The organism is Kitasatospora sp. NPDC004669 (genome assembly GCF_040609455.1).
In the GTDB taxonomy this organism is placed as follows: Bacteria; Actinomycetota; Actinomycetes; order Streptomycetales; family Streptomycetaceae; genus Kitasatospora.
Window position 1 is genome coordinate 1 of record NZ_JBEXKB010000054.1, and the last position, 55,244, is coordinate 55,244.

Sequence of the window (55,244 nt, forward strand, 5' to 3'; positions counted from 1 at the left end):
GCAGACCGATACCGCTCCAGACCACTCAAATCACGCTGACCTGCGAAGACATCCGATCACGCCCGGTCGTGTGCCCGCCAACTGTCGAAACCGGGCACACCGGCCTGCGTCAAAGATTCGGTGAGCTGCGGATCGAGGTCGCGTGGCACGTAGGCGGGCAGGGTGTCACCACCGTGCGGCCGACTGGGACGCACGCCTGCAGCCAGCGCGTCGAGTTCCGCCATGGCGGGCCACGTCCGCCAGACCGGCGCTGCCGTGGGGCGGTGTCCTGCGGCAGCGCCGGTACCCGGGGCCTGGACGCGGCCCGGCGGTAGGTGGTTCCGTTTCCAGCGCTCGAGTTCCTCCACCGTGTAGTCGTCGCCCTCGGTCCCGTCGATGACCTTGTGGTGGGGTGGGCAGCGTAGGAGCAGATTCTCGAAGCCGTTCAGCTGTTCGCTGGTCCAGGAACGATCGTGGCGTTTGCCTCCCGGCTGTTTCGCGTGGATGTGCGCGATTTCTGAGTCAGGGACTGGTTCTCCGTTCACCAGCGTGGTCAGGGGACGATCGCAGCCTGGCCAGTGGCACCGGACTCCGGCCAGAGCCATGAACATGCCTATGTAAGACCTTTGACTCCACGTCGCCACCCGTCTTCTCCCCTCGCACGCGTGGATGGGTCGCCGAGGGTACCCGGCGGTGGGTGGCCACGAACCTGATCCGGCCCTCTCGACCGATCGACCCGAGACCGCGTGCGTGGTGCTGTCGGCCTCGCGCCCAAAGAGGATCACCAGCTGATCGGTTCTGCACGTCAGGTCGGGCGGCGGCTCACAGCGCCGAGAACCCGAACTTGGACACCACCGGGTCGAGCGGCGTGCAGTAGCCCGTTGAGCAGCAGGTCACAGCCGTCGAGGTGTTCGAATAGGTGAGAGGTGAAGACGTACCCCTTCTCCACCCGGAGGCCCCCGGAGATCCGCCGCTCGCGCTCCTGTTCGCGGAGGTGTTTCCAGCGGTCGTCGCACTCACCCCCGTTGGTACGCCATCCTGGTGCTCCCGGCCGGCTTCAGCAGGGCATGGCCGTCCTCGTACGTGGTGAGGTGTCCCCATCGGTAAGAAGAGCGGATCGGTGCTGGCCGCATGGCTGCGCGGTCTCGACGCGGCCGAGTTGGAGCGGGTCCTGGCGGTGCGCCCGGACGCCGCGTCGGCTCCGGAACCGCGGTCGGTCGGTGAACTGGCGGACCGTCTTCAGCGCCCGGCGTCGGTGGCGCTGGCGCTGCCCCGGCTCGCGCTGCCGTGCCTACAGGTGGCGGAGGCCGTCGCCGCACTGGCGGCCGTGTCACGGGACGATCTGGCAGGCCTCCTGGACGCGACGCACGGTGAACGCGCCCACCAATTGGCCGCCGTCCTGGAGGCGCTGGCCGATCGCGCCCTGGTGTGGCCGGACCACGACGGCCTGCTGCACATGGCGGCGCCGCTGCGGAACGCGTGGGGCTCGCCCCTCGGGCTCGACGCACCGCTCGTGCACCTGCTCGCGGGCGCGAACTCCGACGAACTGGGCCGCACCCTGGCGAAACTCGGCGTCGAACCCGTCGCCAGCAGAAAGGAGAAGCGGCTGGCGGCGCTGGTGGACCATCATGGCGATCCGGCCCGGGTCGCCGCGCTGGTGGCCAAAGCGCCCGCAGCCACCCGGAAACTCCTTGAGCGGCGGGCACGTGAGGCTCCGGACCGACCGGGCTTCATCATGTTCGGGGCTGCGCAGGCCGACTCCACGCCCGGCGAACAATGGGCGGTGGAACGGGGACTGCTGATCCGGGACCGGCACCGGTACGGTCCGGCCCGCATGCCCGCGGAGGTGGCACTCGCACTGCGCGGCTCCGACTGGCACGCCCCGTTCACACCCGTGCCGCCCGGCGTGCGGTCGGTGCCCGCCGCCGTCTCGGACGTCGAACGGGAAGCCGCGGCCGCCTCGATGGCGTTCGCCGCCCACGCCGTGTCCGTCCTCGGGGTGTGCGCCGCCGCTCCACCGGCCCGGCTCAAGGCCGGCGGGATCGGCGCCCGCGAGCTGTCCCGGATCGGCAAAGTGGCGCAGTGCGACGAGATCCCGGTACGCCTCGTGCTGGAGGCGGCGAGCGCGGCCGGGCTGCTGGCCCGGGACGGGGACCGGGTCGCGGCGACCGCGTCCTACGACACCTGGGCCGAGCAGGAACCGGCCGACCAACTCTCCGTGTTGCTCCGGGCCTGGTGGGCGCTTCCGCTGACCCCCGGCGGGAGCCGCGACGAGGACGGGAAGGCCCTGCCCGCGCTCGCCGGGGCACAGCCCTGCGGAGGCTGCGTCCAGGCCCGGCACGGGCTACTCGCAGCCGCGTCACAGCTCCCGGCCGGCGAAGGCGCGGCGAACCCGGCGGACCTGGGGGCGCTGCTCGTGTGGCTCCGCCCGCTCGTCGACGAACTTCCCCAGGACGCCACGCCGTTCGCCACCCTGATCCGGGAGGCGGAACTGCTCGGCGCACTCGCTCTCGGGGCCGTGTCCCCGATCGGGGCCGCCCTGCTCGCCGACGACGCCGAAGCGCTGACCGACGCCTGCCGACGGTTGCTGCCCGCCGCCAGCGCCACCGCCCGCTTCGGCAGCGATCTCACGGCCGTGGTCGCCGGTACGCCGTCGGCGCACCTGCTCGCACTGCTGGACTCCGTCGCGGACCGGGAGAGCGCCGGCACGGCGTCCGTCTGGCGCTTCAGCTCCGGAAGCGTCCGCCGCGCCCTCGACGCGGGCCTCACCCCCGACACCCTCACGGCCGACCTGGCCGCCGTCGCCGTCGAACCGCTCCCCCAGCCGCTCTCCTACCTGATCCACGACACCGCGCGCAGCCACGGCCGGGTGCGCGTCGTCGCCGCGGCCTGTGTGATCCACGGCCAGGAACCCGCCCTCCTCGCCGAACTGGCCGCCCACCGCAAGCTCGCCCCACTCGGCCTGCGACAGCTGGCACCGACGGTGCTGATCAGCCGGACCCCGCCGGACAAGACACTCGCGGCACTGCGCGCCGCCGGTTATGCGCCCATCGCCGAGAAGCCCGACGGGACCGTACGGATCGAACGGGCCCGGCACCACCGCGCGGCGAACCCGGTCCCGCCACCGCGCCTGCCCGGTGGCAGGTCCCGCACCCAGCAGACGGCCGCCCGCACCGCGAACGCGGGAACACCCGCCGACCTGCCCGCCCTCGCCGCCCGACTCCGCGACGCACCGCAGGACATCGCGCAGCCCGACCCGTACGACGGCCGCCCCTACGCCAGCGACACCGAGAAGATCATCGCCGGGTACGCGCGCAACCTGACCTTCACCGACGTCCGCCAGCTGGCCCACGCCGTCGACGAGAGGCAGGCCATCACGATCGAATACGTCGGCACCTCGGGCAACACCACCGTCCGCACCCTCAGCCGGCTCGAACTGGACGCTCCCTACCTCCACGCCTGGTGCCACCTGCGGGACGACGAACGCGTGTTCACCCTCTCCCGCATCCACGGGGTGATGCCCGGGTAGCCCGAGGTTCTGGGCGCAGTCCGACGACGGCGGCCCTGCCGGCTGCCGTCGACTGCCGCCGGGGGGCCGGTTCGTCCAGGCTCGATCCGATCAGCACCTTGGCGGGGACGGTGGGCAGGGTGAACAGCAGCAGGGACGGCCATCCGGTCTGGCAGGAGGCGAGGAAGACCGGGAAGAAGGCGGCGAACCCGATGGCGAGCAGGCTGCGGGGCGGGCGGCAGGTGCCCGAGGAGGCGCCTCGGTGATGGACCCTCCGATCCCCGCAACGACTGTCACCCGCCGGGACAGCGGTCCCACCAGTGCGGGCCGCGGGCCGGTACGTACTCGCTGCCGCCGGGCGAGTCGACGTGCTGCTGGAGCAGGTCGCGCGCCAAGGTGTCGAGCACCCGGACGAGTTCGAGCCGGCTCAGCAACTCCACCGGCAGCGCGTCGACGCCGTGCGTGGCACCGATCAGCGCCCCGGCGGTGGCCGCCACCGAATTGCCGTCCGGTGCGCGGGCCGCGAACCGCAGGGCCGCGTCCACGGTGTCGCGGCCGGGGAAGCGGGAGACCACGACGAGGGCACCGAGCAACGCCGAGGAGGCGGTCGCGTCCGGGGCGATCCAGGCGAGCTGCCCGGGGTCCGGGACGGCGACAGGCGCCTTCGCCAGGTCGAGAACCGTGTCCGGGCTCGCCGAGTGCGGCATGGCCAGGGAACGGACCAGCGCGTCGATCGGATGCTCGCCGCCCAGGCGGGAGGCCGCGCGCAGTCGGCGCAACGAGCGCAGGGCGGGGCTCCGGGATCTCCGGAACCTCGCCCTGCGAGAGTCATGTCAGGTCACCCCGCGGGCGGCCGGCGGGTTGCGGGGTCCGTTCGGGCTGGATGGTCCACTGCTGGTTGGCCTGTAGCTGGATCCCCGTGGAGGACCGGGCGACGTTGGAGGGAGCGATCGAGCCGACGTCCGTCGTGGTGGGCCGCGACGGGACGCTGTACGTCTTCGTGTGTCCGGACGATCCCGGTCACCCTCACCGGCTCAGCGTTCAGTGACGCCACGGCCCCGGAACCGGGCCATGCCTGTCCTCTCCTTGTGCTTACGCAACCCCGATGAACCTGTGCCGACATCGTTCTCCCAGCTCAGTGGCTGTTGATGCGCCATGGATGTCGACCTGCGGTTCCGTTGGGATCTGCTCGGCACACAGCTGTGCCGATGGGCGTGATGAGTCGGTGGACCTCACGTGCGACGGATCGCTTCAGGCGCCTGACGACCTCCTGGCGGGTCCCGGCCTCGGCGAGGCATCGCCGCAGGTGGCCGCTGGGTGAGTGCTACCCGATCCCGCCATAGCCCGACGGAACCAGCCGGTGATCGATTAGGGTCACGCTTCGTGATGAGCAACTTCTGTGACGCGTTTCTCCAGGAAGCGGAGCGGCACGCGGCCTGGGGCACTGCCCAGCTCGAGGCCTTGGATGCCGGTATCCCCGACGGTCCTTGGGACGTCGATCTCGACACAGGCGTCTACCGGCAGGGCGGCCGGGAGATCCGTGTGGCGGTCCTGGCCACCTACGATCTGTCCGAACGGACATGGATGTGGGGTTGGGCGAATCCGGGACTGCGTGGTGCGCCGGTGGTCGCCGCCACCGAGCGCGTGAGGGATTTCGGACGGGCTCACGGCCTTCCGGAGTTCACCGAAGAGGTTCTCGATCTGTCCGGTTTCGCGGATTCGCGCCGTGCCGCGGAGACGCTCGCCTTCGCCGCCATGGGCGTGACCGGTGCAGCCGGCTACCTCGGCGTTGAGGCGGGGCCCAGCACCCGGCTCTACCTGCTGCCGGACGACCCCCGGGCTCCGCTCGCAGGGGTCGATCCCGTCACCTTGCCGAGGATCCTGACCACCGGTGCGACTCTGATCGGGCGCTCGCCGCGGCTGGCGGTGAGCGGGTACTTCGATCACTTCCGGCTGGTCCAGCGGCAGGAGGAGACGGGCATCAGCGCCGACCTTCCCGACGGCGGTACCGTGGACGTCGGCTTTGACGGATCCGGGCGCATTGCGTCGGTCAGGGTGTACCCGGCCGGCCGCTGACCACGACAGGGGCCTGCTCCGATACGGACATCGGAGCAGGCCCCTCTGTTTCCTGCGTCTGGCCGGGTACCAGACCCTGTACCGCCTCCTCTGAATTCAGTTGGAGGACGCAGCGCATAGATCGATACATAAGGAGCATTCGAGGCGGCTTCCTGGTCTCCGGAGTGTCTGCAGTGGTTATTTGTGTTCAGTCATCTGAGCTGCAAAGGTGTGCAGCATGAAGATCACGATCACCGTGGAGAATCCGACCCCCGAGGCACTCGAGAAGCTGCTCGCCCTCGCCGCCATGCCGGCTGCTGTCGTGACCGCGGAGCCCGACGACCGCTGGACCCCGGAGCGGGCCCGCTCGTACCACGACCGCCTGCCGCCCCGCGCGCAGCAGATCCTGCTCCAGGTCGTCGAAGGTGAAGGCGATTGCGCTGCCGAGGAGTTGAAGGCGAACGGCCGAAGCCTGCGGGGATCCACCGGCGCGTTTCGCCGGGTGCTCTCAGAGGGCAAGCGGACCGGCCTCTGGCCGGACGCACTTCCGGTACCGCTGGTCTCCCACATCGTCGGCGGGCAGCTCAAGAAGCTCGAGATGCCAGGGCGCGGCACCGAGCGGTACGCACTCCCGGCCTTCGAGGAGGGCTTGAGCGATCTGCGCAGTGGTGGCTGACAAGAAGGTTCCGGTGTCATATCCGGGGCTCTGCTCGCGGATCCGGACCCGGCGGTGCGGCGGGCGGCCATTCCCCTGGCGGGCGGGATCGCACGGCTGCTGGAACGGTGGCGGGCGGAGACGGACCCGACGGTACGCATCCCGCTCCTGCTCGGCCTCGGCGAGGCGGTAGCCGGGGAAGCCAATGAAGCCGGGATGGCCGGGGAAGCCGGGGCGGACCAGGCCGGCGGCGCCGTCGACGACGCGCGGGCAGTGCTGGCAAGGATGCTGGAGGGTGACGACCTGGTGATGTGGGTCGCGGCCGTGCACGCATCGGCGGAATTCGACCCGGATCTCCCGGTACGGCAGATGGACCGGTTGATCGAGGTGTTCTCCGACATCGCGCTGCGACCACGGTTCGAAGAGGCCTGGTTCATCCCGGATTTCGAGGGCCCCTGGACCCGCGAGGACCTGGTCGGGCGGACAGCGTGGAGGCTCCGGCACGACCCCGAGGCCGAATGCCGCTTCGCCGTCCGGCTGGTCGAAACGGTGAACCTCACCGGGGACAGCCGCGCTGTGCCGGGAGGCACTGGACGTGGCATGGCGGATCCTGACCGAACGGCGTTCCGTGGAAGCGGCCCTGCTGCCGCCGGCTGGCGGGTTGCTGACCAGTCCGGACGCCGCCGTGCGGTTTCGAGCCGCGAACATCCTCGCGGTACTGGGCCCGGCAGCGGCCGGGTACGCCGACCGGCTTGCCGACCTGCTCGACGACAACGGGGCTGACGAGTGCCTCGACGGAACGGTCGGCGAGATCGCCCGCTGGGCACTGGCCCGGATCGGTGACCCGCGCGCCCTGCCGGGCCTGATCGAGCAGCTCCGTGCGCAGGAGGAGGAGCAGGGCCGCGGCTACTGCACGAGTGATCCGAGGCGGCCGGACGTCACGGACGTTCTGGTCCCGCTGCGGGCCCACGCGGACGTCCTGCTGCCCGCGATACGGGAGGCGATCCGGCAGGGCGGGGCCCGAGGCGGTGCGACGCGCGCGTTCCTCACCGTGCTGGAGGCATGGGGCGAGGACGGGCTGCCGGCCCTGCCCGATCTCCTGCCACTGCTTGCCGACACCTGGACCTCCCTCTATGTGCTCCGGATTCTGCTGGCCCTGGGGCCGGCCGCCGCCTCGGCCGCACCGGCCCTGCGCACCTGCGAGGTCCTGGACCACCCCGGCAACCACGCGCTGGTGGCCTGGACCGCCGCCTACATCGGTGGGGACCGCGCGACAACACTGCGGCTCGTCGGCGACGCCGTCACGACGGCGGAGGAACCCTGGTACGGGCCGATCGACGCCCTGGCCGACTTCGGCCTCGAGGCGGCCCCTTACGCGGACCGGGTCCGGTTTGCCATGGAGAACAGCACGTACTGGCCGCGCCTGACTGCCGCGATCACGCTCTGGTCGATCACGGGCCGGGTCGAACCGAGCATGCGGGTCCTGGAGGAGTTCGTGGTGCCGATCGCCGAGGGTGGCGACGGCTTCGGATTCTTCCGGGAAGCGCTCCAGGCGCTGATCCGCATGGGCGAGATCAGCCACACGATCCGGGGCGCGCTGCTGACGGTCCGGCAGTCGGAGCGCCGGCTGTGCGTGGACGGGGGATACCCGATGATCGTCCGTGACGGGGAGCTGCGCGCACTGGTCGACCAGGCCCTCGCAGGCAAGAGCTGTTCCTGAGCGTTGCACCGCACCGCTCGCACCGCCCTCGCCGGGCACATCGTCGACCACCGCACCCACAGCTCCCACTTCGAGGAGATCGTGGAACTCCTGCGACGGTACGGCGTCACCGCCGTATTCCGATGAAGCCGGGATCCCGGACCTCCCGACCCGACGTGAGCACGCGACAACCCGCCGGATCAGGCGTCACCCTGCCGCTCTGCACCGCCTGGGACCAGCCGGCAGCCCACCCGCCGATCACGTCGTGGCGTCGGGAGCCTCCGCGCGTACCGGGGCGGGCGAGTCGTTGTCACAGGGGCTTGGCAGGATGCTCCCCATGCTCGCGACCCACCCTGACCAGCGCCGTGACGACCGGCCCGACCGGCCCGACCAGCCCGACCGGCCCGCTCCTCCCGACGTCCGGGGTGACTTCGAGGTGCACCTGACCGTGGGGCCCGGTGCCGCCGAGGCGCTGGCCGCGTGGGCCGACTGCCACGGTCTGAAGTTCACCCACATCCTGCTGGAGCGCGGTGCGTCGCCCTCGCAGCCGATGCTCACCCTGCGCGCCGGCGGCACGCTGGAGCAGGTCGCCGCGGTGGCCTCCCGGATCACGGGCCAGTTGGGACGCGCCGGGTTCACCGTCCTGCGGGCGAAGATCGAGGCCACACCCTGGGCGGAGGGCGTCCCGGCTTCGGACGAGGACGCTGCGCCGCACGGGCCCGACCGGTACTTCGAGCACCACGTCAAGCTGTTGCTCCCGGCCCCGGTTCCCACGGCCGGCCCCACCCGCCTCGCTGAACTCACCGAGCTGGCCGTCCGGCACGGTGCGCATCTGTCGCGCAATCCGCGCCGGGTCCGCGAGGACGGTCGGCGCGAGTGGTTCGTGACCCAGCGGTGCCGCCTGGTCGGCCTGAACACCGCGGGCCGCCGGCTGGAGGCGCTACTGCTGGATCTTGCCGCCGACGGCCACGAGGTGGCGTCGGTGGAACGCGAGTTCGTCGTCCTGGACAGCGACGAGGCCCTGGACGCGGGGTGGATCACCGAGCACGGGCACAGTGCCGGGCCGTACGGAGAGGGAGAGCCGAGATGACCGAGGATCAGTCCCAGTCACCCGTGGCGTGGGAGGAACTGCGGTACGGGCCGTGGCAGGGCGTCCTGCTGCCGAAGCAGCCGCCGCTGGAGGACACCCGCGAGGACCGGGACCTGCCCAGGAGCGTCCTGCCGATCGACGACGAGGCGGTGAGCCAGCAGCCGGTCTTCGACCCCGCCCTCGCCGGGTACAGCCGGGCCCTTCGGCCCAGCGAACCCGCCTTCGCCGACCCACGACTCGCCGAACGCTGGCTCGACGCGCGGCGCGAGGCGCTGAACACCGTCCTGTCCGCCGTCGCCGGCTCGCAGTGGGCCGAGCACCTGGTGCTGCGCGGAAGCGTCCTGCTCCGAGCCTGGTACGGCGAGCAGGCGCGGGAGCCGGGCGACCTGGACTTCGTGGTCCGCCCGGTGGAATGGGAGCTGGAGGACGAACGTACGGACCGCATGCTCGAGGAGCTCGCCGCTGAGGCCGAACGCCTCTCGGGCACGGTGCGGCTGCACGCCGACCAGGCGGTCAGCGACGAGATCTGGACGTACAGCAGGATCCCCGGGCGCAGGCTCGTCCTGCCGTGGTCGGCACCGGGCGTCCCGGGCGGGACCGTCCAACTCGACTTCGTCTTCACCGAGCACCTGCCCGTCCCGCCCCAGCCCTACCGGCTCCCGGGCGTCACCGGCCCGCTGCTCGCCGCCACGCCGCAGCTCTCCCTCGCCTGGAAGATCCTGTGGCTGGTCTCCGACAACCACCCACAGGGCAAGGACCTCTACGACGCGATCCTGCTCTCGCGCACCGCCGAGGTGCCCTACGACCTGCTACGGCAGGTCTTCACCCAATGCGACGAGAGCTGGTCGCGCTGGCCGGTCCTTCCGCAGCAGATCAGCGGACTCGAGGTCGACTGGGACGAATTCGCCAAGGACTACCCGCAGTTCGTCGAACCCGTCGAGGAGTATCCGGCGCAACTGCTCGCCGCGCTCCACACGACCTTCGGCGACCGAGGTGAGTACGCACTGCGCGCCCAGTGGCTGGTGCCGCTGATCGACGAACTACGGGACGTGCTGGCGAGCGAGGGCATGGACGAGGTCCAACAACGGATGTTCCGACGTCACATGGTCCCGGACAACACCCTGGTGATCACCTGCGAACTGTCGGGCGGCGACCTCGACGACGCCCGTCGGACCGTCGCCGACCACCTCGGCAGCCGGTCGAACCGGATGACCCGCAAGCTGGCGGAGGCCGCCGACCGCTACGCCACAGGGCTTGCCGACGACCGGTCGGCGGGCGTCGTCGACGGCTGAGATCGAGCCGGGCCGCACCGTCGACCGTGACACCTGGCGCCGCGACGACCCCGAACCACCCGGGTAGCGCACCCGGCGGAGCTGCCGAGAGTGCGGCTCCATGGAACCGACCGAGGAGGAGAGCGCGGTGCAGGACCGGAGGACCACGCGGCGCGGTTGCGACAGCGCCGCTGCCCCGAGCGCAACACCGCCCCCGCCTCCCGCCTCCCGCCTCCCCACCCGCCCCTGCGGTCCGGCGGCCGAGGGACGGGGCCGGCCGGCGGACCGGTCCGGTAACCGTCCACCCGCGCAGACGCGATCGAGTAGTAGGTCGGGCCGGTCTGAGTACCCGTACTCAGGCCGGCCCGGCCGTGGCTGCCGGAGCATGGGGGCATGCGCCCAGCAGCGACCCCGAGGTTCGGCATCACCGCCGTCGCACCCGCTCTCCGGGCCGGCTCACGTCGCAGCGGCTCCAGGACGAGGTCACCGCGCGCATCCGCCATCAGCCGCGGCAGCCCGCTTCGTTAGAGTTTCACACCGTCATACTCACTTCCACGGGGATTCCTTCATGCGTACCACCTTTCTGCTGCGTGCGGTCGTGCCGACGACTGCGGCGCTCGCCCTGATGCTGACCGCCTGCGGGCCGGATCAGAGCGGCGGCGACTCCGCCGGCACCGCGCCGTCATCGGCCCCGGCCAGTGCGAGCGCGGCCTCCAGCCCCGGCGCCGACTTCGGCGGTCGGACGGACGGCACCAGCACGAGCGCGCCGACCATCACGGCTTCCACCTCCGTCCCCTCCCCGGCCGGATCGAGTCCGGGCGCCACCACGGGCAGCCGCTTCCCGGGCGCACTGGCCGTGGGCGCCAAGGCCCAGGGCACCTACACCGACCACGAGAAGGGCGACATCTCGGTCGGCATCGCCTTGACGGGCGTGGTCAAGGGCGACGTCGCCGACCTGGCCAAGTTCTTCAAGCCGGACGAGCTGGCCGGGAAGACGCCGTACTACGTGAACGTCACCTACACCCACACCGGTGGCAACGGGATCTACGAGCCCTACTTCAACCTGCAACTGCGGGCGATGGTCAGCGACACCGACCAGGCGCGCAAGGTCGACCTGCTCAGCGCCTTCCCGAAGTGCGAGAGCGACGTCCCGCAGGGCGGCAAGGACTTCGTCAAGGGCCAGAGCGAGCACGAGTGCGCGATCTACCTGGCGCCGGCCGACAAGCCGCTGACGTACCTGCTGTGGATCGACAAGAGCGGCACACCGCTCGCCTGGAAGGCGAGCTGACGATACCGCCGGTGTGGCGCGCGAGCCGGCCTTGCGTGCCACACCCGCTCGCGGAAGGTTCCCGGAGCCGGCCCCGGCGTCGGGCCGCCGAGCACGTGACCGGAGCGCACCGCGTCCCACGCGAGCGGAAGCAGCCGCCTGACCGCCGGCTTGCCGTGGCCGTCCGGGCACGACCTGCGGATCGCGATTCCTGCGCGTCGACATGCCAGTGCCCCTCCCCGCCTGGTCAGCGGGGAGGGGCAGCAAGGGCGTGTCAGCTGTTGGTCGTCAGCAGACGGTTGGCCAGCGCGTCCGCGAGGCGGTAGGCCTCGTCGGCCGAGAGGGTGCGACAGATGGCGTCTGCCAGCTCCTCGACGTTGTGCCAGTCGACGCTGCCGAGCTCCACCTGCGGGGCGGCCGTCGGCTGTTCATCCGACGGGGCCACGGCCCGCTGCTCCGGCATCGGGAGGGGCTCGGAATTTTCCGCGGAAAATCGGTCGGCGCTCGGAGCGGGTTCAGAACTCGGAAGCGGGCTGCGGGGAGCGGGCTCCGACGCGGCGGCGGGAGCCGGCGGCTCCGTCGGCGACGGCACCGGCTCAGCGGCCGGTCGAGCCGCAGGCGCAGCGGGCTGCTGCACCGTAGCCGGCTGCGGAGCCGGTGCGGCAGCAGGCGCCTTGGCCTCGGCCTTGGCCTCCACCCTCGCCGCGCGCTTGGCCGCGACGGCGTCGGCGTCGGCCTGGAGCAGGTGCTCCAGCTCCGACGTCTGCTCGGCCAGGGACATCCCCTCGATGCCCTTCACCGAACCCAGCCGACGCGCGACGTTGATGGAGACACCCTCCTCGCCGCGCGCCTTGGCCCGCACCTGGCGCTGCAGCTCCGGGTGGAGCTTCAGCAGGTTCTTGCGGTGCGAGATCCAGCTCTGGGACCAGCCCTCCGCCTCGGCCGCCTCCTTGGCGGTCGGGTACTGCGCCACGATGAGCAGGACGGCGTTGGCCTCCTCGATCGGGTCGAAGTCCTTGCGCGCCATGTTCTCGTCGAGCGCCGCCCGCAGCAGGGTCGCCTTGGACTCCGCCACCGAGTCGTCGACGACGACCAGCAGCTGCTCGCGCCCGTACAGCTGCGCTGCGGCCCGCCGGCGGTTGCCGTTGACGATGACCAGGTCCTGCGCTCCCGCGCCCAGCGTCTGCCGGTCCTCCGGCCAGAGGCGGAGGTAGGCGGCCGGGGTGACGGCGAGGCAGCTCTGCAGCTGGCGGTCCTTGATGCTCGCCAGGTCGGAGAGGTCGCCCAGTTCGTCACGCGGGTTGCGCGGGTTGGGCAGGCAGTTGGCGGTGGGGACCCACCGGGCCGGGGCGTCCTTGGTGCTGTCCACCCCCGGAGCGTCGACGACCGGGTCCGCGGCCATCGAGGCGAAGGAGACGCGACGGCCTGCCATCAGCGACCCCCGTACCCGAGCTCGAGGGACAGACGGAAGAAGTCCTCGCGGGCCCGGTAGGCGGTACCGCTCTCCTTGTACTGGGTGACGACCGTTCCCTCGGCCACCGCCCGGGAGTGGATCTTGTACCGGCGCAGGACGGTCTTGGCGCGGGGCCATCCCCTCGCGGCGATGTACGCCTCGGTGTCCTCGAGGTCGGCACGGCCGTCCCGGGGGTCCCAGTTGTTGACGACGACCCGGTAGGGGATGTCCATCGGCTCGATGACCTTCTGGATGGTCCGTGCCGTCGGGTCGAAGCACAGCGGCTCGGTGATCATCGGGACCAGGACGTCGTCCGCGATCTCCAGAGCCCGGCGAAGGATCTCCTCGTCGGCCAGGGTGCCCGGCGTGTCGATGAAGATGTGTTCGTACTCGTCCTTCGCGCCGAGGACGTCGAAGGTGCACGCGGCGAGATTGACCGTGGTGGTGGTCTTGCCGACGCCGCCCTTCTGGTTGGCGATGACGTGGATCTTCGCGCCAGTGTTCTTGAGGTGGACCAGCTGGTCGGCTTGGTCGTGTGCCGCCATGAAGTCGAAGGGCAGGTTGTCCCCCACCCGCTCGGCCCAGACGACCGCGGACCCCTGGGGGTCGGTGGACACGACAAGCACAGAGGGCTTCATGATGTTCCGTTCTCTCCGTGGGCTTCCCGGGCGGTGCGCCCGGTACTGCGGATGCCCGCCACTCAAAGCCGTGGGCGGCGGACAGGAACAGCATTCCAGATGATCGACTCGGAGCCTGACACGACCCGCGTGTGATGGAGCACAACGGTGGGCTCGCGGGGTCTGGGTTCGCGGGAAACCGACTGTTCCTCTCGCCGTCTGCCCGCCTTTCGGTTTCCCGGGTGCGGCGACGTCGGGGCGGCGGAGGGGGGAACGGAATGCGTAAGGGCAATTGCTTGAGATTGTGGCCTGGACGGCGGAGTGCCTGCGAAGCCGGCTGGTTCTCTTGGGACGGAGAGTTCTCTGTGCGCGGAGATTGAGGCGGTCGACGCTCTGAGGTGAGGAAGCGTGACACGATGTCTGGTGTTGCCTGGCAGGTCAGCAGGTCGGTCCGGCAGCTGCTGACATCTGGGCCGCTCGGCATGGCCAAGAAGTTGCAAAGGCGTTACATCGCTGCACATCAGGAAGTGTCCTCCCCGCACCTGCGGGGGTCAGCCGCAGCCGACCGCGAGGACGTCCGCGAGCTCGAGCGCACGGACTCCTGGATGAACAACTTCGGCGAGCTCCGCCGTTGCCCGTGACGGGATGCGGCCGCCAACTCGACGTGATCGGTGCCCGCCCCGGCCCGGCCGACCCCGCTCTGCCCGTCCTGCCCGTCCTGCCCGTCCTGCCAGTCCTGCGCGCCGAAGGACGCTGCCCGCGAGCAGGTGGTGCAGGTCGTGGACGGGGGGCCGGTGACTACCGGGTCAGGGAGACGGCCGCCAACGCCGCGCAGGCCTGCACCGCCACCAGGCGGCGAAGCTGAACCGGCGTGGCGCGCAGCTCCCGCTCGCAGCGCCGGGCGCGTTCGAACAGCAGCCTCTCCAGCCGCGCGCGGGCGGCCAGGACGGCCCGGTCGGGCGGCGCCTCGCACACGGACCGCAGCGCCATCCCGGCCGAGCGCAGCGTCAGCATGACGCGGGAGTAGTGCGCCTCCGCGAGTTCGGCGCCGGTCACGATGGCGGGGTCGGCGGCGCGCTGGTGCCAGGAGCGGGCGACGGTCGCGGTGATCGCCACGGTGTCGGCGGCCGCCCGCGCGTGCGCGTCGTCCAGACGTCCGGCCTGCTCCATCAGCCGCTGTACTTCGGTGGCCTCATCTGTCACTGCCTCGGCCAGGACGGCGAGCGCGACGGGTGGGGAGTCCTCGAAGGCGGTGGCGGTGTGCCAGCGGGGGACCTCCGGTAGCAGGGTGAGTGTGCCGTGCCGGGCGGAGTAGTGGCTCAGATGCGTGCCGAAGGCCGGGGCCCGCAGTTCGTGGTCGCGGATCACCAACTCCTCGACCCGCTGCATCTGGAACACCCCGGGGCCGAGCACCGGCCAGCCGACGACATCGCCCGGCGCCGCCTCGGCGACCGGGAGGCCCTGCCGTTCGGCGAGGGCCGCCAACTGCCCCGCCAGGCCCGGCACCTCGTGGCTGGCGATGAAGAACGGGGAGCCGAACTCGGCGTTGTGCAGGCTGACGGCGACGGCCGGCTCCAGCTCGTCCACCAGCGCGGCCAGCGCCTCGTTCTCCGGCAGGCCGAACCGGTGTTCACCGCCCCGCCACGGAACAGGGAACGTCCATTCGGGCTGCTCCACCATCGCCGGACGGTGGAAATGCCGGTGCTGGGTGTGCAGGTCGAGCACGCTGCTCGTCCACTCCGAATTCAAGGCCGCGCCGTCCGGGTCCACGCACGGCAGAAAATGCCACGAAACGCCCTCGCGCAGCTCGGACCGCTCGACCGCCAGGTCCGCCAGGAACGCGATCGTCGCGTACCCGACCGGCTCGTTCGGGTGCGGCCCGCCAATCACCAGCACCGAGCGCCGCACCGACCCGACCGACAGCACCTGCAGCGCCCGCCCCCCACGTGACATGCCGATCCGTCGCATCCGACACAGCCCCGGCTCCCGCCGGGCCAGATCGCGCAGCCGCCCCGTCACCTCGTCCACCGAGGGCACCAGCTCCCCGTCCGACACCAGATCCGCCCAGCCGGCCAGCCGCTCATCCAGAGCGGAAAGGACACCAGGCACAACGAACACCCCTCCTGAAATCGGCTCCCTGCCGGACCTCATGAGCATCCTGCCCGACCCCGGCGGCTGGCGATGGAAGCTGCTGCGGCCGCTCGACGGCACCCTGACGACGGACCAGGTCATCCGGATCACGGAAGCCGAGCACCCGGACGTCCCGGCCGCCAAGGGTGAGCGCCTGCTCACCGACCCGGCCCAGGCCGGGCACATCCAGGACACCGTCACCGACGGCTCGCCCGCCGACAAGCCATGGACGCGCTCGACGACGGCGCACCCCGGCGCGTGTCGCGCTACCGGCTGGTCAGCCCGAGCGACACCTGACGGGCCACGGCGCCGCCCGAGTTCCGCAGTCGGTGAGGCACGCGCCGCATTGACTGCGGAACCCGTGGTCATCGTGGACTGGGGGTGCCGGAGGAGCCGTCGGGGAGGGCCTTGTCCCTGGGGTCCTTATGGTGGCCGGGAGACACGGTCGGCGATGGCTTGGGGGCGGCGTTCTGCCCGTTCTGTCCGTCCTTGCCGTCCTTGCCGTTCTGCCCCTCCCTGCCTTCCCTGCCTTCCCTGCCTTCCCTGCCTTCCCTTCCGTCCTTCCCGTCCTTGCCGTCCTTCCCCTCCCTGCCTTGTAGGCCAGCGGGGCCGGGCGGGCCAGGGGGGCCGGGCGGACCGGAGGGGCCGGGCACGACGTGCTCTGGCTGCGGATATCCGATGTGCTGCACCTGCAGATCGTCGATCTGCATTTGCTGGGAGATGAGCGCAGCCGACTGCACGACGAGCGCGGCGATCAGTGATCCGCGGAGCAAGAAATGACGCCACGGCCTTCGTGGAATTTCCTTTACGATGCTCACATGATCCCTCACGTTGTGCGACGGCAGCAGTGTAGGTGACGAGGCGTCGAATTCGGCGGATCTCCTCGCCGAGGTTTGTTCCGCGGCGGAACCGGCTGCGCGGTGTCGTCCGACGGGGGAGCGGGTTCGCCGGGTCGGTGACGGATGGTCGGCGGGTCAGCGGGGGCCACTCTTCTCGCGCGGGCCGCGGGCCGGTACCTGCCGCCGGTCGGGTTCCTGCGTGGCCGATGCCGCGACACCGAGAACGCCCCGCTTACAATTCCGGTGAATATGTCGACCATTGCAGATATGTGAGAGATTATGTGATGAATGGCATTGCAGATATGGGAGGGACCCGGGGACGGGGTTCCGTTCATCCGCCGAGACGCGATGAACCCGTCTTCGAGGAGCCCTGGCAGGGCAAGGCATTCGCGCTTGCGCTCCTCTCCGGCCGCGTCGCGTGCGGCGGCATCAACACGGACGCCTTCCGGCACGCGCTTGAGCGCCTGGACCGCGCCGCCTACCTGGACGACGGCTACTACGGGCGCTGGCTCAACGCCGGGGAGCTGCTGCTCACCGACAGCGCCATCCTGGCGCCGGGCGCGGTCGACGCCCGCGCCCGCAACCTGCGCGGCGAACACGCGGAGGAACCGCCGATCCCGAAGTCCGCCCGGCCCGACTACCGGCCGACCGCCGAGGGCTCGCTGCGCACCGTGGGTGCCGCCCCGGCCTTCGCCGTCGGCGAGCGCGTGCGCGCCAAGGACGTCTCGCCGCCCGGGCACACCCGGCTGCCGGGCTACCTGCGGGACCGTACCGGCACCGTCGAGCTCATCCAGCCCGCCGCGGTGCTGCCGGACACCAACGCGCACTTCCTGGGCGAGAACCCGCAGCACGTCTACTCGGTGCGGTTCGACTCGCACGAGCTGTGGGGCGCCGACGCCGAACCCTTCGCGCTCACCGCAGAGCTGTACGAGAGCTATCTGGAGACAACCTCGTGACCACCACCAGCGGACCGGGCGAGAGGCTTCCCGCGGCGCTGCGGACCGAGGCGCTCGAGCAACTGCTCACCGAGCGGGGCCTGATCGACCCGAAGGCGATGGACGAGATCATCACCACCTACGAGACCAACGTGGGCCCGCTCAACGGGGCCAGGGTCGTCGCCAGGGCGTGGACCGACCCGCAGTACCGGCGGCGGCTGCTCGAGGACGGCACCGCCGCCGTCAAGGAGCTGGGCTTCTCGGGGCCGCAGGGCGAGCACATCGTCGTCGTGGAGAACACCGCGACCACCCACAACGTGGTGGTCTGCACGCTGTGCTCGTGCTACCCGTGGCCGGTGCTCGGCCTGCCGCCGAGCTGGTACAAGGACCCCGCCTACCGTGCGCGGATCGTCAGAGAGCCGCGCGCGGTGCTGTCCGAGATGGGACTCGAACTCTCCGACGACGTGCGGATCACCGTCCGGGACTCCACCAGCGAGGTGCGCTGGCTGGTGCTGCCCGAACGTCCGGCCGGCACCGGGCGCCTGTCCGAGGAGGAGCTCGTGCCGCTGGTGACGAGGGACGCGATGGTGGGCGTGGCGAAGGTCAAGGCCCCATGAGCGCGCCGCTGGACATCGAGGGCCCGACCGCACCGCCCCGCTCCAACGGCGAGCTGGTGTTCGCCGAGCCGTGGCAGAGCCGTGCCTTCGGCATGGCCGTCGGTCTGCATGAGGCGGGTGCGTTCACCTGGCCGCGATTCCAGGCCGCGCTGATCGCCCGGATCGCCGCCTGGGAGAGCGCGTCGGCACGGGAGGAGCCCTACCACTACTACCTGCTCTGGCTGGGTGCCCTGGAGGACGTGCTCATCGACCTGCGCGTCGTGTCCACGGACGAGGTCACCGCACGCACCGAGGCCCTGGCACAACGCCCCGCGGGCCACGACCACCGTCACGACCACGACCATCCCCACTCACACTGACGTGATCGGCGCGTCCGTCCAGCCGACCGTCACCTGCGCTCGGTGCGGCACGCCCGGTGCCTGACCGCGACATCGAAACCGGACCGCCCGGACGCCGGCTCAGCTGAGCCGGCGCCAGGACGGTCCGGGGGTGTTCGGGCGCGCGGAGGTTCGCGTCGTGCGGTCAGACGGTGATCCGTTCGGTCCGCTCCGCCTGGAGGTCGGCGGGCTGCTCGGCGGCGGCGGAGGTGTTCTCCCGGGGCGCGGGGAGCACGGCCGTGATCACGCCGGAGATCACGATGGTCGCCGCCCAGGCGAGCCCGTACCTGCCGACGGGAGTGCCGGAGAGCGGGCCGGCGAACCAGTCGCACTTGGTGAAGGCGAGCCCGATCAGCAGCGCGAGCACCCAGGACACCATCGCCTGCCAGCAGAAGCCGCCCGTGTACCAGTACCGGCTGCTCGGGGTGGTGTCCATCAGCGCGGCGGCGTCGTAGCGCACCGCACGCGACCGGCGCCGGAACATGTCCACCGCGTAGACGCCGATCCAGGCAGAGAAGGAGACGGCGAGCAGGATCAGGAAGGTGATGAAGGAGCCCAGGAAGCTCTTGGCGACCAGCATCAGCAGCAGGCCGCCGACCAGCGAGATCACGGCGTTGATGCTGACGGCCAGGGCGCGCGGCAGCCTGACGCCCATGGTCTGCGCGGTGAAGCCGGCCGAGTACATGGAGAGGCTGTTGATCAGCAGCATGCCCACGATCGCGGTCAGCAGGTAGGGCACGGCCAGCCAGGTCGGCAGCAGGTCACCGAGGAAGGAGACCGGGTCCGCGGCCTGTGCCAGGCCGGGCGACGCCACCGCCATCACGGCACCCATCAGCACCATCGGCACCATCACCAGGCCGGCACCGGAGACCGTCACACCGACGATCTTCCTGCCGGAGGCGGCGTGCGGCAGGTAGCGGGCGAAGTCCGGGCCGGTGGGGACCCAGCTGATGCCACCGGCGGCGATGGTCCCGATGCCGGCGATCATCATCGCGGTGGTCCCCGCGGGCTTGGAGAAGACCTCGCTCCAGTGCATGGTGGCGACCAGGTAGCCCAGCACCAGCACGCTGAAGACGCCGAAGAGGTACGTCGACCAGGTGTTGCAGACGTTCAGCGCCTTCCGGCCCATGCCGGAGACCAGGAAGGTGCAGGCGACGAAGGCGAAGAGCGTGATCACGATCAGCGCGGTGTTGCTCTTGACGCCGAGGAGAAGGTCAAGGACGGTCAGCACGGCGTAGGCACCGGTGACGGCGTTGATCGTCTCCCAGCCGAACCGGGCGATCCAGAGGATCGCGCCGGGGAAGAGGTTCCCGCGCACCCCGAAGGTGGCCCGTGAGAGGGTCGCGCCCGGCGCCCCGCCCCACTTCCCGGAGACCGACAGCACGCCGACCATGCCGAACGAGACGAGCGCGGCGCACGCGGCGACGATCAGGACCTGCCAGAAGTTCAACTGGTTGAACACCACCAGGGCGGCACCCATGGTGAGGAGCAGGACGCTGATGTTCGCCGCGACCCAGGTCGGGAAGAGCTCGCGGACTCTGCCCCCGCGCTCGTGGTCGGGGACGGGTTCGATACCGCGTGTCTCTATCGCGCCGTCGGTGTCGGCGGCGGACGGGTTGTCCATGAAGGTGGCTCCGTGCGTGTGAAGCGGGAGATAAATCGGTCAAATGGAATATCTATGGAACTCTTCGCGCGTAGCGCGGGAGTTAGGTCATCCTACCTTTGTCCTCTTCGGCTCCGGACTCAGCCCGGCGCCGAAGAGGAGGACGCTGACCGCACGGGCGAGGGCGACGCCGGAACCGAGCGCAATCGTCGCCGAGTGGCACGACGGCCAGTTGACCGTCCATGACTCCGTTCCTCCTGTGAGTACTCCAGCTGTAGATCTCGATCTCGTTGGCGAAAGCCGGCATGGGGACAGGTGAGGCCGCCGTCGATCTCGTGAGTGTCGCGGACTGGCCATGAGACGGTGGCCCAGCGCATATCCGCGATGCCGGTAGGCTCCTGACGGTAGATTGATCGGATGCGTCTGACGAAGTACGGCCATGCCTGTGTACGCCTCGAGGACGACGATCGGGTGCTCGTGATCGACCCGGGCACATTTTCTGAAACGGAAGCCCTGTCCGGCGCCACCGCCGTGCTCATCACCCACGAGCACGAGGACCACATCGACGTCGGCAAGCTCGCCGCAGCCCGGGAGAGCAATCCCGCGCTGACCGTTCACACCCATGCCGCCCTCGCCGCGGCCCTCGGCAACGGCGCGACCGCCGTCGCAGCGGGAGACACCTTCACCGCGGCCGGGTTCACCGTGCGCGCCGTCGGCGGTTTGCACGCCGAGATCATCGACGGCCTGCCCGGCTGCCCCAACATCGGCTTCATCGTCGACGGCGTCTACCACCCCGGGGACTCCCTGTTCGTCCCCGCCGAACCGGTTGACACACTGCTCGTGCCGGCGTCCGGTCCATGGCTGAAGCTCCGTGAAGCCATCGAATTCGTCCGCGCCGTACGACCGGCTCGGGCGTTTCCCATCCACGACGCGAACCTCAGTGACATCGGGATGGAGAACTTCGACGGATGGCTGACGGGGGAACACGGGACCGACTACGCCCGCATCCCGCTGGGCGAGTCGGTCGACCTCGAGGAGCCCGGCTCCCGGCCGTGATCCCCGCCTTCCGGACGCGTTCTTCCTGCGGTGCCGGTGTGCCGGTGCGTCGGGCTCGGGCTGGGTGATGTCATCCCCCGATTGAGGCCGACCCGTCGACCGAGGCGGCCACCGTTGATCATCGTGAGTCGTGTCGACAAACGAAGATCAGCCGGCGGCCGCGAGCCGGAGTGCAGCCCCTGCCCGGTGGCAGTCGGTATTCGAGCGCCTGATGGTGCGGATGGCCGGCCGGTTCGCGCCTCCTGCAGCGACGTGACGAACCGCACTGCCTCGGGCGGTACGGCCGCCGGGGCCTCGGCCAGGGTGTCGACCCTTGGGCGAGCGCGGCCTGGTCGTCGGTGAGCCCGGGCCGGCGCCCGTCGACCGGTCCGCGGGCCCGGGCGGAGGCGAGCCCGTCGTTCGTATCCGCCACGATCAGTCCTCGCTGAAGCTCGGCGAGCACTGACGGCATCCCGGACATCGCCCGGCCCTCCGTGGTGGCGGTGTCGATGCCCTGCTCGATGACGTGCGGGCCGACGCCGCGCTCGCGTAGTTCGGCGCCGAGGTCACCAGGCGCAGTACGGAGAGGGAGAGCTGGACGAGCCCGGTTACCTTCACGGTGTCGCCCTCGCGCAGCGGTTGCATGATGAGGTCGAGCTTCGGGCAGCGGTTGCATGACGAGGTCGAGCTTCGGGCGCTGTCCTCGGGTGTGCCGACCGGGGTTGTCCTGCGACGGGGCCCGGCCGCGGCACGCCCGACGATTCAGTCCGGGAGGGAGGCGAGCCAGGCTGTCAGCAGGCGGTTGACCTCCTCGGGACGCTCCTGCTGGATCCAGTGCCCGCAGCCGTCCAGGATGTGGGTGGAGGTCAGGCCGGGGAGGGTGGCCGGGTAGGCGTCGATCGCGTCGGCCATCCAGGTCGTGGAGGCGTCCAGGGCGCCGCCGATGAACAGGGACGGCTGCTTGATCGGGGCGCCGCCGTACTGGCCGAGGTCCTCCCAGTCGCGGTCCATGTTGCGGTAGCGGTTGAGGGCCCCGGTCATGCCGGTGCGCTCGAACTCCCCGGTGTACACGTCGAGATCGTCCTCGGTCAGCCAGGCGGGCAGCTTGCCGCCGGGGAAGCGGTCGCGCAGCCGGCCGCCGGCGCGGGCCACGAAGTGCGGGTCGGGCTCGCCGTGGGCGGGCATGGTGTCGGCGGACAGGGCCGCGTAGAAGCCCGCGAGCCAGCCCCGGAGGTCGGGCTCCATCTCCGCCTCGGCCCGGCCGGGCTCCTGGAAGTACGAGACGTAGAACTCCTGGTCGCCGCCCATCTGCGCGAAGACGTCGGTGGGGCGGGGGCCGCCGGGCGGTGCGTAGGGGACGCTCAGCAGTCCGACGGCGCGGAAGACGTCGGGGTGGAGCAGGGCGGAGGCCGCCGCGATGTTGGAGCCCCAGTCGTGCCCGACGACCACCGCCCTCTCCTCGCCCAGGGCGCGCACCAGGGCGACGTTGTCCTCCACCAGGTCGAGCATCCGGTAGGCGTCCGTCGCGGCCGGCTTGGAGGAGCGGCCGTAGCCGCGCACGTCGAGCGCCACGGCCCGGTACCCCGCAGCCGCGAGGGCCGGGAGCTGGCGGCGCCAGGAGTACCAGGACTCGGGGAAGCCGTGGACGAGCAGGACCAGCGGTCCGGTGCCCTGCTCGACCAGGTGCAGGCGCCCGGCGGGTGCCTCGATGGTGCGGTGGCGTAGGTCGGCGGACGGCGCGGGCTGGTGCATCGCTTCTCCTCGGTTCACAGGCGGCTGCGGTTACCCACCGATCATGCGGCGCGGCGGCCGCCCGACGCGAACATCCTTGCCATTCTGGCAAACTGGCAGGACAAGGCGGTGGACGCGGCACGGCCGGAGGGAGCGGGGCGACGGTGACGGACGACGGCACAGCCGACACGCTGGCGGCCATGGGCCCCCGGCTGCGGACCGCGCGCGAGCAGCGCGGCGCCACACTCACCGGCGTCAGCCGCGCGACCGGCATCTCGCTGAGCACGCTGTCGCGGATCGAGACCGGCCGGCGCAAGCCGACCCTGGAGGTGCTGCTGCGGCTCGCGAAGGCGTACGACACCTCCCTGGACGACCTGGCCGGCACCGCACCCGTCGCCGCGGCCGGACCACGCACCCCGATGCCGCAGCGTCCCGGCGACGACAAGGCGGTGCTGCCGCTGACCCGGTACGTGGGGGGCCTGCACGTCCACAAGCACGTCCTGCCCGCCGTCGACGCGCCGCCGGCGCGGCCGCGGCAGGTCTCCCACGACGGGTACGAATGGCTGTGCGTCCTGTACGGGCGGCTGTGGCTGGCGCTCGGCGAGCAGGACCTCGTCCTGAGCGCCGGGGACGTCGCCGAGTTCGGCACCCGCACCGCCCACGGAGTCGCGAACGCCGGACCCGGCGGACCGGTCGAATACCTGATCATGTTCGGACCGCAGGGAGAACGCCTACGACCGCGCACCCCAGCCCTCGGCCACGGGGCCCGGTAGTGCGGAGCACGGCGTCCTGGGACCACGGCGGCCACTTCGATCCCGTCCACGAGGCGGGAAACCCGGCCAGGTGCCGGCGGCGGCAACCGGCCGACGCTGCGCCACCCCCGTGTCGTCGCCCGTGCGGGTGACAGGGTGGCCGTGTGCTGGCGGCGGCGGCCCGCGCCGTGGGGTACTGGGCGGGTGCGTATCAGGAGGACGGCTCTCGTCGGGGCCGCCATGCTCGCCCTGCTCACGGCGGTGCCCGCCCACGCGGCCTCGACGCCGACGGCGCGCGGTGCCCACGGCCCGGACGGCGTCATGGATCCCGAGGTGCTCAGACGTCAGGCTACGCTCGACCGGCTCGTCGAGGCCGTCACCGGGGTGCCCGAGCAGCACCGCGCGACGGTGCCCGGCTACGCCGGGCACACCATCGACCCGCAGCAGGGCCTCCTGACGCTGTACTGGCACGGCGACGTGCCCGAGCGCGTCGCCGGCCTCCTGGAGCACACCCCGCCGGGGATCACCGCGACCGTCCTGCAGGCGCCCTACACCCTGCTGCAGCTGCGCGAAGCGCGGGACCGGCTCGTCGAGGCCGCCGTACGCGGAGACGCGGGCGCGGTGTGGAACGCGGCCGGGCCCGCTGCGGACGGTACCGGGCTGATCGTCAACTACACCCCCGACAGCGCCCGCCGGCACCGAGTGCCCACCGGAGAGCAGGTCGCCGCGCACGCCGCCGAGCTCGCCGGTGTCCCGGTCAACGCCGGACCCGCGGCCGCCCCGGCGGCCACCGCGACCCGCCACAGCGACGTCAGCCCCTGGAGCGCCGGCGCCGAACTCATCGCACCCGGCAACGCCTTCTGCACCTCGGGATTCGGTGCCTGGCGCGGTAAGACCGCCGTCCTGCTCACCGCCGCCCACTGCGGGACCTCCGGCACGTACAAGACCGGCAGCGGCGTCGAGATCGGCAGGGCCGCCGACGCCGACACCGGGCTCGACATCACTGTGATCGACATCCACGGCACACCAAGCGGTCGCTTCTACGACGGAGCGTGGGACAACGGGTCCGGCTACTCCAAGCGCGTCTTCGGCGCCGGGCACAACAGCGTCGGCGGCCTGGTGTGCGACAGCGGCGCGATGAGCGGAGTGCACTGCGGGTTGAAGATCACCAAAACGGACTTCGCCGCCAACGTCGACGACGTCTGGCACACCGACATGGACAGCGCCGTGCGCACCGACGACAAGACCATCAGCGTGGCTCAGGGAGACAGCGGCGGGCCGGTCTTCGCCAGCATCAACGGCGGTGAGGACATGCAGGCCAGAGGCATCATGGTCGCCGGCGGCGGCAACAAGGTCGTCTGCGGCCCGGTGGCGGACAGGACCACCTGCTACGACACCGTCCTGTTCACCCCGATCGCGCCGGTCATCGACAAGTTCGGCCTCTCGATCGCCTGACACCGTGAAAGGAGGGCACACCCGTGGACGTCGCACTCACCGGCCGGCTCCTGGCCACCCTCTCGGTCCTGGCCGTCGCGTGCGGCGCGGCCGCCGCCAATCAGGCCGCCCCGCCCCGAGGGCAGGCGCTGGCCGACCTCCAGCACGCCATCCACCAGGCCGGCGTCGGCCCGGCCACCTGGCACGTGGACACCGTCTCGGCCCACCCGGGCGACACCGTGCAGACCGTCGAGGTGATCGGCGACCTCAGCGAAGCCCGCCACATCCTCGACCAGCGCTTCCCCGGCCGGACCCGGGTCGTCCGCGGGCACGTCACCTCCGACCTCGTCCGGCGGCGCGGCCACGACTACCCCCTCGAAGGCGAACTCCAGGCCCTGAACCAGCCCGACTTCCAGGTCTTCAAGACCGGCAGCGCGCCGGACGGCCGCACCACCGTCGGCGTCGTCGGCGATCTCACCGCAGCCCGCGCCTACCTCGACGCCCACTACCCCGGTCGCACGATCGTCCACGGCAACACCCTCTGACCGGAGGGCCTGGACCTGCCGGCTCGCCCGAAGAGGATCTGGACGTCGGGGAATCGGCGGAACAGGTTGCCGATGCCGTCGCCGCGGATGGCGGTGGCGTCGTGCACGCGTCCCGGGCGGAAGTCGCCCGCCCACAGGGTGCGTGTGGAGGGTCACGTATCGGGGCTGGCGGTGATGGCGCCGAGCACGACGGCCGAGCACGGGGGCTCGGATCAGTGCCGGCCGAGGCCTCGACTGTCGAGATAGTCGACCAGTGCGGCCTCCTTCCGGAGCAACTGGTCGCGGTCGTCGGCAGGTAGCGAGGCAAGGACGTCGACCAGGACGCGCTTGCGAGGAATGTAGACCATGTTGCCCGAGTAGATCCGGCACCCCGAGCACCAGGCAAACCCGATGCAACGCTCGAAGCTGGAGGACTCGGGCGGATGGAAACGGTACTGGTAGGAGCGGACAGGCTCGTGGCACACGAGGCAGATCCAGCGGTCACCGTCGCGGACGGACCAGCCGTTTCCCCTCTTGCGCCAGGACTTCCGGCCAGCCGGTGCTCTTCAAGTTGCCATGCGCTCATTCTGCCTTGGGGCTGCGTCCAACGGACGACCGATTGCACTGGCTGTCCATGAGGCAGGTACATCAGTCACGACCGTTCGTGATCGCGGTTCCGGTGGCGCTCCGTCAGTCCGGCACGGAAAGTGATCCAGAACCTGAAGTGCGGGCCACGGACGGCGGATCAAAAGCGGGCCGCTCGCGGATCTCTTGATCCTCCTGACTTCACTGGACCGGAGTCAGGAGGAAGCGAGGGTGATCCACGTGGAGGACCGGGCCGAGATCCGTCGGCTGCACCGGAGCGAGGGGCTGTCGGCCCGGGCGGTGGTCCGGCGGCTGGGGATCTCCCGAAGTACGGTGCTGCGGGTGCTGGCGTCGGACCGGCCGCCGGTCTACCAGCGGGCGCCTGCACCGGGCGGCAGCGGCTCCACGATGCCGAGGAGCGGGATGAGGCGTCATCCGGCGGTGGTGCCGCGCGTCAGGCCCCGAACAGGGCGAGGGTGTCGGTGACGGTTCGCAGCAGGCTGTCCGCGTCGGCGCCGTTACGGGAGCGGAGGTTGACGCCGTAGGTGAGCAGGGCCAGGGTTTCAGCGGCGGCGCCGGTGGCCAGGTGCGGGGACAACTGGCCGTCGCGGCGGGCGACGTCGAGGGCGGTGTGCAGCGCGTCGCGGAGTTGGCGGTGGTGGTCGTCGAGCAGCGCCCGAACGTCCGGGTCGTGGTGTTCGGTGCCCAGATGGGCGTTGACGACCATGCAGCCCCAGCCCGCGTGCTCGCCCGAGCATCGGACCGCGATCAGCCCGCCGAAGAAGTCCCGCACGGCGGGCAGGCCCCGGCCGTCGTCGGCGAGTTGACGGAAGGCCGGCTGCGCGCGGTGTCGCAGGTAGCGGCGCAACGCGGCGCGGTAGAGCTGCTGCTTGCCGCCGAAGGTGGCGTAGAGGCTGGAGCGGTTCAGCCCGGTCGCGGCGACGACGTCCTGGATCGACGCCTCGGCCGCGCCGTGCTGCCAGAACAGCCGCTCGGCGCGCTCCAGCGCCAGCTCCGGGTCGAAGTGCTTGATGTCGGGCATGGCGGACCGCTCCCGGGTACTTGAAATGGTTGTTCCAAGATAGTCCTTGACAGTGAATCTGACGATCCATCATCCTGGAACGACTGGTTCAAGTTCAGCGACCCAGATCCCACCCCGAGAAAGGGCGACCCCTGTGAGCCTTCACGACCAGCTGCGCGCCGTGCACGAGAACCGGAGTCAGTCGATCCCGGCGGAGGCCATCGAGGTCATGGACCGTAACGGGCGCGAGCTCGCCGCCTCTGGCCTCGCGGAGCGCGCGCTCGGCGTGGGCGCCCCGGCTCCGCGGTTCACGCTGCCCGCGGCCACCGGGCAGTGCGTCGCGCTGGACGGGCTGCTGGCCGACGGGCCGGTCGTGCTGACCTTCTACCGTGGTGCCTGGTGCCCCTTCTGCAACCTCGCGCTGCGCGCCCTCCAGGAGCAGCACGACGCGATCACCGCCCGTGGCGCCCGTCTGGTGGCCGTCTCGCCGCAGATCCCCGACGAGTCCCTGACCCTGGCCGAGAAGGAGCAGCTGGCCTTCGACGTGCTCAGCGACATCGGCTCCGAGGTCGCGGCGTGGTTCGGCATCGCCTTCGACCTCTCCGACGAACTGGGCACCCTCTACGACCAGTTGGGCTTCGACCTGAAGCGCGTCAACGCCGGCCACTCGCGCACGCTGCCGCTGCCCGCGACCTTCGTCATCGACCGCACCGGCACCATCCGCTGGGCCTTCGTCCAGACCGACTACACCCTGCGCGCCGAGCCCGCTGACATCCTGGCCGCCCTGGACGCGCTCGACTGAGGGGCGCGGCCGCGGCCAGGGCGCGTATCTGGCCGTGATCAAGCGGTGGCCGCCTATGACGCGGATGATCCACGCGGTCCGCTGTTTGCTCCGGTCACCGTGGCGCAGGTTGAGGACGTCGAGCGCAGGTTGGGGCTTCGGAGCTGGAACCTACACGCGGGCGGGCAGAGACGGCCCGGAGCGCACCCGCACCGCGGCCCTTGCGCTGCGCGGCCCCGGGCAGGCAGCCGCCTGGCCCGCGGTGCGCCGCAACCGGTTCTGACGGACCGCGCTCGCCCAAAGGCGTCGACCTCGGCCGCCCTGGTCATCTGGCTCCGCACATGATCAGTCGGACCGTCCGGGGCCTCGTCGTCAGCGACCCGGAAGGCCCCGTGCACGGCCGGCGAGCCAGGCGGCGACACGCTGCTTTTCCTCGCGGTTCGCATAGGGGCTGTCACGACGCGTGATCCACTCCAGGTGGCGCAGGATGTTCTCCGAGCGGTCCGGGTGGCGCACCACGAGCACGTCAATGCCGGTCTCGCCCGTCGAGGCACAGACGTACACGCTGCCGTCCAGGGACATCATGGCGAAGCCCGGGTGGCCCGAGTGCACGCCGAGGAACGCCGATGCCGCGCCTCGGCCCATGACATCCCAGTGGTCCAGGAGCCGGACCCGGGTCCAGAACACCGGTGCACGATAGCCGTGCCGGCGCTGCAGGACGGCGAGGTGTGAACGGGTGCCCTGCGGAAGCTGCACGAGGAACTCGCGCCGATCGTCGAAGAGGCCCGAGGAGACCGCGAGGTCGTACCAGTCCGCATTGAGCCGCTCGACCAGCTGCGGGGTGTCGTACCGGCGGGAGAAGCCGTCGGTCACGTCTTCGGCACCGTATCCGCGGACGAAGGGCATCGTGCCCTCTGGTACGGCGTCCGGTATGACCTCAAGGCCGGCCCGCCGTAGCGGCCGGTACACCTTGCGATCACGTTCCCGGATACCCATCGCCCCATGTTCTACCAGGGGCCAACAACCCCCCGCCTGCCATTTTCCTCCACCTCCACGTGATCGGCCGGGCAGCTCCCGGCCGGCCAGGCTGTACGCCGACGGTGCATCGGGTGACGTTCAGGGGGTGTGCTCTGGCTGACGGCGTTGCAGCCTTGTTCGCGAGTTGGGGAGAGCGGGCGTACATGCCGCAGACATTCGGCTCGGGCGACGCGGACCTCAACCCTTGACGGCCTCTGCGATCTGCAGGGCGGCCTGGGCGGGCGTGAGGTGCGTGGTGTCGACGACCTCGGCCTCGGCGTGCAGCCAGGTGCGGGCCGCCTCGGCGTAGGGTTCGAGGTACTTGAGGCGGAACCAGGAGTTGGGGCCGACGACGGTGTCCCCTGCGATGCGCCCGCGGAGGGTCTCCTGGTCGGCATGGAGGACGAAGTGCCGTACCGGAATGGCGTGTTGGGCGAGGCCCGTGCTGATCTCGCGCCAGTACCGCTCGACCAGGACCGTCATCGGCATCACCAGAGTCCCTCCGGTGTAGTCGAGCACGCGGCGGGCGGTCTCGACCACGAGCGGCCGCCACGGCGGCCAGTGCTGGAAGTTGTCCGTCTCGGGTAGCCCCGGCGTGATGTCCATGAGCGTCTCGCCGACCTTCTCGGCGTCGAACACCCGTGAATTCGCGATCAGTTGCTGCACGAGTGCACTGGTCGTCGTCTTGCCTGCGCCGTGGGTGCCGTTGAGCCATACGATCATGGGACCCCACGCTAGCGCTCTGCGGGCCGCGGGAAGTACGTTGCCAAAGATTTCAGGGTAGTTGGCAGGCTGTACGCGAGGCTTCGAACCGGGTGGTGTTCAGTCGTACGTGGTGCCTGGTCCGGGGTGGTGTTGCCTCGACGGGGCGGGAGACTCTGCCGTGGTCCGCAGGGGAGAGAGTCCCGGGACCTGGTCAGCGTCGTGTGCGGCGGACGAGCTGTTCGTTCCGCCGAAGCCGCGGCCGCCGAGCGGAGTGGCGTGGCGCCCGGTAACGCCGCTGCTGACCTCGCCTCATCCCGGCGTAGGCCGCTGACCTGCGTCGGGGGGTCTCGGCACCCCTGCCTACGTGGCGTGAGATGACCCAGCGGCGAGCCTTGCCGGGTTGTGTCAGCTGCTGGTGTGCGGGGGTAGCAGGAGTTCTGCGAGCAGGCCGCCGCCGGAGGCGGGGGAGAGTCGGGCGGTGCCGTTGTGGAGTTCGGCGACCCAGCGGACGATGGCGAGGCCCGTGCCGGTTCCCTTGCTGTCGGATCCGGTGACGCTGCGGTCGAAGACCCGTGTACGGTCCTCGGCCGGTACGCCGGGGCCGTGGTCTCGTACGGCGACGCGGCCGGGGGTGACGCTCACGTCGACCGGGGGACCGCCGCCGTGCCGCAGCGCGTTCTCGACGAGGTTGCGGACCGCTTGGGCGAGCAGTTCTGGGTCGCCGTTGACGATGGTGGCTTCGGTGGTGACGGTGACGCCGGTGCTGTCCGGTAGTTCCTCGATGGTCTGTTCGACCAGCTGGTCGAGTCGCAGCAGGGTGAGCTCGATCTCCTGGGTGCCGGCCTCGACGCGGGCCCGGGCCAGCAGGCCGGTGACCAGTCGGCCCAGGCGGTCGATGAGGCGGACCGCTTCGTCGAGGGCGGCGGGTGCCCGGGTGGGGGAGGTGCTGCCGCTTTCGACCACCAGGCGCAGGGTGGCCAGCGGGGTGCGGAGCTCGTGCGCGGCTTCGGCGAGGAACTGTTCCTGCTGGTCGAGTCCGCGCAGCGCGGGTCGCATGGCCCGTCCGGACAGGAGGTGTCCGATGGCGGCGGCGGCCAGCACCAGGGCCGCGCAGCCCAGGGTGAGCCAGCGGACGAGGCGGTCGTGGGCGGCCTGGCTCTGTGCGGGGTCGGCTCCGACCAGCACGGCGGCGCCGATCCTGTCGCCGTCCCAGACGGGGGCGGCGGCCCATTGGATTTTCCGGCCGCCGGCCTCGGCGGCGACGAAGACGGTCTCCTGGTCGTGCTCGACCTGTTTCCAGATGTCGTCCAGCCCGGCCTGGTCGGGAAGAGCGGCGCGCGCGGTGGGCGCGTGACGGATCTGGGGCCGGCCGGGCGCGGGTGCCTGAATGACGGCGAGCCGCTGCGCGCTCAGGGCCAGGTCGTCCTCCGCCAGGGCGTCGAGGTGCAGGACACCCTGGTCGTAGTAGAGCGTGCGGGCGAGGCCGTCGGCCCGCCGGCTGACGTCGTTGTCGAGATCGCTCGTCCGGGACCGGGCGTCGGTGCGCACAGCCAGGACGGAGAGGACCAGCAGACACAGGGCGGTGGTGGCGGCGAAGAGCAGGGTCGTTGCCCACCGGACGCGGTGCAGGCGTGCGACTGCGGGACTGGGCGGCATCACAGGTCCGTGGCGGGGTCGGCGAGCTGGTAGCCGACGCCGCGGACGGTCAGGATGAGCTCGGGCGGGCCCAGTTTGCGGCGCAGCTGACCTATGAGGACGTCGACGACGTTGGAGAGCGGTTCGGTCTGCTCGTCCCAGCAGCGTTCGATGAGTTCGGTGCGGGTGACCACCTCTCCGGCGCGCAGCATCAGGACTTCCAGGACCGCGAACTCCTTGGCGGTGAGGGTGAGCAGTACACCGTCGCGCCGCACTCTGCGGCGCGGCAGGTCGAGCTCCAGGCCGCCGACGCGCAGTTCCGGCAGTCGCGCGGGCTGACCGCGACGGCACAGGGTGCGGACGCGGGCGTTGAGCTCGGCGAAGGCGAAGGGTTTGACGAGGTAGTCGTCGGCGCCGTGCTCGAACCCGGCCACGCGGTCGCTGACCGCGTCGAGGGCGGTGAGCAGCAGCACGGGCAGGGTGGAGCCGGCCTTGCGTTGGGCGGACAGGAGCGTGAGCGCGTCCCCGTCGGGCAGGGTGCGGTCGGCGACCATGCAGTCGTAGGTGTTGACTGCGAGCTTGAAGTCGGCGTCGGCGAGATCGGTGGCGAAGTCGACGGCGAAGCCGGCCTCACGCAGACCGCGGGTGATCACGGGGCCGAGTTCGGGGTCGTCCTCGAGGACAAGTACACGCATGGCGGGCGAGCCTAGTGGATCGAAAAGAACGCGAACGCCGGGGTAGTCATGATTGGGGCGTTATGCCGGGACATGGGCAGCCCTGAGGCCGTGGGAGTCCCGCGCTCGCCCGGCTCACAGCCGGGCCGGGCACTGATGAGCCGCGCCCGCTGCCGCCGTGGCGGGGCAGAGGCGAAGGAACTTCTGAACGCGGCGCCGGGAGGTGCCGCAGCTACCTCATGATCGCCTCATGGACCGGCGGGCAGTCTGCGGGCATGGCAAAGATTCGTATCCGTAAGCGCGTCATCGGCATGACCGCTGCCGGCATGGCCGCGACCGTTCTCGCCGTCTACTGTGTCCAGTCCGCGCAGGGGGCGGACTCCCTCGCGGCGGGCGCTCCGCGTGCGGTAGTGCGCGTCGACCAGGTCGGCTACACACCAGGCGAGGCCAAGCAGGCCTATCTGATGACCTCCGTCCCCGCGTCCAAGACGTCCTTCCGGGTCCTCGACGCCTCCGGGAAGGAGATCCTGAAGGGCAAGGTCGGTTCCTCCGCCGGAGGCTGGAACAGCACGTACAAGGCCGTTCACACCCTGGACCTGTCCCCTCTGACCGAGCCCGGCGACTACCGGGTCGAGGTGTTCGGGCCCGTCACCGCCGTCTCCCCGACGTTCCACATCGCCGCGGCGGACGAACTCTTCGGCAAGCTCATCCAGGACAACGTCCGGTTCTTCCAGGCCCAGCGCGACGGCGCCGACGTAGTCCCCACGGAACTGCGCCGCCGGCCCTCACACCTGGCGGACCGCCAGGCTACGGTCTACGACACCCCCGCCTACGCCGACGACGAGACGGTGCTGACCGCGCCCCTCAAGCGCGTCGCCGGCCCGATCGACGTCTCGGGCGGCTGGAACGACGCCGGTGACTTCCTCAAGTTCACCCACACCGCCTCCTACTCCACCGCGAGTCTCCTGCTCGCGCAGCGCACCACACCCGTCGGCGGGAGGGAGTTGTCCGCCGAGGCACGCCACGGGCTGGACTGGCTCGACAAGATGTGGGACGACAGGTCGCGCACCCTGTACGTCCAGGTCGGGCTCGGCAAGGGCGACACCGCCGACGGCAGCGGCAAGATCAGGTCCGACCACGATGTGTGGCGACTGCCGGAGTCCGACGACGCCCTCGACGTCAAACCCGGTGACCCCGACTACCTGATCAAGCACCGGCCGGTCTTCCGTGCGGCACCCCCCGGCAAGCCGATCAGCCCGAACCTCGCCGGACGCGTCGCCGCCACCTTCGCCCTGGCCGCGCAGCTGGACGCCGCCGAGAACCCCGAACGGGCACACGAGGAACTCGAGAAGGCCGCGCACATCTACGCCCTCGCCGACACCGCACCCGGCGACCAGCTGGTCACCGCCTTCCCGCACGGCTTCTACCCCGAGGCGTCCTGGCAGGACGACATGGAATTCGGTGCCGCCGAGCTCGCCCTCGCCGCGAAGGCCCTGGACGACAAGCGCGCAGCCGACTGGACCAAGCAGGCCGGACACTGGGCCAAGCAGTACATCACCTCGGACAGCCTCGGCACCCTCGGGCTCGGCGACGTCAGCGCCCTCGCCCACGCCGACCTCGCCCACCTGCTCGACGACGGCGCCGCCCGTACCGAAGTGACACGCGAGCAACTTGTCGCCGACCTCAAGCGCCAGCTCGACGACGGCAGCGCTCGCGCGGCCGGCGACCCCTTCAGGGCCGGCGCCGTCTACACCGACTTCGACTCCGTGCCCCACACCTTCGGCCTGGCCGCCACCGCCCAGCTGTACCACCGGGTGACCGGAGACTCCCACTACGACGCGTTTGCCACCCAGCAGCGCAACTGGGCCCTGGGCGCCAACGCGTGGGGATCCTCCTTCGTCATCGGCGCCGGAACCACCTTCCCGCACTGCCCCGAACACCAGGCCGCCAACCTCGCCGGCGACCTCAACGGGGACGGCGACATCCTCCTGGGCGGCGTCGTCAACGGCCCCAACGCGGCAGAGAAGCTCAAGGACCTCAACTCCTTCCCCACCATGCGCACGTGCCCGAACCAGGGCAACCCCTTCGCCCCCTTCGACGGCCGCGGCGCCGGCTTCATGGACCATGTCGGCGCCTGGCAGACCGTCGAATCCGCCGACGACTTCACCGCCACCGCCCTGCTCGCCTTCACCCTCGCCGCCGCACCCCAGGACGCCGGCACCAAGCCCAACTGACAGCACAGAGCCAGAACCCGCCCGCCCGTGTGTCCATGGGGCGGGCGGAGGCCGACCACTCCTTCCGGGCCCCGTAGTGGTGCGAGGTGAAGTCCGGGCACCGGATCCTGGTGCAGGAGAAGGAGAACAGGCGCGCAGAGCGGGAGCGGAGACGGGATCCCGCCCACCTGATGCTGCGCGCCGACGGCGTGGTGCGTTGTCCGCTGCGCTATCGGTCGCCGCAGGATGCCACCGTTGCCGCCCTCGCGGCCACGGGAATCGACGTCGTCCGGGCCGGGGACGGCCGCCCCGGCGCGGTGCCGCGACCCGAACCGCGCGACCGGGCCGTCGCGCGGAACGGGGGAGTGCGCCGCTACGTGTTTCTACTCCGGCACAACCGTGACGTTCCACCACCCGAGATCACTCGATCCCTGGTCGGAGCTCGGTATCCATAGAAGTCGCAACACGATCACCAATTGAGCATGGTAAAGAAAAGGCAAGAGGCGCTGCGCCCCCTGTCTGAAATATCCATATTCGCCGAATTTATGTGCCGAACAAACGGGCGTAAACGGCGCACTCTCGCTCCATGCAGACAGTGTTGACGGTCTCTGGCGCGTGGCGCAGACTCCTTTTTGCGGCCTGCGTCGCAGCAAATCTCCTAAAAGCGAGAGAAATTCTCCAGAAGGGGGAGGGGATTCCCTTGTCCATTCGTAGGAAGATCGCCACCGTTACCGTCGGTGTCGCCGCGCTCGGTGCCGCTGCGGTCGGACTGGGGGCGCCGCCGGCCTCGGCGAGCCCTGGCGGGTGCGTGTGGGGTACCGATGCCTGCCTCTACTACCACTCGAACTTCTCCGGCGGCTACAACGGTGACGGCGGCAATGACAACTACTTCAACGAGTGGACCTTCGCGGGCTGCTCCGGCAGTCCCGCCAACTGTGACGGTGACGGTCAGTTGGTCCGCAACAACACTGGCGCGGTCTGGAACATGACCGGGCGAACCGTCACGATCTACCAATGGTGGAACTGCTGGTCAAACGGGCCGTACCTGTCCATCCCGCCCTACACGCAGCGGAGCCTCTACGGCACCGCGGTCTACAACAGTGACCAGTCGCAGTGCTTCTCGTGAGGCGGTGCAGATAGCGGATTCAGGCGTCCGGCCGCGCCTCGGTCGCACGGCCGGACGCCCGAAACCCTCTTCCACGTCAGGCCCGTTCTCGCAAAGGATGTCCTGTGCATGGCTCACGCCCGGCCCACCGAACGCTGGCGAATGGCGGCGTTGCTCCCGGCAGTAGGTGCAGTGATCGCGGGCTGCTCGCAGTCCCCTGCGACGTCGGCCGAGCCCATGCAAACGCAAGCCTTGATCCCTTCCTCAGGGGTCGGCTCGCCGTCGCCCCTACCGCGCCCGGCCGTCGGAGTGATCCCCGCAATCGACAGTACGGTCGGTAGGTCCATGCCGATCGAGGAGTACCTCTACTCGACGGACCAGCTCGACCAGGTGGCGGACGCTCGGGACAAGCTGACCGCGCAATGCATGCAGCGCTACGGCCTGCAGTTCACGCCGACATCCCGGCCGCAGCCTCGGCAGGGTGGTCAGGCGACGCACCGGTATGACGTGGTCGACCCGGCGAGAGGCTATCGGCTGCCAGGACCGGCCCCGGCCAACCCGACCCCGCCGACGATGGCGGCCGAGGAGATCACCGTGCTGGCGGGCAACGTCCCCGGCAACTCCAAGCCAATCACCACCTACCACGGCTTACCCGTTCTCAAGGATGGCTGCCTCGGCGAGGCCGACAGCAAGCTCACCGCGCAGGGCGGGTCGGTGACGGATGCCCAGCTCGCGGTCGGCATCAACTTCGACAACTACCAGCGGTCGATGACGGACGGTACGCTACAGGCCGCCTTCCACCGATGGTCGGAATGTATGAAGCCCAGGGGCTACTCCTACGCGGCTCCGACCGACGCGATGGGCGACAAGCGCTGGAAGGGAACGGTCACGCCGTCGCCGGAGGAGATCGCGACCGCCACGGCGGACGCCGCCTGTCGGCAGCAGACCAACGTCGTCGGAACCTGGTTCACCGTGGAATCCGCCTACGAGGACCAGGCGATTGAGGCGAACCTCGGCAAGCTGGACCAGGTCAGGCGAGGCATCGCGGCGGTGGTCAGGAACGCCGCCACCGTCAACGGCGGTGGCGTTCTCTGACGGTCAGATCTCCTGTACCCGCGCCGTTGACTGCCGCAGTGAAGACGGAAGCGTCGCAGGCATACCAGTACCTGGCCCAGTGTGCGGCCGGGTCCGACTCCCGGTTCGCGCCCGGCGACACGGTCGTGCGCCGCGACATCCACGCGGGCAAGGTGTGGTCCGCCCAGCCCTACCGGGCGCTCGCCGACACCGGCGCCGTGTTCGAGCTCGCCTACCGGCCGGGCATCCGCACGGTCATCGGCTCCCCGCATCGACGCCACCGCACCGCCGAGTGCGAGAAGTTCCCGGCCGAGCTGGAGCGGGAGGTCCCGGCCGGCCTGGAAGTGCACCTCGTCCTGGACGACTACGCCACCCACAAGACCGAGACGATCGAGAAGCGGCCGCTGGCCCGTGCCCGCTTCCGGCTGCACTTCACACCGACCGGATCGTCCTGGCCGAACCTGGTCGAGCGGTGGTTCGCAGAGCCGACCGACGAGAAGCTCCGCCGCGGGGTCCACCGCTCCGTCCAGGCCCTCGAACGCGACATCCGTGCCTGGGTGGCCGGCTGGAACGACAACCCCCGCCCATACGTCTGGACCAAGACCGCCGATCAGATCCTCGAATCCCTCGCCAGCTACTGCCGACGGATCAAGGACTCAGGACAATAGGGGGATGTTTCCGCGGACGCGGTGTCGGATGGTGTCGCCGGGCCGTGCCAGTGTTCTAGCGCCTGGTGGAGCCCGTCGGTGTGGTCGTGACCGGCGGTGCGCAGCCAGGCGGTGTGCCCGTCCGGCCGTAGGAGGATGGCGTGGAGTTCGGGGTGGTCGGGGCATGTCGCGGTGACGATGTCCACTCGGTCCGCCCATCCTGCGGCCGACTCGCGGATGGCGCAGCCTGCGGTCAGGCCGAGCAGTAGGCCGCGTCCCGGGGCGAGCAGAGCGGCTAGGCGCGTGGGGCCGCTGCCGGTGGTCAGGGCCAGGTCGGGTGCCAGACGGCCCAACCAGGGGTGGTCGGAGTCGGGGCGCATCTCGTAGCGGGTGTCCAGTCCGGTGATGGTCTCGGTGAGGGCTCGGTTGCCTGCGGGGTGGCTGGCGATGCGGGTGAGCAGGTCGGTGATCGGCCCGAGCCGGTCGTCGGCGTCGCCGAGCAGTACCTGGGCCCGTGTGTTGGACAGCACATGCGCACCGGCGGTGTGGCGTTCGGCGTGGTAGGTGTCGAGCAGGTGTGCCGGGGCGGTGCCGTGCACGGTGGCGGCGAGTTTCCAGCCGAGGTTGAACGCGTCGTCCAGGGCGAGGTTGACGCCGATCGCCCCGGCCGGTGGGTGGATGTGCGCGGCGTCCCCGGCCAGGATGACCCTGCCTCGGACGTACTCGGCCGCTTGCCGGGCGGCGTTGCCGTACCGGGTCAGCCAGCGCGCGGGGCGCAGCTCGACGTGGCGGCCGAGCGCGTCGTCCACGGCGGTTTGGAGCAGGTCCAGGGTGACCGGGGTGTCCTTGTCTGCGGGGGGTCGCCGGTCGGAGGTGATGACCCTGACGTAGCCGGGGCGGGGGATGACGAACACGGTTCCGCCGGGGCCGGTGGTCGTGCCGAACGGCAATGCCCCGGGGTCGGCGAGCTCGACGTCGCCGAGCAGGGAGAAGCGGGTCGCCTCGGTACCGGGGAAGTCGATGCCGGCCTGTTTGCGGACGGTGCTGCGGCCGCCGTCGCAACCGACCAGGTACGCGGCCCGGACGCGATATTCGCCGTCGTCGGTGGTGACAGTGGCGGTGACGGACTCGGAATCCTGTTCCAGGGCGCGCAGTTCGTGTCCGCGCCGGATGTCGGCTCCCAGGTCGAGAGCGTGCGCCTCGAGGATTTCCTCGACCCGGGTTTGCGGGATGCCCAGCGAGTACGGGTGGTCGGTGTGCGCGCCTGCGAGGGTGAGCGTCACCGGCAGGCCGGAGAACGCGGCGTGGGGCACTTGCCAGCCTTCGCCGATGAGCCTCTCGGCGAGGCCGCGCCGCGCCAGCAGGTCCAGGGCGCGTGCGTTGAGGTTGAAGCCCCGGCAGAAGCCCGGCCGCTGCGGGTGGCGTTCGACGACGACCGTGTCGACACCGGCGACCCGGAGTTCGCCGGCGAGTAACAGTCCGGCCGGGCCGGCTCCGACGATTAACACCTCGGTCATCGGGTGCTTCCTTTCCGGTCTGTGGGGGCGGACCAGGTCCATCCCTGTTCGGTTTGCTCGACCTCGGGCCAGAACAGGCTGCCGTCGCGGATCTCGGCGATGGTCCGCCGTGTCCAGGCCAACTCGGCCTCCCAGGCGTGCAGCGCGCACTCGACTTCGATCATGAACAGCCGGGGGACCTTGCCGGAGCCGACCGTGTCGGCCAGCACCGTGTTCGTCTCCTCGATCCGCTGGGCCAGATGCCCCGCCCGTTCGACCAGTGCCTCCGCCGCCCTGTCCGGGCCGAGTGCGCCGAGGTAGGAGACCGCGGCCATGAACTTCGGGTATTCCGCGACGGGCATGCGGAGGAGTTCATCGATCCAGCGAACGAATTCGCCCTGGCCCAGCTCGGTTGTCGCGTACACGGTTCGCTCCGGCCGTCTGCCGTCGCGCGCCGTCTCCACGGGCTCGATCCAGCCGTGCCGAACCAACGCCTCGACCGTGTCGTACAGCGACCCGGAGTTGACCTTGAAGCTGCCGTCCTTGTGCCGCTCCCGCAGGGTGGACGCCATCTCATACGGGTGCATCGGCTGTTCTTGCAGCAGGCCCAGCACGGCCAGTGCCAGTGTGTTGGAGATCTTCCGCTTCGCCATCCATATCACCGATCCCTAATAGTAGGAACCGACTATACGGTATCGACTGCTGGAGGGTCGAAGACCGTGCGGTTCCCGGCCACACGCCCTTGCCGCCCGGCGAACTGCGCGCGCCGGCCGCCGGGTTGGCCGAGCCCACCGCCACACCACCGTCCACCGCCACACCACCGTCCACCGCCGCCGAACCGGCCGCCGCCGGGCCGCCCACAACGCCTGCGGCCACACTCGACCCGCCCGTCCCGCGCCGCCGCTCCCGCCTGGGGCCGACCCGCTGTCAGGGCGCCCTGGCCCTCGCGGTCTCCCTCGTCCTGCCCGGCCCCCTCGACCGCACCGGCATCCGGCCGCCTGCGGGCGTGTCGAGACGAAACGTCACACGCGTTTGACCGCTGGGCGGTGCGGGATCGGTATCGTCCGCCTCAACACTTCAGGACTGAGCAGAGCAGCCCGCACGGAGGAGGACCACCATGGCCGATCGCGGCTCCGCATCGCGACCGCCGCAGGCACACCGTCCGGTCGCGCAGGGGACGGCGGGCCTCGCGCTCGTGGTCGGGGCTCTCGGCGTGGTCTTCGGCGACATCGGGACCAGCCCGATCTACACCCTCCAGACCGTGTTCAACCCGGACGACCCGCACCCCGTCCCGGTCAGTACACAGAACGTGTACGGGGTGGTGTCGCTCGTGTTCTGGTCGGTGGTGATCATCGTCCTGGTCACCTACGTGCTGCTGGCGATGCGCGCCGACAACGACGGCGAGGGCGGCATCATGGCGCTGATCACCCTGCTGCGGCAATCGGGCGCGCAGCGGGGCCGCCGGACCACCGCCGTGCTGACCGCGCTCGGCATCTTCGGCGCGTCGTTGTTCTTCGGCGACAGCATGATCACCCCGGCGATCTCGGTGCTGTCCGCGGTCGAGGGGCTCAAGGTCGTCGAGCCGCCCCTGGAGAGCGCCGTGGTGCCGCTCACCGCGGCGATCATCGTGGTGCTGTTCCTGGTGCAACGCCGAGGAACAGCGGCAGTGGGCCAGGTGTTCGGACCCGTGATGATCGCCTGGTTCGTCGCCATCGGCGCTTGCGGCGCATCCAGCATCGCCGACCATCCGCAGATCCTCCGGGCGCTCTCTCCGAGCTACGCCCTGACCTTCCTGACCGGCCATTTCGGCACCGCCTTCTTCGCCCTGGCCGCGGTCGTCCTCGCGGTCACCGGCGCCGAGGCGCTCTACGCCGACATGGGCCACTTCGGCCGCCGGTCGATCACCCGCGGCTGGCTCTTCCTCGTCTTCCCCGCCTGTGTCCTCAGTTACCTCGGGCAGGGCGCGCTGATCCTCGCCGATCCGGCCAACATCAGCAGCCCGTTCTTCCTCCTGGCGCCCGACTGGGGGCGGTGGCCGATGGTCCTGCTCGCCACGGCGGCGACCGTGATCGCCTCCCAGGCGGTGATCACCGGCGCGTACTCCGTCACCTCCCAGGCCGCCCAGCTCGGCTACCTGCCGCGGCTGCGGATCGCCCACACTTCGGAGTCCACCATGGGCCAGATCTACGTCCCGTGGATCAACTGGCTTCTGATGGTCTCGGTCCTCACCCTGGTCTTCGCCTTCCGCAGTTCCACCGCACTGGCCTTCGCGTTCGGCATGGCGGTCACCGGGACCATCACCATCAGCACCCTGCTGTTCTTCTACGTCGCCCGGGCCCGCTGGCACACGCCGGTGTGGCTGGTCGCCGTCGGCGCTGCCGTGCTGCTCACGGTGGACCTGCTGTTCGTGGCGGCCAACGCGACCAAGCTCCTGCACGGCGCGTGGCTGCCGCTGCTGATCGGCCTCACCGCGTTCACCGTCATGACCACCTGGCAGCGCGGCCGGGAGATCGTCACCGCGGAGCGGGAGCGGCACGAAGGCCCGCTGCGCGAGTTCGTCGACCAGCTCCACAGCGGGCAGGTACCGGCGATCCGGGTCCCCGGCATCGCCGTCTTCCTCAACCGGGGCAAGCGGACCGCCCCACTGGCCATGCGGGCCAACGTCGAGCACAACCACGTCCGGCACGACCACGTGGTGATCCTGTCCATCGAGACCGTGCCCGTGCCGCGGGTCCCGGCGGACCAGCGGACCGTGGTCGACGACCTCGGTTACGCCGAGGACGGGATCGTCCACGTCACCGCCCGGTTCGGCTACATGGAGACACCGGACGTGCCCAGCACGCTGGCGACACTCGACCCGGCCGAATCCGAGGGCCGGCTCCAGCTCGACCAGGCCTCCTACTTCCTGTCGAAGATCGAAATCCGGCGCGGGAAGACGCCGACCATGGCGCCCTGGCGCAAGCGGCTGTTCGTCGCCACCTCCTACATCACCGCCGACGCCGCCGAGTACTTCGGCCTCCCCCGCGACCGCACGGTGATCATGGGCTCGCACATCGAGGTGTAGCCGCGTCGTCCGACGGGGCGTCAGCGCCGCGGGGCCATAACGGTGTCGTACACGGATGGACGGGACTACCCGGGTCGAACGGGGAGAGCCGGTCGTCAGGGGCGAAGTGCCGGTCGACGGCCTCGGCCAGCTCCAGACCGGGGGTGAAGAGCAGGTCGGTGAGGGCGGCGACGACGTCGGTGCGAGTGGTGGCGGCGGTCATGAGGGTCTCCTCGGGATTCACGTTCCGGCACGATGTGCGTGCGTTGAGCACGCAGCTGCACGGCACTGCAGATTGCGTGCGCTGCGCACGCTAAGCTGGAGTCATGCCGAACGATGTGGGACACGAGATCGCCGACGCCCTGGGAACGCTGCTCAAGCGCGACACCCGGGCACAGCTGTACCAACGTCTGACAGACGGCCTGGGCGAGGCCGTGGACGAGACCACGTACCCCGTCCTCAGCGGCCTCGCCCGCACCGGCCCGCGCAGCGCCGCCGACCTTGCCGGTGAGATCGGCCTGGACCGCTCCGGCGTCACCCGTCGCGCCACCCGCCTGGAGGAAGCCGGCCTGCTGCGCCGCGAACCCGACCCCCACGACCGCCGCGCCACCCTGCTCGCTCTGACCGAAACCGGACGGCGGGCGGTCGAAACCACCCGACAGCGCCTCGCCACGCACATCGAGGCGTGCCTCGCCTCCTGGCCGCCTGGTGAGGCGCAGACCTTCGCCCGCCAGTTCCACCGCTTCGTCACCACCGGCCCCTTCGCGGAATCGTGACGCCGGCGCGCGGATCCGTGTCGCCGGCCGGTGAGTGCCTGCTTCCGAACCTCGTACGCGCAGACCGACGGCTCGACGTCTGGGGCGGCGAGCGGGTCCGGCGGGCGGGAGCACCGAGCGCGCTCAGCGGCGCAGGGTGCGCAGGGCGGTGAGGCAGTCCGCGGCCCGGCGCTGCGGGTCGGTGTCGGTGCTGGCCCAGGCGATCCGGGCGTCCGGCCGGATGAGGACGGCGGTGACGTCCCGCCAGATCGGCTCCGTTGTTTCGGCGTTGACGGCAGCTGCGCGCTGCTCCAGGCCATCCGTGGGGCACGGCGTCCGCGTCCCGCCGAGGTCCAGCAGCAGCGGCCGGCCGTGGTGCATCAGCGGGTGGGCGGTGGGTGCGTCGGCCGTGTCCAGGGCGAGGCCGGCCAGTCGGGTGCCGTTCAGCGGGTGCGCGCCGGGTGCGGTGTCGGCGGGGAGCGGGTCGTCGAAGCCGGCGATCCGGCGGGCCCACTGGCGGTTGGTCTCTGGTTCGGCCAGCGCGGCGGACCAGACCTCGCGCAGCGCGATCTGCTCCGGGCTCGCTGCGGCGAACAGGGCGAGTTGCGCGCGGGTGTTGTCGATGACGGCGCGGGCGGCCGGCCGGCGCTCCGTGTCGTAGCTGTCGAGCAGTCCGTCGGGTGCCCGGCCCTGGAGGGTGGCGGCCAGCTTCCAGCCCAGGTTGGTGGCGTCCTGGATGCCGAGGTTCATGCCCTGCCCACCGGCCGGGAAGAACATGTGCGCCGCGTCCCCGGCCACCAGTACCCGTCCGGCCCGGTACCGCGCGGCCTGGCGGGTGGCGTTGCCGTAGCGCGACAGCCAGCGGGGGTTGCGGATGCCCAGGTCCCGTCCCAGTAGCGTGCGGGTCTGCTCGCGCACCTCCTCCAGGGTCAGTGGTTCGCCGGTGCCGTGGTGCATGGTGGCCGTGGAGAGGCCCGCCAGCCGGTGGACGCCGTCGCCGATCGGGGCTGCCAGGAACGAACCGGCCGGCCCGGTGGCGGCGAGCGGCGCGGTGGGCGGATCGTCGAGTTCGACGTCGGCGAGCCACCCGGTCAGCGTGGTGTCCTGGCCGGGGAAGTCGATGCCGGCCGCCTGGCGCACCACGCTGCGGGTGCCGTCGCAGCCCACCACCCAGCGGGCCCGCACGGTCCGGTGGGTGCCGCCGGCCCGGATCACCACCTCGACGACGTCCGGGCCCTGGGTGAGCGAGACGACCTCCTCCCCGCGCAGCACCCGGGCGCCCACGGCAACCGCGTGCTCCTCCAGGAGCTGTTCGGTGACGGACTGACCGAGCGCCAGCATGAACGGGTGCACCGCCCCGACGGTGGAGAAGTCCAGCCGGGTGGTCGCCGCGCCGAAGTGGCCGGTCGGCACCGGGGTGCCGCGTTCGATGAACCGCTCCGCGAGTCCGCGGGTGGCGAAGGTGTCCAGCGTGCCGGCCTGCATGCCGACCGCGCGCGACCGTCCGTCCGGCGCCGCCCGGCGTTCCACGACGGTCACCTCCACCCCGTGCAGACGCAACTCCGCGGCGAGCCAGAGCCCCACCGGGCCGGCCCCGGCGATGAGCACGTCGAGCATGACAACCACTTCCTCTCGCTCTTGTCCGTTGGACAAGGATGAGCATGCCCTAGAATTGTCCATTGGACAACAGGAGTGCGGAAGCCGACCGGAAAGGCGCATCGGATGGGTACGACACGAGGCGAGATCGTCGCTGCCACGCTGGCGGTCCTCGACGAGCACGGGCTGGACGGGGTGACCATGCGCGCCGTCGCGGCCCGGCTCGGGGTGCAGCACAACACCGTCCGCTGGCACGCCTCCAGCAAGGGCCGCCTGCTCGAACTGGCCTCCGACGAACTCCTCGCGCACTGTCTCGACGAGCCGCTGCCCGAGGCGTTCCCCGACCGGCTCAAGGAACTGAGCCGCCGCTGCCGCGCGGCGCTGCTCTCCCACCGCGACGCCGCCAGAATGGTCGCGGGCGTCTTCGCCGCCGAGCCCCGTACGCTGTGCTACGCCGACACCGTGGTCGCCACCCTGCTGGCAGCCGGCCACTCGCCGCGCGCGGCCGCGTGGACCCACTGGTCGATCTTCTACCTGACCCTGGGCCTCACCCAGGAGCAGCAGGCCGCCCAGGAGACCGCACCGGCCCTCCTCTCGGACCAGGTCCCGGCCGACACCTACCCGGCCCTGGCCGCGGTCCTGCCGTACGTCGGCCCTGACAACTTCGACCAGCGCTTCGAGTTCGCCCTCGACCTGATCATCGCCGGCCTTCCCCGGGTCGAGGGGTCAGCCGGCTGACGGCCACGACCCGGGGGAGACCAATGGCCACCACCGAGACCGCCCAGCGGGACGGCCGGGACTGGCGAGAGGCGATGGAGACCACCCGCCGGGCACGCCCGGCCGAGGACGCCGCTCCGGATCTGCCGCTGGAGGGGGTGGGCGGTCGGCCACCCACCCCCTCCAGCGGCGTGTTGGTCCGTGGCCGCCCGTGCTGGGGTTAGCTCAATCGTGCCGGAGCTCGGCGCCGCCCTTGACGGTCCGCAGCTGCCGGACCACAAGGCGCCGGCCACCATCAGGTGACCGGCGCCTTGTGGTGTGCCTCCCAGCGCCCAGGCTGCTCATGAGTACACGTCAGAGGCCATGAACGGGGCTGGTGGGGCTGATGGTGTACTGGCGTCATGGACCTTCTTTCGTCTTCGGAGTTCGCCGACTCCGATGGTGCAGTGCGCTTCTCGATGTCCGCGCGGCAGCGTCGAGGCATCCTGGTGCCGGCGGCGATGTTCGCCGTACCGGCGGTGCTGGCGCCGCTGATCCCGTGGGACATGGACGGCAACCGGCAGATCATCCAGATCTGTTCCTGGTGCATCGCCCCCTCCTGGCTCTCTGCTGTGTCGTCTTCGGCGGTGACTACACGGAGCTGAGCCCCGGCGGCATACGGATCCGCCGGGTGGGGATCTTCCGGAAGTCCTGGACTTGGGAGCAGATCGACCACATCTATGTGGAGATCCCACATACAGGGCTCGGTCATCAGCAAGGTGGTGATCATCGACACCTCCGGCCGGCTGAGCCGCCTCACCGCGCCTTACTCGAACAGCTCGTCGATGGCGAGCAAGACCTTCGATGAGGACGCCGCCCAGGTGATCGCCTACTGGCAGCGACACACCGGACAACCCGTGACGCCTCCCGTCGAGGTCCATCGGCGCTCGACCATGTTCGGCCGATGGGAAGAGGATCAACTGAGCAAGGGCGACGGCGAAGCGACGCCCTGCTCTCCGACTTGATCCCGCCCGGCGGCGTCACCGACGACACCGCCCCGGTCATCGTGCGCCTGCGATCCCGGCGGACCTCCTCGCCGGAGGGAGCGGCCTCGTGCCGGGGTCTGAGGCGCAGCCGACGCTGGCGATCCGCTTCGAACCGGCCCGGACACTGACCGGGCTCCATCGCTGGAACGGCACGAGCAGCACAGGCCGGCAACCGCTGAGCAGGTCTCTCGACGCTGCCTCAGCACCGACCGGCCGGAGTGCCCGGCCTGCGAGGGAAAAGCCGAAGGACCTTGGACCGCTGATCCTGCTCACCAGGCGGTGACCTTGTCGGATACCGGTTTATCGCTGGCGCTCGCGGGGCGTTGCGACACACGAGGGTTCTCACTGCCTCGCTACCTCGAAGTGATCGGATCGGGGTATCTACTGTGGTTTGTCATGTTTTCCGTCAGGTGTCCCTTGTGTGTGTCTTGTTGCGGGGTGCGGGGCGCTTTGCTGTGAGGAGAGGTGCACCCGCGGATGAGTGCTCGTACTCGTGGACAGGGCGATCTGCCGTGGTATCGGATCAGCCGTCAGTGGCCCGTGGCCGTGCTCAACAGAGCCCTGGACGGTGGGACGATCCCGGTTGATGCCGTCGTCGCATCCGACCTGGTTGGCTCGGGTGGACGGTGTGGGGAGCGCGGCGTGGGGGTGGTGTCGGTGGGGGGCGCGCTGCTGTCCGGTATGGCACTGCTGGCGGCCGCGGCTCCACCGGTGGCCGCCGCGCCGGTGGAGGCCGTGCCGGTGCGGGCGCAGCGGGCTGATCCGTCGCAGACCTTCACCTTCACCGGCGCTTCGCAGACCTTGACGGTTCCGGCGGCGGCGGTGGTGACGATCACCGCGGACGGCGCGGGCGGCGCCGACAACACCGGCACCCCCTGTTCCGTCACGGGGGCCGGTGGGACGGGGGCGCGGGTGGTGACCACCCTGCCGCAAACCGTCGCCCCGACGACCTTCACCGTCAACGTCGGCGGCTCCGGCGGCAAAGGCTGCAACGGCACCGGGACGGGGGGTGCCGGTACACGGTCCCGTCTCTGACCATCACCAAGACCCACACCAGGCACTTCACCCAGGGGCGGGACGGCACCTACACCATCACCGTTGGCAACGCCGCCGGGGCCGCCCCGACCGACGGCACCGCAGTCACCGTGGAAGACACCCTCCCCGTCGGGCTCAGAGCCGACAGCATCCGCGGTACGGGATGGAACTGCGCCCTGAACACCCTCACCTGCACCCGTAGCGACGTCCTGTCTGCCGGGAGTAGCTACCCTCCCATCACCCTGAAGGTCGACGTCTCCTGCACCGCCCACACCCGGGTAACGAACACCGCCACCGTCACCGGGGGCGGCGACACCACCACCCACACCGCCACCGACCCCACCAAGATCAAGCGCCACGAGCACGACGAGCGCTGCGAGCGCCACGACCACTGGTAACCCAACTGCCCCATGCCAACGGCGGGGCACGTCCATGAGGACGGCCCTGCCGTTACTGACTTCGGCGCTTCGAGGTGATGGATCCGTCGGACTCCGCGCTCGGCCTCAGGGTGATCCGCACGCTGGTGGATTCCCGGCCCTGGTTGCGCTGCCTGCGCTCCGCTATCCAGTGGATCTCCCGCCACGGGTGGCTGCGGACCCGCCCGAGGCCCCGGTAGATCCGGATGCCGTCCTCCCCACCGCGGTCCGGCTGCGTCTGTACGAGGTGAGGAGTGCGGCGAACAGCACGGCCACCGCACCGGTCACCCACCGCGTTCCGACCAGCCCGATCCGCACCACACCCGCCACGATCTGGACGGCGACCATGGCCAGGGACAACGCGACCCCGCGCCGATCGGCCTTGAGGTTCCCACCCCTGAAACGAGCGACTCCTGTACGACCCGTTCGACCAGCAGGCGGACGTTGGGACCGAAGGGGCACCTATGGGTGGTAGAGGGCGTGGGCGTGTGTCACGTCGGTGGGCCCGTTCTTGCCGATGTGGAAGAAGTAGTTCATCTGCCATGCCTGCGTGCTGCGGGCCTGCCGGTTGGCCGTGGTCACCCACGGCGGGTAGACGCGGAAGCCTCGTTTCCCGCCGGAGCCGTTGCGGGAGACGATGTCGCGCTCGCACAGCACCTCTCGCGGGAAAACGAACTGCCCGAAGCCGTTGTCGTCGCGGCTGCTGATGACGAAGAGGTCCACCTCGTCGGCGGCGTCGAAGGGTCGGATCGGTCCCTCCTCGGACCGCTGCCACACGGTGACGAACTGGCCCACCTTCGTCGGGGTGGTTCTGGCCACGCGGAACCGGACCGAGCGGCCATCGATCGTGAATCCGCAGGCCGCGTATTCGGCGCTCTCCGGTTCGGCCACCGGCAGCGAACAGACGAAACCGCTCGGGTCGTACACCAATGCCTTCGCCGCCAGCAGGTCGTCGTGAAGCCCTGCCCACGGCTGATTCATCACCATCCCGTCATCCTGCCATCGCCATCGCCGGCCGGCTCCAGCGCCTGCTGCGCCCGCAGGCGACGTCGAACAAGGCGCTGCGCCAGCCGCTCGGTGACCTTGCGCTGCACGGCCTGGTCTCCTCGGATGGCAACACCGCCGCCCGGCACAAGACGTGGCGGCTGGAGGGTGCGGCCGGGCTGGACGCCGCCGCTTCGGTGCTCGCGATGGTCCGCTCGGAGATGGGCGGCACCGCCCAAGGCGCCGGCCGCTCCGGCGCGCCGCACGCGGGGCGGCGAACGAGACGGTGCTCGCCTTCGTTCTGGGCGGCACCGCGCCGGGGGCCGCGGACCGGGTCGGCACCGTGCGGTCCTGGTCGACGGAGACCGGGTTCGCGCTGCCGGGCGGGAATCGGAAGGTGCGCCCGGACGGTGTGCGGCAGGCTCCGGAGGTCGGGGCGCCGGTGTTGATGGTCGAGGTCGACTGCGCCACCATGGCGCAGGGCCGGGTCGTCGCGAAGTTCACCGCCTACCGTGAGCTGTTCCGCGTGAAGGTCCCAGCGACAGCATCCGCATCACCGCTCGCGGCACCCCCGTGGTCCGGCCCGTTGGCGCGTGACGGTCGGTTCGCTCAGTTGGTCAGGTGTCCCATGAGCGCGGGATGGTCGGCGGGGATTCATCGGCGGGTGGTGAGATCCGGTCCTGGGCGCTGGTGAGTTCGCTGCCCCGCTCCTGGCTACATGTCAGGAGGATCAGCGCGCCAGGGGTCGGGCGAGGATCGGGGTGACGCACAGGCTGGTCTCGGCGGCCGTGCCGAGGTACGGGAGCCCGGTGCGGCGTAGCGTGGAGTGGTAGGCGTCGCGTTCACGGGTGTCGGCGAAGTGCCGTTGGTGGCGTGGGGTCGGCTGGGGGTGTGTCACGGTGAGACCGTGCTGGGTGAGGCAGTGTTCCACCGCCGTGGTCGAGGAGCCGTAGATCGGCCAGCCCAGGACGACGGGCGCCGGGTCCTGCAGCGCCAGGATCCGGTGGAAGGTGGTGGCGCCCAGGTAGCTGAACGCGCCGGTCGCCAGCACGAGATCGGCTCCCGCGAGCGCTTGGGCTTCGTGTTCGGCGGGGTCGGCGTGTTCGAGGTCGGTGGTCACGGCGGCATCGATGAGCCCGGTCGCGAGAGCGTAGGCGATCGCCGGATGTGACACGTCGACGCCGACCACGGTGAGGTCGGGGTCGATGGTGCCGGCCTTGACGAACGCGGCGTCCTGGGCGATCTCCTCGCCGGGTTTGCGCGCTGCGTCGCCTGGGGCGAGACAGCGCTGCGCGAGATCGGCGAACGTCAGGCCGCACTTGAGCAGGGCGCTGTTGATCCCGTAGCCGCAGGCCAGGTCGAGGACCTTCAGCTGCCGGCGGCCCGTTCGCTGCCGTATCCCGGCGACGACGGCGGGTAGCAGGTTCGCACAGAAGTCGGGGGTGCGGTAGCGCAACGGCGCCAGAGTGCGGAAGTACTCGTCGGGGAGCGGCTGCTGGTACGCCGACTCGAACGACTGCTTGCCGAAGCCTTCCACCCGTCCTCCAGTCTGTTGCCCGCCGCGCACGGGTCCCGGGCGGACCCGCTCGAAGTACGCGGGAAGCGGAAAGGACACCGAGCTTGTCATGGTCATTTTCGCATGGCCGTCCGTCGGCCTCCAGCTCTCCCGATCGCGAGCCTCTGCCGCAACCGCAACTGCTCCACCTCGACAGCGCCCTTCGGGGAAGGCGCCGCTTCCCGGGCATGCTTCTCGTCGGCCGTGGCCTGGGTGTACGGCGGCCGCCAATGGACTCACCACCCCGGCGGCCGCCGCCGGCCCTGCCACCGGGAACGCAAGGAACAGCTGGAACGGGAGGCCGAACAGCAACTGGAAGCCGCCCGCACAGCGAACGCCTCGCCGCGCCCGTGCCGGACGTGCCGGGGCTCGATCGGTAGAGAGGAGGGTCGGTGCTGGAGCTGCGGGAGAGGGCCGGCCCGGACCGGCTGGAGTGCCCGGGGTGCGTGCAGGCCCGCGCCGTAGGGGACTTGGGCCTGTTGGTGCTGCCCGTGCCGTCAAGCGCAGGAACACCGGCCACCCACCGATCATCCTGCCCCTGCCCACCAACCGCGACCGCCGCCGCGCTGCCGCCGGCAAGCTCGACGACCCCTACTGGCACATCCGCCTGCACCACGCACAGGAGTACCCCAACCGCCGACCAGGCCCCACGGGACGGCAGCGACCAAAGCGACCGACACCGAACACAGGCCGACCAGGCGGTGCGCGCCACGGGCGATGGGATGCAGCACGCACCGCCCGCCCGATCCTGCCAGGGCCCCGCAACCCGGCTCCGGCCGGGAGACCCAGCCGGCACGCCACTGCGCCCGCCAAGCACACGCCGATGCGCCGGGAGGAATGCCCGAGCGACCACCCGGGCCCGCTGGCGGCAGCCAGAATCAAAGCGCGGCGGGCCATCCGGACCTATTGACATCGGCGTATCCGGGCTACCGTTGATGGCGAGAAAGAGAGAAAAGGTAGAAATATCAACCGATATAGAATTTCGAAATGACCAGCAAACCCATACGACGCCCAGGAGTGCGGCGGGTGGGCGGACTCGCCGCAGCTGCCCTCATCGGGGTTGTGACACTTCTGACAGGCAACGGAACGGCCTTCGCTGACGCTGCTTCGACCGCACCGAACATCCCCCGGTACGTCGAGCAAGCAACCCCGTCTCAACCGGGTGGCTATGAGGCCGGCTACATGGCCGGCTTGAACCTCGGTAAACAGATGGCCGATACCGACTTCAAGCACGGTCAAATGAGCCGAGCATTTCAGAATTACCCCACGGTGTCAGGAAACGACCCTAACTACAACTATCAACGCGGTGTCCTGGCGGGCATAAAAGAGGAATACACCCGCGAAATGGGGGGCCTCATCTACGAGGCGGTCAGCCCGGCTCTGCCACTCAACCCGACGCCCACGCACCCCTACTCGCCGGAGACATCAACACCGCCGTCCTGCGGCTCGTGCGCTCCCACGACGCCTCCGACCAGCCCGAACACGGGTAACCCGAACACGACTGGCCCGTCCACGACTGGCCCGTCCACGACCGGCCCGGGGCCCGTTCAGCCAGTGGTGTGACTCGTTCGGTGTGAGTCACCGCGGCCGATGGGGAGTCGGTTGCCGAAGGCGATGTCGAAAGCCAGCGGCGGGGCGTTGGCCCCCTGGCAGGCCCGATGGCCTCTGACCTGCGACGGGGAGTTTTCTCGGCACCCTGGTGAGTTCGGCACCTGTCAAACTCACCAGGGTGGGCAGGGCGGCGTCGTTCAGGCACAACCTGTCCACGTCGCTCAGGCCATGCAGGTCGTGCGCCGCCGTAGGACCGTCACCACCGGCCAGGTCACCCTCGAACGCGTCTACGGCGTCACCGGCCTCCGACCCCACCAGGCCGCCCCCGCGGATCTCGCCTCATGGGTGCGCGGCCACCGGGGCATCGAGAACGAGATCCACGACGTGCGCGACACCACCTACACGGAGGACGCTCCCCCAGCCTTCGGCCGGGAGGTACCCCCACCCGCGTGCGCACCGGTACCGCGCCCAGGGTGATGGCCAGCCTGCGCAACCTCGCCTCGGGTGCCCTCCGGCACGTCGGCCACGACAACATCGCCGTCGGACTCCGCGATCACGCCCGCGACCCCCGCCGCCCACCAGCCACCTTCGGCATCACGTGATCGAACCGGACCGATCGAACGACGCCGCCCTGATGCACGGGCTGCCTAACCAGCCAGCCGGGCGATGTCATCGGCGATACCGCCCAAGGGCCCGACCGTGCCTGTCGAACGGAACCAGTCCCACAACTCGACCGCGTGGTAGAGCCGGTAGAGTTCGAGCCGCTCGACGGCGTCGGCGGGAAGCGGCCCGTAGCCTTCGAACAGCGCGCTGCGTTCCGCCTCGCCGCGGCCGAGGGAGTAGTAGTCGGTCTTGGCCAGGTCGATCAGCGGGTCGGCGGCGATCGCGTTCTCGACGTCAATCACGCCGCTCACCTCCCAGCCGTCCGGACGCCGTGCGACGAGCACGTTGCCCTCATGCAGGTCATTGTGGCAGAGCACCGCGGTCTCGCAGTTGTCGAACAGCGCCCCGTCGCGCTCGACCCGTCGCGCGACCGCGTCGTGCAGCCGGCCGTCGCCACCCAGAACCTTGAACTCCGCGAGCTTCTCGGCGAACTGGCGCCGCATGTAACTTCCGTTGTCGAAGCGCGGATCGAGGATGCGGTCGGTCACATACCCGTAGGCCTCCTGGCCGATCCGGTGCATCGTGGCCAAGGCGGCGCCCATCTGAGGGTAGAACGACGGAATTCGTGCCGAGTCCAGATCCTTCGACGCCTCGGACAACGGGCGCCCCTCGATCAGGCTCAGGATCGTGACGGCCCGGCCTCCAGGCCCTCCGTCCGGCGTGTGGTGCAGCACGCTCGGTACCGGCAGGGATCCAAGGCTCGCGAGCATCCGATAGACGCGAACTTCCTTTGCCTGCTTCCATGCCCACTCGGGCGCATACACCTTGAAGATCGCGCAGTGGTCGGGATCAGCACAGCGCATCTCGTACACCGTGCTCAACTGGCCGCCCGTACGCGGCACCGCTTCGATCACCTCGGCGTCGGGGAACACCTCCCGAAGCAGTCCTTCGGCCCACACGGTCCCGGGAGGCAACTGATCCGGCTGCGACATGCGTGGACCATATGCACCGAGGTGCAACAGAGCAATCGATTATCACGCGCTGTCCGTCGGCAGACCCGGGCCGGTCTCATCGCCGGAGCCGGCCCTGGGGTTCAGGTACCCCGACCCCGCTCGCCACCTTCGGCATCACGTGATCAAACCAGACAGATCGCTCGAACGACGCCGCCCTGCTCTACCGGCGGACCGCCGAGATCAGTGCGCCGGGCCGCTCCTCGTGCTGCGGCGGGGTGCTGATCGGCCGGCCGTAGGCGGCAGCGCGCTCGCGCAGGGTGTGGCTGTCGGCCTCCCAGCCGTGCCCGGCCAGCCAGCCCACCGGGTCGTCGGGCATCTCCGAGACCCACATGGACGCCGCCGATCCCGGCGAGGCGTCCGCGCCCAAGCGCTCGATCACGCCGCGCGAGCCCAACGTCAGCCCCATCCGACTGCCTGCCGCCGACTGCGCGCTGATCCGGGCCAGCAGCAGCTCCACCGCGTCCTCGGGCAGATAGATCAGCAGTCCTTCGGCGATCCACACGGTCGGCACGGCCGGGTCGTGCCCTGCGGCGGCCAGCGCGCCTGGCCAGTCCTCACGCAGATCCACCGCGACGGTGATCCGCTCGCAGCGTGCGACGGCTCGCTCCTGGCGCAGCACCGAAGCCTTGAAGTCCAGTGGCGCGGCGGTGTCGACCTCGAACAGCCGGGTGCCCTCGGGCCAGTCCATCCGGAAGGCCCGGCTGTCCATGCCGGCGCCGAGCAGCACGACCTGCCGGACCCCGGACGCGGAGGCCTGCTGCAACAGGTCGTCGAGGAACTTCGTCCTGATGACGATGGAGAACGACACGGCCAGCCGGCGGCGTCGCGCGGCCTCGTCATCGGGTGGCGGCGAGGAGGGCCACAGGCCGCCGGCGGTGGCGAAGGCCTGTGCCAGTGGGTCGCGGAACAACGCGTCCACCCGCTCGGTCTCCAGCGCCCGCACCCTGGCCACCCCCACCGCCGTGGCCCACACTCCCGACGGCTGCACCCGCTCCTGCTCATCAGTCACCGCGCCAGCCTAGACGCAATACCGGTGATTCAGGGCCCGCAGAGCATTAACCCGTAGCTTCCGGGTTTCGGGTTCGTTGATGTGGTATGGGCACTCCGAGTGAGCAACAAGCCATGCTGGCAGCGAAGTTCGAGACGATCCTGCCGCATCTGGATGAGCGGCAGCGCCGTCTGAGGGTTCGGGGCGACGGCGGCTGAGCGGTGACCGGCCGGGGCGAGATCCGCTTCTGTCGCAGGTAGGCGCTGACGCGCTGGTAGCTGCCCTTGTGGCCGAGCGGGACGATCTCCTCCCAGAGCTTCCAGGCGTTGGTACAGCCCTCGCGCCAGCGGTCGTCGAGGTAGGGCTTGTAGTCGTCGAGGGCGGACGGCCGGTTCTGCCACTGACCCCGGAAGAGATCCTCCGGGTTCGAGACGTCGGCCAGGGCCTTGACCGTGCGGTAGGTCATGCCGAGCTGCCGTTGGACGGCGCGCTTGCTGTGGCCCGCGGCCAGCAGGGCGTGCACCGCCGCGTGCCGGGCCCGGGTGCGGTCGGCAAACCGGAAGCCGGCCCCACGGGCGGTTCGCCAACGACGTGCAGCCGCGTCGTCCAACGCCGAGCTCGAATTCCGGTTCATTGCCGGCCCTCGCTCGAAAGGTGGGTAACCGTGTCCGTGTACGGCTCGAACGGCCGGGCCCGGCCCGACGCGGTGCAGCGTCAGGCCAGGTGGCGGGGTGGTCCGGTCAGGCCGGGCAGTTGCCCAGGACGACCTTGCCGCCTGACTGCGAGGCGGTCGCCGGATCCACCATCAGGCACAGGTTCGTCCACTTGTTGATGAACCGGAGGGCCGACTGGTTGGCGAGATTGGTGGGCATGATGTTCCACATCTGGTTGTCGGAGATCCAGCGGGTCTCGCAGGGCCACCAGAACAGCTGGGTCCCGGCCGACGGCGGAGTCCCGTTGTTGTACGGGACGGTCAGGCACTGGCCGTTGGCGGCCTTGATCCAGTAGTAGCCCATGCTGTCGAAGGTGGACGGATAGGCGGCCTGCCACTGCTGGCTGCTGGGCGGGTTGCTCTGGCAGGCCCGCTGCTGCACCACACCGCCCTGCCCGGAGCTGTCGAACTGGGGCCCGCGGGTCATGCACCGGCCGTACTTGCTGTCCACGTAGGTCTTGTCAGGCTTGACCAGCCAGATCGCCGGGCTGGTGCCCCGGGCGTCGTAGTAGGCGTTGCGGGCGATGATGTTGTGCACCAGCGCCCAGCCGGGGTAGTCCATCATGACGATGCCCAGCCGGCGGTTGGCGGTGTCGTTGTTGAGGTAGTTCATCAGCCGCACGTTGACGCCGTCGACCCAGACCAGGTCCTTGCCGCGCAGGACGCTGTAGCCCCCCGCGTACTCGGAGGGGACGAGGTTGAACGGTGCCCGGGACGCGGAGGTGTA

At 70.6% G+C, this 55,244-nt stretch carries 56 protein-coding genes and 3 pseudogenes (1 of these 59 running past the window's edge); 35 read left to right on the forward strand and 24 right to left on the reverse strand.

What is annotated here, in order from left to right; genetic code table 11:
• Positions 1–56: 56 nt before the first annotated feature.
• Positions 57–590 carry a hypothetical protein gene (locus tag ABZW30_RS33750; protein WP_355675045.1) on the reverse strand — a complete coding sequence of 178 codons (534 nt, stop codon included), beginning with the start codon at positions 588–590 and terminating at the stop codon, positions 57–59.
• Positions 591–1,099: 509 nt separating this feature from the next.
• Here ABZW30_RS33750 and ABZW30_RS33755 point away from each other — a divergent pair.
• Together ABZW30_RS33755 and ABZW30_RS33760 are read left to right on the forward strand one after the other, a co-directional pair.
• Positions 1,100–3,508, forward strand: coding sequence for a helicase C-terminal domain-containing protein (locus ABZW30_RS33755; RefSeq protein WP_355675046.1), 2,409 nt, complete (start codon positions 1,100–1,102; stop codon positions 3,506–3,508).
• Positions 3,509–3,627: 119 nt separating this feature from the next.
• A complete protein-coding gene (locus ABZW30_RS33760) occupies positions 3,628–3,753 on the forward strand; it encodes a hypothetical protein (RefSeq protein WP_355675047.1) in 126 nt (41 codons plus the stop codon).
• Positions 3,754–3,780: 27 nt separating this feature from the next.
• On the opposite strand, the gene ABZW30_RS33765 is transcribed toward ABZW30_RS33760, so the two are convergent.
• Positions 3,781–4,266, reverse strand: coding sequence for a hypothetical protein (locus ABZW30_RS33765; protein ID WP_355675048.1), 486 nt, complete (start codon positions 4,264–4,266; stop codon positions 3,781–3,783).
• A gap of 607 nt (positions 4,267–4,873) precedes the next feature.
• On the opposite strand from ABZW30_RS33765, the gene ABZW30_RS33770 reads away from it, so the two are divergent.
• The 8 genes from ABZW30_RS33770 (at position 4,874) to ABZW30_RS33805 (ending at position 11,545) form a co-directional block, all read left to right on the forward strand.
• A complete protein-coding gene (locus ABZW30_RS33770; protein ID WP_355675102.1) occupies positions 4,874–5,563 on the forward strand; it encodes a DUF6882 domain-containing protein in 690 nt (229 codons plus the stop codon).
• Between the two features lie 217 nt (positions 5,564–5,780).
• A complete protein-coding gene (locus ABZW30_RS33775) occupies positions 5,781–6,218 on the forward strand; it encodes a hypothetical protein (RefSeq protein WP_355675049.1) in 438 nt (145 codons plus the stop codon).
• 54 nt (positions 6,219–6,272) lie between these two features.
• Positions 6,273–6,980 carry a hypothetical protein gene (locus tag ABZW30_RS33780; protein WP_355675050.1) on the forward strand — a complete coding sequence of 236 codons (708 nt, stop codon included), beginning with the start codon at positions 6,273–6,275 and terminating at the stop codon, positions 6,978–6,980.
• Positions 6,883–7,917 (forward strand): hypothetical protein, encoded by a 1,035-nt coding sequence (locus ABZW30_RS33785; RefSeq protein WP_355675051.1) that lies wholly within the window; start codon positions 6,883–6,885, stop codon positions 7,915–7,917. Before ABZW30_RS33780 ends, ABZW30_RS33785 begins: the two co-directional genes overlap by 98 nt.
• Positions 7,918–7,920: 3 nt before the next feature.
• The gene (locus ABZW30_RS33790; protein WP_355675052.1) at positions 7,921–8,043 is read left to right on the forward strand and encodes a hypothetical protein; all 123 of its coding nucleotides are present in this window, start codon (positions 7,921–7,923) and stop codon (positions 8,041–8,043) included.
• 190 nt (positions 8,044–8,233) lie between these two features.
• Positions 8,234–8,986 (forward strand): hypothetical protein, encoded by a 753-nt coding sequence (locus tag ABZW30_RS33795; protein WP_355675053.1) that lies wholly within the window; start codon positions 8,234–8,236, stop codon positions 8,984–8,986.
• Positions 8,983–10,278, forward strand: coding sequence for a nucleotidyl transferase AbiEii/AbiGii toxin family protein (locus ABZW30_RS33800; protein ID WP_355675054.1), 1,296 nt, complete (start codon positions 8,983–8,985; stop codon positions 10,276–10,278). Before ABZW30_RS33795 ends, ABZW30_RS33800 begins: the two co-directional genes overlap by 4 nt.
• A gap of 547 nt (positions 10,279–10,825) precedes the next feature.
• Entirely contained in the window at positions 10,826–11,545 is a 720-nt protein-coding gene (locus ABZW30_RS33805; RefSeq protein ID WP_355675055.1) for a hypothetical protein, read from the forward strand.
• A 253-nt stretch (positions 11,546–11,798) separates the two neighbouring features.
• On the opposite strand, the gene ABZW30_RS33810 is transcribed toward ABZW30_RS33805, so the two are convergent.
• From ABZW30_RS33810 to ABZW30_RS33820, 3 genes are all read right to left on the reverse strand, one after another.
• Positions 11,799–12,956, reverse strand: coding sequence for a ParB N-terminal domain-containing protein (locus ABZW30_RS33810; protein WP_355675056.1), 1,158 nt, complete (start codon positions 12,954–12,956; stop codon positions 11,799–11,801).
• Positions 12,956–13,522: a ParA family protein gene (locus ABZW30_RS33815; protein WP_355675103.1), complete on the reverse strand. Its 567-nt coding sequence runs from the start codon at positions 13,520–13,522 to the stop codon at positions 12,956–12,958. Before ABZW30_RS33815 ends, ABZW30_RS33810 begins: the two co-directional genes overlap by 1 nt.
• An 870-nt stretch (positions 13,523–14,392) precedes the next feature.
• Positions 14,393–15,703 (reverse strand): M14 family zinc carboxypeptidase, encoded by a 1,311-nt coding sequence (locus ABZW30_RS33820; RefSeq protein ID WP_355675057.1) that lies wholly within the window; start codon positions 15,701–15,703, stop codon positions 14,393–14,395.
• Positions 15,704–16,847: 1,144 nt separating this feature from the next.
• On the opposite strand from ABZW30_RS33820, the gene nthB reads away from it, so the two are divergent.
• The 3 genes from nthB to ABZW30_RS33835 are packed head-to-tail and all read left to right on the forward strand — an operon-like array spanning position 16,848 to position 18,474.
• A complete protein-coding gene (gene nthB, locus ABZW30_RS33825) occupies positions 16,848–17,519 on the forward strand; it encodes a nitrile hydratase subunit beta (RefSeq protein WP_355675058.1) in 672 nt (223 codons plus the stop codon).
• On the forward strand, positions 17,516–18,115 hold the full coding sequence (gene nthA, locus ABZW30_RS33830; RefSeq protein ID WP_355675059.1) for a nitrile hydratase subunit alpha: 600 nt from the start codon (positions 17,516–17,518) through the stop codon (positions 18,113–18,115). The genes nthB and nthA overlap by 4 nt, the downstream gene beginning before the upstream one ends.
• On the forward strand, positions 18,112–18,474 hold the full coding sequence (locus ABZW30_RS33835) for a nitrile hydratase accessory protein (RefSeq protein ID WP_355675060.1): 363 nt from the start codon (positions 18,112–18,114) through the stop codon (positions 18,472–18,474). The genes nthA and ABZW30_RS33835 overlap by 4 nt, the downstream gene beginning before the upstream one ends.
• Positions 18,475–18,637: 163 nt before the next feature.
• Here the strand turns inward: ABZW30_RS33835 and ABZW30_RS33840 are convergent, their stop codons facing one another.
• Positions 18,638–20,116 (reverse strand): cytosine permease, encoded by a 1,479-nt coding sequence (locus ABZW30_RS33840; protein ID WP_355675061.1) that lies wholly within the window; start codon positions 20,114–20,116, stop codon positions 18,638–18,640.
• Positions 20,117–20,512: 396 nt separating this feature from the next.
• Here ABZW30_RS33840 and ABZW30_RS33845 point away from each other — a divergent pair, with 396 nt between their 5' ends.
• The gene (locus ABZW30_RS33845) at positions 20,513–21,151 is read left to right on the forward strand and encodes an MBL fold metallo-hydrolase (protein WP_355675062.1); all 639 of its coding nucleotides are present in this window, start codon (positions 20,513–20,515) and stop codon (positions 21,149–21,151) included.
• Positions 21,152–21,269: 118 nt separating this feature from the next.
• On the opposite strand, the gene ABZW30_RS33850 is transcribed toward ABZW30_RS33845, so the two are convergent.
• Together ABZW30_RS33850 and ABZW30_RS33855 are read right to left on the reverse strand one after the other, a co-directional pair.
• Entirely contained in the window at positions 21,270–21,806 is a 537-nt protein-coding gene (locus ABZW30_RS33850; protein ID WP_355675063.1) for a recombinase family protein, read from the reverse strand.
• 86 nt (positions 21,807–21,892) lie between these two features.
• A complete protein-coding gene (locus ABZW30_RS33855) occupies positions 21,893–22,882 on the reverse strand; it encodes an alpha/beta hydrolase (protein WP_355675064.1) in 990 nt (329 codons plus the stop codon).
• Positions 22,883–23,061: 179 nt separating this feature from the next.
• Between ABZW30_RS33855 and ABZW30_RS33860 the strand changes: the two genes are divergently transcribed.
• The 3 genes from ABZW30_RS33860 (at position 23,062) to ABZW30_RS33870 (ending at position 25,592) form a co-directional block, all read left to right on the forward strand.
• Positions 23,062–23,634 carry a helix-turn-helix transcriptional regulator gene (locus ABZW30_RS33860; protein WP_355675104.1) on the forward strand — a complete coding sequence of 191 codons (573 nt, stop codon included), beginning with the start codon at positions 23,062–23,064 and terminating at the stop codon, positions 23,632–23,634.
• A gap of 183 nt (positions 23,635–23,817) precedes the next feature.
• Positions 23,818–25,068: a S1 family peptidase gene (locus ABZW30_RS33865; RefSeq protein WP_355675065.1), complete on the forward strand. Its 1,251-nt coding sequence runs from the start codon at positions 23,818–23,820 to the stop codon at positions 25,066–25,068.
• A 23-nt stretch (positions 25,069–25,091) separates the two neighbouring features.
• Positions 25,092–25,592, forward strand: coding sequence for a hypothetical protein (locus tag ABZW30_RS33870; protein ID WP_355675066.1), 501 nt, complete (start codon positions 25,092–25,094; stop codon positions 25,590–25,592).
• A gap of 212 nt (positions 25,593–25,804) precedes the next feature.
• On the opposite strand, the gene ABZW30_RS33875 is transcribed toward ABZW30_RS33870, so the two are convergent.
• The gene (locus tag ABZW30_RS33875) at positions 25,805–25,939 is read right to left on the reverse strand and encodes a hypothetical protein (RefSeq protein WP_355675067.1); all 135 of its coding nucleotides are present in this window, start codon (positions 25,937–25,939) and stop codon (positions 25,805–25,807) included.
• A gap of 457 nt (positions 25,940–26,396) precedes the next feature.
• Between ABZW30_RS33875 and ABZW30_RS33880 the strand changes: the two are divergent.
• Positions 26,397–26,540 (forward strand): annotated as a pseudogene (locus tag ABZW30_RS33880) (helix-turn-helix domain-containing protein); the annotation flags it as partial.
• Positions 26,541–26,610: 70 nt separating this feature from the next.
• Here ABZW30_RS33880 and ABZW30_RS33885 read toward each other — a convergent pair.
• Positions 26,611–27,198: a TetR/AcrR family transcriptional regulator gene (locus tag ABZW30_RS33885; protein ID WP_355675068.1), complete on the reverse strand. Its 588-nt coding sequence runs from the start codon at positions 27,196–27,198 to the stop codon at positions 26,611–26,613.
• 133 nt (positions 27,199–27,331) lie between these two features.
• On the opposite strand from ABZW30_RS33885, the gene ABZW30_RS33890 reads away from it, so the two are divergent.
• Positions 27,332–27,979, forward strand: a complete 648-nt coding sequence (locus ABZW30_RS33890; protein ID WP_355675069.1) for a peroxiredoxin-like family protein — start codon at positions 27,332–27,334, stop codon at positions 27,977–27,979.
• Positions 27,980–28,330: 351 nt separating this feature from the next.
• On the opposite strand, the gene ABZW30_RS33895 is transcribed toward ABZW30_RS33890, so the two are convergent.
• The 4 genes from ABZW30_RS33895 to ABZW30_RS33910 form a co-directional block, all read right to left on the reverse strand.
• Positions 28,331–28,831, reverse strand: a complete 501-nt coding sequence (locus tag ABZW30_RS33895) for a hypothetical protein (RefSeq protein ID WP_355675070.1) — start codon at positions 28,829–28,831, stop codon at positions 28,331–28,333.
• A 342-nt stretch (positions 28,832–29,173) separates the two neighbouring features.
• A complete protein-coding gene (locus ABZW30_RS33900; RefSeq protein ID WP_355675071.1) occupies positions 29,174–29,698 on the reverse strand; it encodes an ATP-binding protein in 525 nt (174 codons plus the stop codon).
• A 387-nt stretch (positions 29,699–30,085) separates the two neighbouring features.
• Positions 30,086–31,336 (reverse strand): HAMP domain-containing sensor histidine kinase, encoded by a 1,251-nt coding sequence (locus ABZW30_RS33905; protein ID WP_355675072.1) that lies wholly within the window; start codon positions 31,334–31,336, stop codon positions 30,086–30,088.
• Positions 31,336–32,010, reverse strand: coding sequence for a response regulator transcription factor (locus ABZW30_RS33910; protein WP_355675073.1), 675 nt, complete (start codon positions 32,008–32,010; stop codon positions 31,336–31,338). Before ABZW30_RS33910 ends, ABZW30_RS33905 begins: the two co-directional genes overlap by 1 nt.
• Positions 32,011–32,264: 254 nt before the next feature.
• On the opposite strand from ABZW30_RS33910, the gene ABZW30_RS33915 reads away from it, so the two are divergent.
• From ABZW30_RS33915 to ABZW30_RS33930, 4 genes and pseudogenes are all read left to right on the forward strand, one after another.
• Positions 32,265–34,223: a glycoside hydrolase family 9 protein gene (locus ABZW30_RS33915; RefSeq protein ID WP_355675074.1), complete on the forward strand. Its 1,959-nt coding sequence runs from the start codon at positions 32,265–32,267 to the stop codon at positions 34,221–34,223.
• 679 nt (positions 34,224–34,902) lie between these two features.
• Complete coding sequence (locus ABZW30_RS33920; RefSeq protein ID WP_355675075.1) at positions 34,903–35,328, forward strand: hypothetical protein; 426 nt, start codon at positions 34,903–34,905, stop codon at positions 35,326–35,328.
• A gap of 324 nt (positions 35,329–35,652) precedes the next feature.
• Positions 35,653–36,402, forward strand: coding sequence for a hypothetical protein (locus tag ABZW30_RS33925; protein WP_355675076.1), 750 nt, complete (start codon positions 35,653–35,655; stop codon positions 36,400–36,402).
• 233 nt (positions 36,403–36,635) lie between these two features.
• Positions 36,636–37,049, forward strand: a pseudogene (locus tag ABZW30_RS33930) (transposase); the annotation flags it as partial.
• On the opposite strand, the gene ABZW30_RS33935 reads toward ABZW30_RS33930, so the two are convergent.
• Complete coding sequence (locus tag ABZW30_RS33935) at positions 37,016–38,545, reverse strand: FAD-dependent monooxygenase (RefSeq protein WP_355675077.1); 1,530 nt, start codon at positions 38,543–38,545, stop codon at positions 37,016–37,018. The pseudogene ABZW30_RS33930 and the gene ABZW30_RS33935 overlap by 34 nt on opposite strands.
• Positions 38,542–39,177: a PadR family transcriptional regulator gene (locus ABZW30_RS33940; RefSeq protein WP_355675078.1), complete on the reverse strand. Its 636-nt coding sequence runs from the start codon at positions 39,175–39,177 to the stop codon at positions 38,542–38,544. Before ABZW30_RS33940 ends, ABZW30_RS33935 begins: the two co-directional genes overlap by 4 nt.
• Positions 39,178–39,641: 464 nt before the next feature.
• On the opposite strand from ABZW30_RS33940, the gene ABZW30_RS33945 reads away from it, so the two are divergent.
• On the forward strand, positions 39,642–41,588 hold the full coding sequence (locus ABZW30_RS33945) for a potassium transporter Kup (RefSeq protein ID WP_355675079.1): 1,947 nt from the start codon (positions 39,642–39,644) through the stop codon (positions 41,586–41,588).
• An 88-nt stretch (positions 41,589–41,676) separates the two neighbouring features.
• Here the strand turns inward: ABZW30_RS33945 and ABZW30_RS33950 are convergent.
• Positions 41,677–41,790, reverse strand: a pseudogene (locus tag ABZW30_RS33950) (nuclear transport factor 2 family protein); the annotation flags it as partial.
• 103 nt (positions 41,791–41,893) lie between these two features.
• On the opposite strand from ABZW30_RS33950, the gene ABZW30_RS33955 reads away from it, so the two are divergent.
• Positions 41,894–42,343: a MarR family winged helix-turn-helix transcriptional regulator gene (locus ABZW30_RS33955; RefSeq protein WP_355675080.1), complete on the forward strand. Its 450-nt coding sequence runs from the start codon at positions 41,894–41,896 to the stop codon at positions 42,341–42,343.
• A 123-nt stretch (positions 42,344–42,466) separates the two neighbouring features.
• Here the strand turns inward: ABZW30_RS33955 and ABZW30_RS33960 are convergent, their stop codons facing one another.
• A complete protein-coding gene (locus ABZW30_RS33960; protein WP_355675081.1) occupies positions 42,467–43,939 on the reverse strand; it encodes an FAD-dependent monooxygenase in 1,473 nt (490 codons plus the stop codon).
• A 105-nt stretch (positions 43,940–44,044) separates the two neighbouring features.
• On the opposite strand from ABZW30_RS33960, the gene ABZW30_RS33965 reads away from it, so the two are divergent.
• The 6 genes from ABZW30_RS33965 (at position 44,045) to ABZW30_RS33990 (ending at position 47,093) form a co-directional block, all read left to right on the forward strand.
• Positions 44,045–44,656, forward strand: coding sequence for a TetR/AcrR family transcriptional regulator C-terminal domain-containing protein (locus ABZW30_RS33965; protein WP_355675082.1), 612 nt, complete (start codon positions 44,045–44,047; stop codon positions 44,654–44,656).
• A 23-nt stretch (positions 44,657–44,679) separates the two neighbouring features.
• On the forward strand, positions 44,680–44,859 hold the full coding sequence (locus ABZW30_RS33970; protein WP_355675083.1) for a hypothetical protein: 180 nt from the start codon (positions 44,680–44,682) through the stop codon (positions 44,857–44,859).
• Positions 44,860–45,036: 177 nt separating this feature from the next.
• The gene (locus tag ABZW30_RS33975) at positions 45,037–45,279 is read left to right on the forward strand and encodes a hypothetical protein (protein ID WP_355675084.1); all 243 of its coding nucleotides are present in this window, start codon (positions 45,037–45,039) and stop codon (positions 45,277–45,279) included.
• Positions 45,280–45,396: 117 nt separating this feature from the next.
• Positions 45,397–45,639, forward strand: coding sequence for a hypothetical protein (locus ABZW30_RS33980; protein ID WP_355675085.1), 243 nt, complete (start codon positions 45,397–45,399; stop codon positions 45,637–45,639).
• Between the two features lie 561 nt (positions 45,640–46,200).
• On the forward strand, positions 46,201–46,695 hold the full coding sequence (locus ABZW30_RS33985) for a hypothetical protein (RefSeq protein WP_355675086.1): 495 nt from the start codon (positions 46,201–46,203) through the stop codon (positions 46,693–46,695).
• 56 nt (positions 46,696–46,751) lie between these two features.
• Positions 46,752–47,093, forward strand: a complete 342-nt coding sequence (locus ABZW30_RS33990) for a hypothetical protein (RefSeq protein WP_355675105.1) — start codon at positions 46,752–46,754, stop codon at positions 47,091–47,093.
• A 480-nt stretch (positions 47,094–47,573) separates the two neighbouring features.
• Here ABZW30_RS33990 and ABZW30_RS33995 read toward each other — a convergent pair whose 3' ends face one another.
• Positions 47,574–48,098, reverse strand: a complete 525-nt coding sequence (locus tag ABZW30_RS33995) for a MepB family protein (protein ID WP_355675087.1) — start codon at positions 48,096–48,098, stop codon at positions 47,574–47,576.
• A 151-nt stretch (positions 48,099–48,249) separates the two neighbouring features.
• On the opposite strand from ABZW30_RS33995, the gene ABZW30_RS34000 reads away from it, so the two are divergent.
• Positions 48,250–48,789, forward strand: a complete 540-nt coding sequence (locus tag ABZW30_RS34000; RefSeq protein WP_355675088.1) for a replication-relaxation family protein — start codon at positions 48,250–48,252, stop codon at positions 48,787–48,789.
• 36 nt (positions 48,790–48,825) lie between these two features.
• Here ABZW30_RS34000 and ABZW30_RS34005 read toward each other — a convergent pair whose 3' ends face one another.
• Entirely contained in the window at positions 48,826–49,632 is an 807-nt protein-coding gene (locus ABZW30_RS34005; protein ID WP_355675089.1) for a class I SAM-dependent methyltransferase, read from the reverse strand.
• A 1,005-nt stretch (positions 49,633–50,637) separates the two neighbouring features.
• Here ABZW30_RS34005 and ABZW30_RS34010 point away from each other — a divergent pair.
• The 3 genes from ABZW30_RS34010 to ABZW30_RS34020 all read left to right on the forward strand — a co-directional run bounded on the left by ABZW30_RS34010 (position 50,638) and on the right by ABZW30_RS34020 (position 51,803).
• Positions 50,638–51,213: a hypothetical protein gene (locus tag ABZW30_RS34010; protein ID WP_355675090.1), complete on the forward strand. Its 576-nt coding sequence runs from the start codon at positions 50,638–50,640 to the stop codon at positions 51,211–51,213.
• Between the two features lie 216 nt (positions 51,214–51,429).
• On the forward strand, positions 51,430–51,678 hold the full coding sequence (locus ABZW30_RS34015; protein ID WP_355675091.1) for a hypothetical protein: 249 nt from the start codon (positions 51,430–51,432) through the stop codon (positions 51,676–51,678).
• Entirely contained in the window at positions 51,651–51,803 is a 153-nt protein-coding gene (locus ABZW30_RS34020) for a hypothetical protein (RefSeq protein WP_355675092.1), read from the forward strand. Before ABZW30_RS34015 ends, ABZW30_RS34020 begins: the two co-directional genes overlap by 28 nt.
• Before the next feature lie 45 nt (positions 51,804–51,848).
• Here the strand turns inward: ABZW30_RS34020 and ABZW30_RS34025 are convergent, their stop codons facing one another.
• From ABZW30_RS34025 to ABZW30_RS34040, 4 genes are all read right to left on the reverse strand, one after another.
• On the reverse strand, positions 51,849–52,796 hold the full coding sequence (locus ABZW30_RS34025) for an aminoglycoside phosphotransferase family protein (protein ID WP_355675093.1): 948 nt from the start codon (positions 52,794–52,796) through the stop codon (positions 51,849–51,851).
• A gap of 181 nt (positions 52,797–52,977) precedes the next feature.
• A complete protein-coding gene (locus ABZW30_RS34030; RefSeq protein ID WP_355675106.1) occupies positions 52,978–53,790 on the reverse strand; it encodes a class I SAM-dependent methyltransferase in 813 nt (270 codons plus the stop codon).
• Positions 53,791–53,872: 82 nt separating this feature from the next.
• Positions 53,873–54,439, reverse strand: coding sequence for a hypothetical protein (locus ABZW30_RS34035; protein ID WP_355675094.1), 567 nt, complete (start codon positions 54,437–54,439; stop codon positions 53,873–53,875).
• Between the two features lie 106 nt (positions 54,440–54,545).
• A protein-coding gene (locus tag ABZW30_RS34040; RefSeq protein ID WP_355675095.1) for a phosphatidylinositol-specific phospholipase C domain-containing protein crosses the window boundary here: on the reverse strand, positions 54,546–55,244 show its end. It continues 849 nt past the right edge of the window; only the last 699 of its 1,548 coding nucleotides appear in the window; its start codon lies beyond the right edge, outside the window; its stop codon occupies positions 54,546–54,548.

What these genes read in the sequence shown, in the direction of transcription:
- ABZW30_RS33800 (WP_355675054.1), top strand. Translation starts at nt 8,983, where the DNA reads ATGACCGAGGATCAGTCCCAGTCACCCGTGGCGTGGGAGGAACTGCGG.
- ABZW30_RS33840 (WP_355675061.1), bottom strand. Translation starts at nt 20,116, where the DNA reads ATGGACAACCCGTCCGCCGCCGACACCGACGGCGCGATAGAGACACGC.
- ABZW30_RS33855 (WP_355675064.1), bottom strand. Translation starts at nt 22,882, where the DNA reads ATGCACCAGCCCGCGCCGTCCGCCGACCTACGCCACCGCACCATCGAG.
- ABZW30_RS33995 (WP_355675087.1), bottom strand. Translation starts at nt 48,098, where the DNA reads ATGGTGATGAATCAGCCGTGGGCAGGGCTTCACGACGACCTGCTGGCG.
- ABZW30_RS33945 (WP_355675079.1), top strand. Translation starts at nt 39,642, where the DNA reads ATGGCCGATCGCGGCTCCGCATCGCGACCGCCGCAGGCACACCGTCCG.
- ABZW30_RS34015 (WP_355675091.1), top strand. Translation starts at nt 51,430, where the DNA reads ATGCAGGTCGTGCGCCGCCGTAGGACCGTCACCACCGGCCAGGTCACC.
- ABZW30_RS33885 (WP_355675068.1), bottom strand. Translation starts at nt 27,198, where the DNA reads ATGCCCGACATCAAGCACTTCGACCCGGAGCTGGCGCTGGAGCGCGCC.
- ABZW30_RS33750 (WP_355675045.1), bottom strand. Translation starts at nt 590, where the DNA reads ATGTTCATGGCTCTGGCCGGAGTCCGGTGCCACTGGCCAGGCTGCGAT.
- nthB (WP_355675058.1), top strand. Translation starts at nt 16,848, where the DNA reads ATGAATGGCATTGCAGATATGGGAGGGACCCGGGGACGGGGTTCCGTT.
- ABZW30_RS33815 (WP_355675103.1), bottom strand. Translation starts at nt 13,522, where the DNA reads ATGGCGGCACACGACCAAGCCGACCAGCTGGTCCACCTCAAGAACACT.
- ABZW30_RS33805 (WP_355675055.1), top strand. Translation starts at nt 10,826, where the DNA reads ATGCGTACCACCTTTCTGCTGCGTGCGGTCGTGCCGACGACTGCGGCG.
- ABZW30_RS33970 (WP_355675083.1), top strand. Translation starts at nt 44,680, where the DNA reads ATGGCCACCACCGAGACCGCCCAGCGGGACGGCCGGGACTGGCGAGAG.
- ABZW30_RS34025 (WP_355675093.1), bottom strand. Translation starts at nt 52,796, where the DNA reads ATGTCGCAGCCGGATCAGTTGCCTCCCGGGACCGTGTGGGCCGAAGGA.
- ABZW30_RS34035 (WP_355675094.1), bottom strand. Translation starts at nt 54,439, where the DNA reads ATGAACCGGAATTCGAGCTCGGCGTTGGACGACGCGGCTGCACGTCGT.
- ABZW30_RS33770 (WP_355675102.1), top strand. Translation starts at nt 4,874, where the DNA reads ATGAGCAACTTCTGTGACGCGTTTCTCCAGGAAGCGGAGCGGCACGCG.
- ABZW30_RS33940 (WP_355675078.1), bottom strand. Translation starts at nt 39,177, where the DNA reads ATGGCGAAGCGGAAGATCTCCAACACACTGGCACTGGCCGTGCTGGGC.
- ABZW30_RS33900 (WP_355675071.1), bottom strand. Translation starts at nt 29,698, where the DNA reads ATGATCGTATGGCTCAACGGCACCCACGGCGCAGGCAAGACGACGACC.
- ABZW30_RS33935 (WP_355675077.1), bottom strand. Translation starts at nt 38,545, where the DNA reads ATGACCGAGGTGTTAATCGTCGGAGCCGGCCCGGCCGGACTGTTACTC.
- ABZW30_RS33955 (WP_355675080.1), top strand. Translation starts at nt 41,894, where the DNA reads ATGCCGAACGATGTGGGACACGAGATCGCCGACGCCCTGGGAACGCTG.
- ABZW30_RS34010 (WP_355675090.1), top strand. Translation starts at nt 50,638, where the DNA reads ATGACCAGCAAACCCATACGACGCCCAGGAGTGCGGCGGGTGGGCGGA.
- ABZW30_RS33795 (WP_355675053.1), top strand. Translation starts at nt 8,234, where the DNA reads ATGCTCGCGACCCACCCTGACCAGCGCCGTGACGACCGGCCCGACCGG.
- ABZW30_RS33975 (WP_355675084.1), top strand. Translation starts at nt 45,037, where the DNA reads ATGGACCTTCTTTCGTCTTCGGAGTTCGCCGACTCCGATGGTGCAGTG.
- ABZW30_RS33845 (WP_355675062.1), top strand. Translation starts at nt 20,513, where the DNA reads ATGCGTCTGACGAAGTACGGCCATGCCTGTGTACGCCTCGAGGACGAC.
- ABZW30_RS33925 (WP_355675076.1), top strand. Translation starts at nt 35,653, where the DNA reads ATGCCGATCGAGGAGTACCTCTACTCGACGGACCAGCTCGACCAGGTG.
- ABZW30_RS33910 (WP_355675073.1), bottom strand. Translation starts at nt 32,010, where the DNA reads ATGCGTGTACTTGTCCTCGAGGACGACCCCGAACTCGGCCCCGTGATC.
- ABZW30_RS33875 (WP_355675067.1), bottom strand. Translation starts at nt 25,939, where the DNA reads ATGGTCTACATTCCTCGCAAGCGCGTCCTGGTCGACGTCCTTGCCTCG.
- ABZW30_RS33775 (WP_355675049.1), top strand. Translation starts at nt 5,781, where the DNA reads ATGAAGATCACGATCACCGTGGAGAATCCGACCCCCGAGGCACTCGAG.
- ABZW30_RS33850 (WP_355675063.1), bottom strand. Translation starts at nt 21,806, where the DNA reads ATGCAACCGCTGCCCGAAGCTCGACCTCATCATGCAACCGCTGCGCGA.
- ABZW30_RS33965 (WP_355675082.1), top strand. Translation starts at nt 44,045, where the DNA reads ATGGGTACGACACGAGGCGAGATCGTCGCTGCCACGCTGGCGGTCCTC.
- ABZW30_RS33810 (WP_355675056.1), bottom strand. Translation starts at nt 12,956, where the DNA reads ATGGCAGGCCGTCGCGTCTCCTTCGCCTCGATGGCCGCGGACCCGGTC.
- ABZW30_RS33835 (WP_355675060.1), top strand. Translation starts at nt 18,112, where the DNA reads ATGAGCGCGCCGCTGGACATCGAGGGCCCGACCGCACCGCCCCGCTCC.
- ABZW30_RS33905 (WP_355675072.1), bottom strand. Translation starts at nt 31,336, where the DNA reads ATGCCGCCCAGTCCCGCAGTCGCACGCCTGCACCGCGTCCGGTGGGCA.
- ABZW30_RS33860 (WP_355675104.1), top strand. Translation starts at nt 23,062, where the DNA reads ATGGGCCCCCGGCTGCGGACCGCGCGCGAGCAGCGCGGCGCCACACTC.
- ABZW30_RS33915 (WP_355675074.1), top strand. Translation starts at nt 32,265, where the DNA reads ATGGCAAAGATTCGTATCCGTAAGCGCGTCATCGGCATGACCGCTGCC.
- ABZW30_RS33960 (WP_355675081.1), bottom strand. Translation starts at nt 43,939, where the DNA reads ATGCTCGACGTGCTCATCGCCGGGGCCGGCCCGGTGGGGCTCTGGCTC.